We start from the raw sequence: 57671 nt of genomic DNA, 5'->3' as shown, positions 1-57671 counted from the left end.
AATAAAACGCCAATAAATGAGATCACTAAGTATTCCATTAAATTTTCCTTTTAATTCCAGATTTAGCCCGCTCTTTTATATTTGTTTGAATATAAATTTGATCGGTTGTAGCAATTTTTGCATGGCCTAAATCTTCAGATAAATGTTTTAAAGGGCGAGTTTGCGCGTCATGCGTTGCCCCCGTATGGCGTAGCCAATGCGCAGTGGCCGCTTCTAATTGTTCCGCGTCATCTTTAAATCCATCATCAAGTAAAGATTGTTGCGCAATATCGAAACTTTGTTGTACCAATCTGCGAATTTGTCTTACGGTCATTCCACCCTGACCACGAATTTTATGAACTAGAGGGTCTGACTCATCAACGCGGGGCAGAGCAGGCAAGCCTCGATACAAGCGATAACGTTTTAAATACTCAAGAAAATCATCACTTAATGTTACATCGCGTAATTTATTTCCTTTGCCCATTATTCGTAAAAACCAAAAGCCATCATTATCTTGCCAAAAATGAGACATAACAGGTGACCATTGTGGTCGCTCTGATAATTCTGAAATACGAAGATAGAGTCCTTTTAAACAGGCGAGGGTAAATAAGTTTCTTTCATACTCTGGTTTTTTTTCGCATATATCTCTGGTAACGCCAAATACATATTCCCATTGAATATCACTTAATGTATCGGGGATTTGTATTTGCGATTGCACAACCAAGTAGGGACTATTTTTTTTAACAACAGGTACAAAGTTAGCAAAGGTTTTTTCTTCTAAAATAGCGAATTTATAAAATACATTGAGGGCAGTAAACATGGCCGATAATGTTTGCTGACTCGCAATAGATTCTTTTAACATGAAAGGGCGCCAATTTTGATTTAACCGACGAATTCCTTGCTCATCTTTATAACGCCATTGAACAGATTTAGATGCCCATTTTTTATCCGGTTCAACCATAAAATCAACATAGGCTTCAATATCTTCACGCTTAAGTTCAAATACAGATTCTTCAGCTATAAGCCATGACCATAAATAAAAACGTTCCAACTCATTACGAAAACGACTATAGGTTGCCTCAGATTTTCGTCCATAAACATATAAAAACTGGTATAAAAAATTAAGATCAGCCTTTGATTCAGTTACAGTCAAGCTGACTTGCTGTATAAAAGAGGCTAGTTCTGGATATTCTGATGAGAGTGTATTATCTTCAAGATGAGCTATTTGATAACGTAATTGTTTTAATGTATCGACCAGAGCAACAAGCATAATAGTAAAATATATAAGAAAATAATAGACTTATAGGTTAACCTTAAAGTCCGATACTGTCTAGTATTGGACATAATGAATTTTGATATTTATGCTAAACGCAGATTTATTAACCATATACCTTATTAAAGGAAAAATCATGAAAAAATTACTTCTGTTGAGCATGTTAGTTATTAGCGTTTTATTAACAGGTTGCGCTACTACAGGCAGTGCTTCCCCTGGAGAAAAACGTGCTTTAGTACAAAGTATGAAATCGAATACATTAACTGCTCTATACGAAAAAAAACCAGATGTTAAAACTCAAATTGCAAACTCTGCCGGTTATGCTGTATTTGATAATGCCAATGTAAACGTTATTTTAGCCAGTTTTGGTGGTGGGTACGGTGTAGTAAAAAATAACCTAACCGGAAAATCTACCTATATGAATATGGGTGAAGCTGGTTTAGGCTTAGGTTTAGGTGTTAAAGATTTCAATATTGTGATGGTTTTTCACGATCAAGCTGCGTTAAATAGATTTATTAAACATGGTTGGGCGTTCGGTGGTAATGCCGATGCTGCTGCAAAATACCAAGATAAAGGTGGCGCTTTAGTTGCCGAAGCTATTGCTGACCAAGTTACTGTTTACTCTTTAACCGAAAGTGGCCTTGCACTGCAAGCTGTTTTAAAAGGTACTAAATTTTGGGTCGATTCTGAGCTAAACTAAGCTATCAAAACCCTATCATAAGTGGGCTAGTTTGTATGATTACGCCCACTTTAATTTAAATTGCTTAATTTAACATAACATAACTTATGGGTGATCATATATTTACTTACTTTAATATTTCACTCAGCTTATCCCCTCCAACTGGCCCATGGTCAGATTTTAGAATTTCTTATCATGACAACGTTATGTCTGCGCCTTGGGGCAAAGTGAAACCGTCCGATGTTCAACTCGTTCATCGATATAAATGGTCAGCAAAGGAACATGAATCCATGTATAAAATACTTAAGGGACAAAATAAGACCCAAGATTTATATTTATCTGACCTACAAAGCCAACTTTTGGATATAATTGGTGAAATATCACAAAGGACAGGTAACTAACTTTTCTCGAGATATAGAGCCTTAAAAAAAGGCTCTAGTAATTAGTATTAGATATTATTATTTATTAATTTCAGTGATACTTTTTAACTTTTCCTCTTCAATCTTCACTTCGATTCTTAACTTCTTCACTTTATAGTATTTTTCAATTAGTACGAATGGGTTAATCCATCGTGTAAGTAAATAGAAAGGCGTGATGTATATATTATTAAATAGTTCTATAAAATCTGTAAGCATGCTTACTCCATAATTAATTGTGCGATTTATTGTTAATCATGGGTATCACAATTTCATTGACAAAAGCATCTCTCTACATTATCATCTAAGTGTCAAGTTTAGATAAGTTGTATTAAAATACTTATTTCAAGCCGTTGCAACCCATGTAACGGTTACTTCTTTTTTTATCTCTTCTTATTGTTTCTTTACTTAGTAAAACATCCTTCTTATCTCTTAATGTAAATCCATTATAATATGTTTTTTACCATCAGCAAAACACACCTAATTTGTCAAGTATTATTTTTAATTATTACACATTATATTTAAATTAAATGGTATAGCTTTTGCTTTGAACTCAACTGGTAAGTTCATATAAGGTATGTTAACAATAAGAATGGTTTTCAAAAATACTAAGCAATTAATTCTGTCGATTATTACCGAATTTAATAAGTTTAAACTTTTACATTTGGTCAAACTGTCATGAATGACTGCATATGTAACCAATTAATAAAAAAGGGCTTTTCGCCCTTTTCTTTAATATTACGTACCGTAATTTATACGGTGATCAGCTATCAGCTATCAGCTATCAGCTATCAGCTATCAGCTATCAGCTATCAGCTAAAATAATTTAACGCTTATAAAATCTATTATTCAATGCTTATTATTCTCTTTTCATTGTTTAATGAATATCAGAAAACATGTATAAAATATTTAAAGTACAAAAAAACTTAGAATATTTATTTATCCGACCTAAAAAGCTAACTATTAAATATAATTAAAACTTAAACACTTTAATATAAAGGCTTACACTCTTTCATTTATATCGCTTGAGTTGGTTATTTTAATTTTTAAAGTTAAATTAGTTATATAACTTCAAATCAAAATTCTCAGCATTTAATTTTTTATCAAACGCCTCGGCCAATTTCTCAGTTTCACTAAACACGGTGTTCCAATATTTAATACGCGTGTCTGCATCAAGATCAGTAAAGTCGTTTCTGTCTGGGATTTTTCCGTAAGGTAAACCCGCGACAAATTCTTTTGATGGGGTGATCATCACAACGTTATCATAATTTTGTGGTGACACTTTTCGTTTTAAATTTTTATCGAACCACCCTGCTTTTGGTTCTGAATTAAAATGCGGATACAAAATTAAGCCTGGGTTATTAATTTTTAAATCAAAGTGGTAATCAATAATGCCGCCATCGCGGTAAATTCCTGGTGGGGAACCGGCAATATTTTTTATGCCTTGCATTACTAGTGGTATAGAGCCCGATGCCAATAAGGCATCTTTTAAATTTGTTTGTGTGAGTGCGATATTTTGAGTTTTAAAATTGTAGCTGTCGGTAATACTTAAATCACTATTGGGCGCGCCAAAAATAAAACGCTCATATTGCGAGCCTAATAATTTTCGATTAACGCGGTTAAGCATATAACTTTTTGATAAACCCAAAAGCTGTATTAATTTATTCTCACTGGCAATAAACCCGTTAGATTTTGCGACAATAAAATGCGCTTTAAATACCGGATTATTTATAATTTCAGTAACGCCATCATCACCAAATACATCTTCAAGTAATGCGCGGGCTTTAGTGGTAATCTCAGTTGGGGTGGGTTTATTACTAGAATATCGGGTTTGCGAATACGATTTTGCTAAACGTTCAATGGCTTTAACTGGATCGTTTTGTGCAAAACACGCAGAACGAAAAGCCCCTGCCGATGAGCCAATTAAATTAAGCGGTTGGATGCGATGTTTAAAAAATTCGCCAAATATATATTTGTCTAAGCCAAATAAGGTAAACCATTTAGGGCCACCACTTGCCCCTAAAAACGAGGTAAAAAGCTCAGGTTTAAACCCTTGTTCGTTTATTATTTTTGCTGCAGTTTTACCTGCAAAAATGTCGATCATCTAAAAATACTACCTGTAGAGTCGCAGTTTAATGTTGTTAAAGCCAAACTTAAAAATGAATACTTATGCAATAAAAAACTTTTAAACTTTAATCTTAATCCCAAATTCCGTCTTCACATTTGCCCTGCACTTTTACGTTTTTTACCTTAAATTCAGGCTCTATGCCTTTGTCTCTTTGTGCGTGGTAGTCGTTAGTAACAGACAAAATAGTTGGCGTTAACAGTATAATAGCGATTACGTTCACCACTGTCATTAACCCTAGGGCAATATCGGCTAAATCCCATACTTGTTTTAATGTGGCTGATGCGCCCCACAACATCATTGATAAATAAAGCAAAGTATAAATACCGCGCCCTACTTTGTTATCAAGCTTAAATAGGTGCAGGTTACTTTCAGCGTAGGCGTAGTTAGCAACCACCGAGGTAAAAGCAAATAAAGTAATGGCAGCGGCTACAAAATACACGCCGCCTTGCGCTAAGTGTGAGGTCATAGCGCTTTGGGTTAAACGAATGCCTTCCATTTCGCCGCTTATGTTCACATCGGCCAATAAAATAATAACCGCGGTACAGCTACAAAGTACAATGGTGTCGAAGAACACGCCTAGCATTTGTATGTAACCTTGGGTAACCGGGTGGTTAGGAATGGGGCTGGCACTTGCCGATGCATGCGGCACACTACCTGCGCCTGCTTCGTTTGAATATAACCCCCGTTGAATACCGTTTTTAATCGCCGCCCCCATGGCGCCTGCGCCTGCTTCTTGTAAGCCAAATGCAGATAAAAATATATCTTTTAGCATACTGGGTACTTGGGTAAAGTTAATCAGTGTGATTATCACAGCAACCAGCACAAACACGATGCCCATAACAGGGACTACTCGCTCAGCAAAGCGGGCGATGGCTTTAAAGCCACCTAAAATAATTGAACCGGCTAACAAAGTGATCACGATGCCGGAGTAGTGAGTGGGAATTTCAAAGGCATAATTAAGCGCATCGGTAATGGTGTTGGTTTGCATGGCGCTAAAGGTAAAGCCGTAACCTAAAAATAAGCATAAAGCGAAAACAATGGCAAAGCCGCGACTGCCTAAACCTTGTTGAATGTAATAAGCAGGCCCGCCTCTAAAATCGCCATTACTATCTCGAATTTTATAAATTTGCCCAAGGATGCTTTCTGCAAAACCGGTCGCCATACCCAGTATGGCAATCACCCACATCCAAAATATGGCGCCACTTCCACCAAGTGATATAGCAACAGCCACACCGGCTAAATTACCAGTACCAACACGCGCACAAAGCCCGGTACATAACGCCTGAAAAGAGCTAATGTTATTTTTATCACACTTGCTACTACCTTTTAGCAAGCTAAACATATGTGTAAATTTAACGAGTTGAATAGCTTTTAAACGGACAGAAAACCATATGCCAGCAAAAAGTAAAATGTAAATGAGTACTTGGCCTTCGCCCCATAAAAGGCTATTTACACTTTTGATCAGCGTGTCGAACATCAGGCTTCCTTTTTATTATTATTTGCCACGGTATTAATTTAGCGACGTGAGTGTTTAAGTTTAGTAGAGACTTAGCCACTTTATAATAAAGCTAATTAGATGTGAATTATTTTTCTTTATTGGTGAATATAAATTCACCCAATAACTAATTTATATTGCAGTGTAATTGCTGATGTAAAAGGAATGTTTTAGGAAGGAATTAGTCGCGTGCTTTAATAACCGTTCGCGCGTTATTTTTGAGGTAAAAAAACGAAAATTTCTCACGGCTAAATGACTGCCATGAGAACAATAAATGATGATTTATTACCTTGCTGATAATAAACACACAGCTACGCTATGTAGCTGTGTTTATAATCATCCTGATCTGGGTGATGGTTTTTTAAGTAGTTATGGCCTGCTGCTAAACCAAGTTTATAGTCAAATCGTAAGTCATCATTTGAGCTGCCTAATAACTTACTATACAACTTTTGATTTGCAAAAATTTGGATTATTTCTACATCTTTTGGTGGGTTAGCAATAAATGCTAACTCATCTTCGTAAGCTTGCTCATGTTGTAATAAGTAGTCTATTGTTTTTGGGCAATAGCCAGATACTTCAACAAATGATTTTAATTTACTTACCCATGCTGATTGAGCCTGAAAGGCTTCATCAACGGTGCGTATAACCACAATTTTGCGTGCGCCACGATTATATGCTTCGCGTACAGGAAGCGGTGCGGCAAGGCCACCGTCTAAGTAAAAATCAGACTCTGACTGTATCTCGGTCTTACCTAATTCATTTGCGGCTAATGCATTTAACCACGGCGTCAATTTTACACCTTGCTTATATAAAAATGGCAGTGCACTTGACGCTTTTAATAGCTCTCGCCATTGCTGGCCTTCCCCTGTTGGGGATAAAAAATAAGGTTTGCGATCACGGGCATTAGTTGCAGTAATTAATAGCTCACGGTCACCTAAACTGGCTTTTGCGGTTTTAAAATCAAGCGCTCTGTTCACTTCGGTAGTTTTATCAAAGTACCAATCTAGGTCAACAATATGTTTACCCATTAGGCCGCGACCTAATTGAAAAAAACGTTTATGACGCGAAAGGCCTCTGATCAGGCGTTTAGCATAGCCTTTTTGACGCGCCAAATAGCTTGTTAAGTTTTGAGAGCCTGCAGATGTGCCAATAAATAAGTCAAATGGATCATACTCTTGCTCTAACCAGGCATCGAGTACACCCGCGGTAAATATCCCTCGTTGTCCGCCACCTTCTGCTATCAGCGCTACTTTTGGCTGCACTGAGTTGTTGCCTGAATGGGGTGTCGTACTATTTTGAGATTTCACGCTTTACCTTCCTATTTATTTAGCTGAATTTTGTTGCATACCCTTATAATAATCGTTCAATATTCATAATTAAAATTGATTGTTTAAATCAGTTCTATTGAAAAAATAGAACAAGCTTTTTCATTGCCACTTTTTAAAATAATGTAAAATGGCCCCGACGTAATCAACTTTAATCTGTTTAATAGCATAACAAGCGTTGAGTGTACGCTTGCTTAACCAATTGCTTATCCATGTTTTATTTGCATTAAAATTTCAAGCGCTTTATGGCGCTTTTCATTATCAAATAAGTCGTTGGTGAATATAAGCTCATCAACCCCTAATTGATTTACAATCATTTCTAGCTTGTGTTTAATACTGGCTGGCCCACCGGTAACACTTAATCCTAAAAAGCTCTCAACATGAGCGCGCTCTTGTTCGCTCCACAAACCTTCCATTGTTTCTACTGGGGGTTTTAACCACAGCTCGTCGCCTCTAATTAACGATAACACTCGCTGTTTGGATGTAGTTGATAAGTACTGTGCTTCTTCATCTGTATCTGCAGCTACTAAAGGTAATGCCAACATGACATAAGGCTTAGCTAATACATTTGATGGTTTAAATTCTCGTTTATACAAGGCTATTGCATCATGCACAAAACGCGGTGCAAAGTGCCCCGCAAATACATAGGGTAATCCTTTTTGTGCAGCTAACTGCGCACTAAATAAACTTGAACCTAAAAGCCAAATGGGCACATTGGTGTTTTCACCAGGTATTGCTCGCACGCGCTTAGTTCCCTCATAAGGGCCCAATAATGTTTGTAACTCGCTCACTTCATTAGGAAAGTTTTCAGCACGACTGATATCGTTATTTAATGCACGACTTGTCACAGGATCGCTACCCGGGGCGCGCCCTAACCCTAAATCAATTCGACCTGGGTATAAACTTTCTAAGGTGCCAAATTGCTCAGCAACAACTAAAGAAGCATGATTAGGTAACATAATTCCACCCGACCCTACGCGTATTTTTTTAGTGTTACCGGCTATGTGCCCCACCAAAATTGAAGTAGCCGCACAAACAATCCCAGGCATATTATGATGCTCGGCTAACCAAAAACGGTTAAAACCGAGTTCCTCGGCTTTTTGTGCGTAGGCTGTACTTTTATTTAAGGTGTCACTCACAGTGGCGCCTTTAGGCATAGGCGCCAGTTCTAATAACGAAAAAGGAATAGTTGATAACAAAGTAGTACCTCCAAATTAAATAGCGATTTATAGTGCTAGCCATAAATAATGAGTCTATGCTAAGAGATGGGTGTGTATGACAGTCAATTCAAGGCGCCTTGCCTTTTAAAAGCTAAATAGCGATGTGATTGAACAACAATTAAGTTAGCTATTTTTAGCAGCAGTGTGTTGGCGCTTTAGTTTATAAGCTTCTGAATCAAGCCCTTTTTTCCAATAGCCCGATGCAACAATTTGACTGCGCGGTATAGCTAATTCATCAGTTAATATGGTTTTTGCTTTACGGACTAATCCGGCTTCAAGTGCCATAAATACAATAGGTTGTTGCTCACTAAGTGGTAGCGATTTTAATGCGTTTATCATATCTGTATCGGGGTTATTTGTTATTAACCAAGTTACATCACGCGAGGAGTCTAAGCTAATCACATCATCTTTTGTTGGTGCATGAATAATCGCGTCAATTTTTGCGTTTATAGGCAATTGTTGCACGTAGCCTTTAATTGCATTAACCGAAGTTAAATCGCCAAGTAATAGATAATATGAATGATCATAGTTATCCAACTTTTTAGGGCCTGGCCCTGCTATACCCACTTCATCGCCTACTTTTGCTTCTTTAGCCCAATTAGTGGCTGGGCCTTGGTGCATATTTATCACAAAGTCGAGGGTAAGTGCACCAGTGTGCTCATCAACATGTCTTATAGTGTATGAACGCATACACGTAGTTTTAATATTAAAGTCAACGCGGCCATTTTGTGGAATAAGCACCTTAACGTAGTTACCAATGTATTGGGCACTCAGGTCGTTAAACTCATCTGAGCCGACAATAATGCGTTGTAAATGTGGGGTTATTTGCTTTGTGCTTAATACGGTTGCTTTGCGTACTTTTTTACCCATATAAATTTACCTCACTAAAATGATGAATTGCACAACGCCCCATTGGTTGATAAAATCAACTATAGCAATTTAATTGACTTTGTCAACCATTATGGATTTATTATGAACTCTTCATTGGCCAATACATTATTTGCTTTAATGCAAAATTATCGCGTTACCATACGCGAAGCCATTAATGCAGGTGAGCTTGGATTAAACGCGATGCATGTGCGTTGTCTGCATATTATTGCAGCGACACCTCAGTGCACTGCTAACGATATTGTGAATCAAACCCAACGCGACAAAGCCCAAATAGCACGGTTAGTGAAAGAACTGCTCGCGCTAAACTTAATTCATAAAAATGCCAGTGAGCATGACAAGCGTTGTTTTATTCTGTCGTTTACCGCACAAGGGTGCACGCTTTACGACAAATTATTAAACGCTGAGCAGCATGTAAATGCGCAAATGTGTAAAAACTTAAACCCACAGCAAATCAATGACTTCTTAAATACAGCTCAGCAAATGATCAAAAATATGGATTGATCGCAGATCCATTACTTGGCATAACTTATATAAAACGCATATACTGTACACTTATACAGTATATGCATTTTAGGTTGTGTTATGTTTGTTATTCCCATTTATATAGAGGCCGGTGTATGCGGATTTGAGTCACCTGCAGCACAATATACAGAGCTTGGCGTTTCACTTGATGAGTTATTAATAAAGCATCCTGATGCCACGTTTATTGGGATAGCGTCTGGGTGCTCTATGCAAGAAATTGGTATTTTTGAGGGCGACTTACTGTTGGTTGACCGTGCAGAAATACCAAAAGATGGCGATGTTATTGTGGCTAACTTAAATGGTTTATTTGTATGTAAGCTGCTTGATAAGACCAATGCACGCTTGCTATCAGCCTCTTCTGCTTATAAGCCGGTGCAATTGACTGAGTCAGATGAGTTTCAGCTTGAAGGTGTGGTAACTCGCTCTATTAGGCTGCATCGCCAGAGTCCTGAGTTACTTTCATGTATGCCTTAGTTGATGCCGTTGCTTTTTATGCCAGTGCAGAAAAAGTATTTGACCCCGCTATTCGCTCAAAACCTGTGGTGGTGCTTACCAATAACGACGGTTGTGTGTGTGCGGTCTGCCCAATTGCGCGTAAGCTTAATATTCCTAAATTTGGCCCTTACTTTAAAGTTAAGCAGTTACTAGAACAAAACAATGTGGTTGTACGCTCTAGTAACTATGAACTATACGCTAATTTAAGCGACCGGATGATGAGTGTAATTGGCCGCTTTTGTGACACCCAGCATGTTTACAGTATCGATGAATCGTTTTTACACTTTAATGGTTATCAACCTTTAATTAACGATTGGCAAGCATACGGGCAACTAATTAGGCGTACTGTATGGCGCGAAACCAAACTCCCTGTTGGGGTTGGCTTTGGGCCAACACCGACCTTAGCCAAAGCCGCTAACCATGCAGCTAAAAAACTAACTGGCTTTAATGGTGTTGCAGTGATTGACGATGAAGTAAGTCGCCGCACTATTTTGCAACGAATGCACTGCCAAGATGTTTGGGGGGTGGGCAAACGTTTAGCTAAAAAGCTGGCTCTCATGGACATTCATACCGCGTGGCAACTGGCTGAGCAAAGCCCAAAAACAATTCGCCGCCAATTTAGTGTGGTGCTTGAGCGCACAATTAACGAGCTCAACGGCATTACCTGTTTAAACTGGGATGATGTACGCCAAGATAAACAAGCTATTTTTTCAACTCGTAGTTTTGGTCAGCGACTTTGCGACCCCGATGCAGTTAAAACCGCCCTAATAAATCATGCTAGTGTAGTTGCACAAAAATTAAGAGCGCAACAGTCGCTCACTCATCGTATTTATATTTTTGCTGCCAGCTCATCACATGAACACGCCTTTTATAAAAAGTCAGTTATGCATCAATTTGATCCGCCTACTAACGATACTCGCGTTATGGCCAATGCGGTATCAAAGAGTTTTGAGCAAATATATCAACCGGGAATTCGATTTTATAAATGTGGTGTGGGCGCATTAGAGCTCAGCCCGCAGCAGTTTCAACAACATCATTTATTTGATAAGCAAACCGATAACCCGCAGTTAATGAGCTGTTTAGATGCTATTAATCATAGATACGGTAAAGGAATGCTTAGCGTGGCGAGCAGCCAATTAAATGATCATTGGCATATGAACAGGGCTTTTTTATCGCCGCAATACACGACTCGTTGGCGTGATATTCCAAAAATACAGTGTTAGTCGGCAACTTTAATAAATTCACATTCTACACTCGGATTGTCCAATGTGTATTTAAGCGTATTGCTGGTTAAAAAAGTAATGCTTTGTTTAATCGTTCCTTCATGGATAGGATTATCACAGCGGCTCATGCGTAAGCTATTTTCTAGGCCATCTGTTTTATATTTTAGCGAGCTGGTAATAAAACAATAATTTGGTTTTTCAATGGTACGAGTACCATTGTGTAAGGAGTTAAACAAAATCTCTTTGCCTAAGCTAAAACCTTGCTCAGGATCTTCAGGGTTATTAAATTGTAATCGGCTATTAGTACATAACCCAGAATTACTGGAGGTCACTTCGTAATTGCCCAGCTTAGTTTGTAACAGCGGAATAAAGCGAGTTTTATTACTTGGGCCTGCTACTGCATAACAGCTAAAAAGGCTTATGGTAAGTAAAACCAGTGTGAAAAGTTTCATTATAGGCTCTATCCTCGTGTATCAAATATGATCAAGCACTGTGACTATGCTTAGCTATTTCTAACTATAACAGAGATTTACTATAAAAGATGTGAAGTCGTTATAGCATAAACACGTCTTTAAACTGTATTTAAAAATACGTAGCTAACAACAAATAAGATTACATTTTAAAACAGTTCAGTTAGTGAAATAAGAGGATGTGAAGGATAGCGCAAGCTGTATCAAAACCTAAGCAACATAAAATGCATTACCCCTAACCCAAAGTAATGCATTCATAGTCAAAAGTGGGCGATTACTGCCAATACTTAGCAAATAATTGCGGGTAATTTTGTTTTAAAAACTTAGGTTTGTCTTTAAAGCGCTTACCTTTAGGTTGTTCAAGCCCTGAGGGGATAAAGGGTAACTCATCGTCATTACGTTCTTCATATAACAAACCTGCAATTAGGTCATACTCATCTAAATACGGGTAAGGTTGCTCGTTTAAAAAATAAAGTGGTGTGCACTGTGCAAGGCTATCGGGGTTTTCTAACGCTGCTTTAAATACCGCTTCACCCCGAGAAATGAGCCAACAACGAAATTCAGAAAAACCATATTCATCATTACAACCAGCTATTACAAACGCCGCACCAAATAAATCCCAAGTATAACTTTGGCGCATACAAATACTAAACTGTTTATCAAATTCAATAAGCTGCTCGTCGGATAAATCACTCAATGCAGCCTTAAGGGATTGGCATACAGACTCAGGCTCTGCGGTTCTGTCGTTTACAGTTACCAATCGCCAAAAATCAGTTAAGGTTAAATCGCTCATGCAATGATCTCTTTTACCCGACCTACTTGACCATCTTCTAACTGTACTTTAATACCGTGCGGATGATTAGGTGACTTAGTTAATAAACGCGACACAATACCATTGGTTAAAGTACCACTGCGTTGATCTTGTTTAAGCACAATATTAACCTCAGTGCCGGGTGTTATTTGTGAACGTGTTGGAACAGCCATATATAATCTCTTTTGCTATTTTTGGGGATTATAGCCTGCTTAATAAAATCACTCCATATTAAAGCTTTTAAAGGCCCTATAAAGCATAATTCAAGCTAATGTGAAGAATAAACAAAACCCATCGTACACATTATGGCTGCTTAGAAAATGAAATGGCATTGGCTTTAATATGTATGTTCAAGCTGGCTAACGCATTACAAATAAGCTGCTCAATGTAATCAAACTGATTTTTTTGTTTAGCCTGCTCTAGTGCAATATCATCAATAAAATAACAACTTACTTTAAACTTAGAAGGTAAATTGTTTAAGTGTGCTGAATGGGTAAGAAAGCTAAAGTCCTCCACAATATCTTTTATTTGCTCACAAGCGAGCGTTAATTGCTGACGAATACGTTTATCTAGCTGCTTTTGGGTTTTGGTCATCGTTTATTGCTGCTCGCGAGCTTGTTGTTCTTTAAATTCTTTGTAACTGTCTTGCTGTTGTTTAACACACTCATGGTATTCCTTATCTGCCATGTAGCTGCATTCACCCAACCGCGCTGATTGAATTTCATGGTAGCGGCTATCGCTGCTACATCCCGCTAACACCAATAATGCGGATAACGAAAATAGATATTTTAACTTATTATTTAACATTCAAAATTCCTACTATTTTAACGGGAAAACTACTGATTTTCGTTATTTTTGCTGTATATTGCACTGGTTTTGTATTTATAACCGTTAAGGGCACGTTATGATGTTGTCGCAGTTACAAGAGCTGTTCCAGCGTATCGATAAAAGTAAACTATTTCAATCATTTGTTATTGCAGTTATTGTTGTTTCTGCATTGACCGTGGGCGCACATACTTATTCATTGCACCCAACCGCTGAACTCATTCTACATTGGATGGATATAGGCATAACGGTGTTTTTCTTAATTGAACTGATTATTCGCTATATTGCCAGCAAAGGTATCAAGGACTTTTTCTCCAAAGGTTGGAACATTTTTGACTTCATTATCGTGATCGGAAGTTTATACCCCGCGGCAGGCTCTACTATTTTTATTGCTCGACTGCTGCGTATTTTCCGCGTGTTACGATTAGTCTCAATGATCCCAGAACTGCGCTTATTAGTAAATTCGCTAATAAAAGCAATACCGCAAATGGGCTACATCGCACTACTCATGTTCGTTATATTTTATATTTATGCCGCCACTGGCAGTATGTTGTTTGCTGATATAAATCCGGTACTTTGGGGCGATGTGTCTATTTCTATGCTCACCCTGTTTAGAATAGCCACCTTTGAAGATTGGACTGACGTCATGTACGAAACCATGGCCGTGTACAAATTAAGTTGGATTTTTTACCTAACCTTTATCTTTTTAACTGCATTTGTGTTTTTAAATATGATGGTTGGCGCTATTTTAGAAGTGATGAGTGAAGAGCATCGCAATGCACGAGAAGAGCAAGCCAATATAGACTCACTCCCTGCCACCCAAGGCCAAGTAAACGAATTAAAAGCACAACTAGCAGAGTTAAAAGAACTACTTAAAAATAAGTAGCAGGGATAAAAAGGGCATGCATTTGCTTGCCCTTACACTTTAAATTTACCCACCAACCCCATTAAAATTGACGAAAGACGATTCATTTCGTTGCCGTTCTCACTGGTGGTCACGGCAATATCACTCACCTCATCAGCCGCATTTTTAATTTCAGTAACATTGCGGTTTATATCTTCAGCTACATGTTGTTGCTCTTCAGCAGCGGTGGCTATTTGGGTATTTAAATCGCTAATATGAACGATAGATGCCGTGATCTCACTAAATTGTTGCTGCGCCGAATGCGCAAGCTCGACAGTTTTATTAGTGGTTTCTATACTGCGTTGCATATCTTTAGAAACTTTAGATGACATAGTGCGTAGTTTATCAAGCTGTGAAGCCACTTCTTCGGTTGACTCAGCGGTTCGTTGTGATAACGCGAGTACTTCGTCGGCCACCACAGCAAAGCCGCGTCCGTGCTCACCGGCACGTGCAGCTTCTATTGCAGCATTTAAGGCCAATAAGTTAGTTTGTTCTGAAATACCGCGAATAACACTGACTATCGACATAATGTTTTCGCTTTCAGTATCTAGCTGAGTAATATCTGCTGAGGCATTGTTTATTACCTCACATAGCTGAACCACACTTTCCACAGTTTGTGTAATAACCGATTGCCCCAAGTCTGATGCTTGCTGTGTTTGAACAGCCAAATCCGCTGCATTTGCACAACTGCTAGACACTTCGTTCGCGGTGGCAGCCATTTCATTAATAGCCGTAGCTGCCATCTCTAAAGCTTGTTGCTGTTGGCTGGTGGAGCTTGTTAATTGTGCCGCTTGCGATGAGGTTTGTGATGAGGTTTTACTTACATTTTGCGCGCACTCATTAATTTGAGTTACCAGCTCGCTGATCAAGTTTAAAAATAAATTAAAGCTATTAGCCAGTTTAGCGGTTTCATCTTTGGTTTTTATTGTTAAGCGTTGGGTTAAATCACCGCCACCTTGCGATATTTCAGTTAAGCCATCACTCACTTCAACAATAGGGGCTGATATTAATTTAGAAATATAACTCGCTATAGCAACAAATACAGCAATTAATATCGCACTAATAACCAATATGGTATAAGCCATGGTATTCGCCGTGCTCATCACTTCGGCTTTCTCTACTACCCCAATAAACTTCCAGCCTAAGGTAGCAGAGGTATGAATATTAGCCATATATTGTTTACCATCTATCTCTACATCAAACAGCCCTTGGGTATTTTTAGCTAAGTCGGCGTATTTTCCCCCCCTCAAGATCTGCTAAGTTTTTAAATCGGTAATCTGGGTGTTTAACATCCACCAGCACACTGCCACTATCTTCAATCAACATTAAATAACCGGTTTCGCCTAATTTAATATCGGCAATAATATCGGTAAGCCCGCCTAATGATACATCCATTCCTTGGGCGCCAATTAATTGCCCGTTATCAATAATCGCTTTAACCGTAGTTATACGATGTTGCAACGTAAAATTATCACGCCTATTTTACAAAAAAAACTTGCTATATTCAGGTATGAGAGATGGTAAAGCGATCATCTAGCTACAATAAATTTATTTGTGCTTATTACTCTATCCGAATAATCATTATGATATTGAACTATAATTGGTTTAAGGGAATTTTAAGGTAGCTTATGCCGTTATCTTCAGCGGGAGGTGGGTTGCCAGCTCTAATATTCATTTGAATAGCAGGTAAAATTAAGCGAGGCATAGGTAATTCTTCGTCACGGCTATCGCGCATTTGAACAAACTGCTCTTTGCTTATTTTAGTCTTTACATGAATATTTGTTTCTTTTTGTTCTTTTACTGTGACCGCAAAACGGTGATTTCGTTTTTCAGTCGGATAATCATGGCATACATAGATTGTTGCCTCATCGGGCATCGAGAGTAGTTTTTGGATTGAATCGTATAATGTTTCAGAGCTACCACCTGGAAAGTCGCACCTTGCAGTGCCTACGTCAGGCATAAAAATCGTATCACCAACAAAAATGGCCTCTTCATTTATAATGTAAACTAAGTCGGCGGGTGTATGCCCCGGTGTGTGCATTACTCGTATCGATAACTGGCCAACATTAAAACTATCTCCATCTTTTAATAGTCGGTCAAAATCAGCCCCATTGGGTAAAAATTCTTTTTCAAGATTAAATAGCGCCTTAAAGCTTTGTTGTACCGTTTTGATATGTTCACCTATGGCGATTTTAGCACCAATGTGTTTTTTAAAATAAGGAGCTGCAGAGATATGATCGGCATGTGCATGTGTTTCGAGAACCCACTCTAATGAAAGAGAATGGCTTTGAAGGTACTCGCCGATTTTTTTGGCGCCTGATTCACAGCTGCGACCTGATTTATAATCAAAATTTAAAACGGGATCAATCAAGATTGCTTGCTGAGAGTTACTATCAGAAACAACATAACTAAAGGTTTCGCTATCGTCATCAAGAAATGCGTGAACATGAAATTTACTGTGCATAATATTCTCCAATAAGTCTGAACTCATCACTTGAATTAATAAAAATGACCGGAAGCAATAATATAAACGTTGGTAAAGGCCATGAAGATATTAGCGATTTAATTATTAAATAAAAAGGGCTAGCAAATGCTAACCCTCAAAGTAAATATTATTTATTATCAACAATAATACGTAACATACGACGCAGTGGCTCTGCTGCGCCCCATAAAAGCTGATCGCCTACGGTAAAAGCGCTAATATATTTTGGCCCCATGGCGAGTTTGCGAATACGGCCAACAGGTATACTTAACGTACCGGTTACTTTAACTGGGGTTAAATCGGTACTGGTAATGTCACGCTCATTAGGAATTACTTTAACCCACTCATTGTGCGAGGCTAAAATTTCTTCTATTTTTTCTACGCTAATGTCTTCACGTAATTTAATGGTCATCGCTTGGCTATGACAACGCATTGCACCAATGCGTACACATAAACCATCAATAGGCACAGGTTGTTTAGATGAGCCTAAGATTTTGTTGGCTTCAACTTGCGCTTTCCACTCTTCTTTTGATTGACCGCTTGGCATAGGCACATCAATCCATGGGATTAAGCTACCCGCCAGTGGCACACCAAACTGGTCTTGTGGCAAATCCCTTGATGCCATTTTTTCGCTGACTATTTTATCAATTTCTAAAATAGCTGAACTTGGGTTATCTAGTTGCTGTGCAACACTTGCATGAATAGCCCCCATTTGAGCTATGAGTTCTTTCATATTGCGTGCACCCGCGCCCGATGCTGCTTGGTAAGTCATTGGGCTTACCCATTCGATTAGGTCTTGCTCAAATAAACCACCCAGCGCTAGTAGCATAAGTGAAACCGTGCAGTTACCACCTACAAAGGTTTTAACGCCTTGCTCTAGCCCTTGTTCAATCACATCTTTGTTAACAGGGTCAAGTACGATAATACTGTCGTCACTCATACGCAGTGCAGAGGCTGCATCTATCCAATAGCCATCCCAACCTGATTCACGTAATTTTGGATACACCGCATTGGTATAATCGCCACCCTGACAGGTAACAATAATGTCCATTTTTGCAAGCTCAGAAATATCGCTGGCATCTAAAAGCGGTTTAGCTGCACCCGCTAACTCAGGGCCAAGCTGACCTGCTTGTGAGGTGGTGAAAAAGGTGGTGTCGATATGTGCAAAATCATGTTGTTGTTCCATTCGCTCTAGTAACACTGAGCCTACCATGCCGCGCCATCCGACTAATCCTACTTTTTTCATTGTTTGTTCCACTGTTTGAGTCATAAGAAATACCTAATTCATTAAAAATTAAAATTCATTGCGTGAGATTTAATTTTTAGAACAGTTAATCTAGCACCCTATACCCTGCAAAACTAGTCAATAACAGCTAACTTAAAATTATTTCATATGCTTTTTTTAATTCTGAAATTAATAACGGCACAAAAAAAGCCCTACACAAGGTAGGGCAATTATTGTAAGTTTTTATATTCGCCTTCCTAGGCTATTTTGAATTAGAACTGATATTTGTACTCAACAGAGAACTCAGTCCCTTTTTCTTTTGAGCGAGTTAGCGTACCAGCAGATTCAATTTCTGATTTTTGCCCCAAAATATTAAGCACTTTAAACTTAATACTTGAGTTAAAATCAGGGTAGTAAGTATAATTCAAATCAACTGAGTGGAATGGCTGTTCCATCCAATCATCTTGCCCTTCTATACCAGGGATAATAATACGCTCACCAAATACGTTATAAACCAATGTTGCAGCATGTTCACCTGATGGTGCATCATAGCCAAGCTGCATATTCACAACATATTTAGAATGTCCCGTTAAACGACGTTTAGTATTAGTGATCGCCGCAGATACACCAGTTTGATCAACAATAGCTTGACGGTCTAGGTTTATCTCAGAATCACTGAGTGTAACATTACCACTCATAAATACATCTTGCCAAAAACCACCTAAGAAAGTGAAATCTTTAAGATAATCAAACTCAACGCCGGCAACATAGCCATCTTCAGCATTGGCAATACGTACAAGTGGCGGTCCATCTTGAGAAGGAGATTGCACCGACTCAATTGGATCAATCATGTCTTTATAAAACAGACCAACAGAGAAGTTTTCACCAGTATCAAAGTAGTTTTCCCAGCGGAAATCGTAATTTTTGATTTGCGTTGTACGTAATCCAGGCGTACCGCCAACAGGATATTCAGTTAACGGATCAATGTAAGTAGATTCAGATATCTCACGTAAATCAGGACGTACAACCGTTTCACCGTAGCTTAAACGCCATTGTGTTTGGTCGTCCTGAATATAAGTGAATGCAAGCGCACCATAAATATCATCTTCTTGAAACGCTAAGTTACCTAAATCATCATAATCGATTGAAGGATCTAAGCCACCAGTAAACGGGTCAAGTGGCACTGACACTTGCCTGAAATCTTCCCAACGTAAGCCACCTGTCAAACGCCATTTATTATTGAAGAAAAAATCAGCTTCAAAATAATAAGCATCTGTTTTTTGTGCTGAGCGGTAATCATCACCTGCAAACGTTGTATCATTAAGTATGGGTAGATTTAGTTCTGCGTTAGCTATTGCATCATCAGAAAGAATCGTATTCAGCTCATTGCCATTTAAATCAAGGTCTTTAAATGCGCGAGTGTTTATGTCAAAGCGACGATTCGAAGCTGAGCGCTCTTTAGAGACATAATCAGCACCTGATTTTAATTCTATATCCAAACCATCTAACATGATTGGAAAAGTAAAATTAAACCCGTAGTTTTCTACTTCATCATTAAGGTCTTGGAATGTATAACGAGCAGCCGTTGTGGCATTGGTTAATGCGATTTCATTAACTAAATCATAATTACCATCTTCGTTTGCATCATTTACAATGAACCGCGTCTGCATATTTCCTGGTGCATAACGGTTTGAGCGGCCGTTTGAGTATTTCCAATCAAAACCTGCATAGTTAAGAAAATCGAATGTATGCATGCCTTTGATTTGGTTTACTATTAACTCTCTCTCTTCATACCTTACATCGTAAGAACGAATACGCTTATTATCAGACTGGTTATTATTCTCATCAATACCTAGACGATCACGAATTTTATCTTCGGTGTCGCGTAAAATCAGCGTACTAAGGTCAATGCGATGAGCATTATTATACTCAATACCAAAGTTTACCATTCCAGACATTTTCACATTATGCTCAGTGGCAATGATTTTATCGTAACCACGCACCATAGCAGCACTGTTCTCACCTAAACGGAAGTCTTCGCCTTGGTACTCTTCGCCAACAAAATATTTGTTATCATAGCTAACCGCTGATAAAAAGCCGTAACGCCAATCACCTGACTCAAAACTATTACCCAGTGTTGCTGTAAACTTAGTATTGGGGTTTACACTTGTTGCTTGCGGGTCATAATCACGGTTTAAATCAAGTGCTAAAGCACGACTTTGCTCTGGTGTGAGATCATCTAATGATTGCCCAGAGTTATAAATATCCATGATTGAATCTGGTATTTCACGGGTGCCATCATCAACACCATACCAGTCATTCGAGCCGCCATTGTACTCAATGCCATCATCAAAGTTATTGGTGTTATAACCAAGCTGACCTGATACATCAAAAACAAATTGGTCTGGAATGCTTTTTAAGCGTATATCCACATTACCACCACCAAAAGAGGCTGGCATAGAAAGAGAATAAGACTTTTGCACAGACAAACTTTCAATAATTCCTGATGGAAATAAATCAAGCGGGATGACTGAGCGGGTCGGATCAGGACTTGGCACTGCTGCACCATTTAACTGAGTACTTGAATAGCGCTCACCTAAACCACGTACATAAATAAATTTACCATCGACTAAAGTTAAACCCGTTACACGGCGTAACGCAGATGCCGCATCACTATCGCCACTACGGGATATTTGGTCAGCACCCATAATATCGGCAACAAATGCTTGTTGTTTTCGCTCTTCAAGCACGGCTGTTGCAGTGCCTTTTAAACGACTTGCGCTAACCACAACCTCCTCAAGTACAGCCTCATCTTCGGCTTCAGCAGCATGTGCTGAAACGCTTAAACTACATAAAATTGCTGCGGAAAGTGTGGATAAGCAAAACTTTTTAGAAAACTGTTTCATGTTTACCTCTATCTGAAATAAGTTACAGAAAGTGTTAAAAAAGGTACTAGTACTATGTGCTAGCACCCATTCTTACTGTGTTATTCCAGACCTACTGTCCAGCCAGCTGTCCAGTCATTATCACTCGATACAGCACCAATATGTGATGTAGTATCGAAGAAGCTATCTACAGCGTTTACATCTGTAGGAGTTGTTATATCAATAGTATAGATACCATTAACTACGTCAGTTTGTCCTGATGCTACTAAGTTACCTAACGTCGCTGTCCACCAGTTTTCTACGCTAAAATCAACACCACTTGGGTCTTTGAAGTTCTCAGAACAGGCGATAACCGATGACTTAATCGTTAAGGTGCCATCTTGTGCATTTTTAACTGTTTCACTTTCAGTAAATATTGGTGCACCATTTTCATCTACTGGAATACCTTCAACCTCTAGACACTCACCCATGCCTACTGGGCCTGTTACAATCGTGTTATAGATTTGCGCACCCGTTCCCTCACGGAAGTACATGCCTTCACCGTCATCTTCACCTTTAAAGGTATTACCAATAATGGTTAAGTTAGCAATCATTGGATTTGATTTAGGCATTTTAGATGGTGTTTTACCGTCATTATCGGCTTCTATACCACGGTTAGCATCTGAGTTATCTGCAGCTTGCTTAACAAGGATGTGCTGAAGCTTACCTTGGAAACCATTATCCCAATCGATGCTGTCATCTTGAATACTAGTTAGCACAAGGTATTTAGCCTGCACATTACCACCAAAGAACTCAACACCGTCATCAGCATTTTGATGAACTTGTAAATACTCTACAGTAGTACCAGAACCCACAGCACCAAACGTAATACCGTTAATTTCATTACCAGGTGACAGTAAGTAGCCGCCATTCATAACGCGAACATAACGTAATGTTCCAGAATTATCTGCAGTGTCAGTACCACCAAAAACAGCACCGGCTTCAACACCTTCAACTTGTAGCGCACACTCGCCTGTTTCTGGACATTTATTAGATGGCGCATTACCTAGTAGTACTAAACCGCCCCATTGACCTGCTGCCGTTGCTTGACCAGCAACATCTTGACTTGAAGTAAATGAAATAGGCTTATCTTTAGTACCGTTGGCTTCAATTTTAGAGCCACGGCTAATGACAATATAATCTTTACCGTTACGACCATAAACAGTAACGCCAGGCTCGACAGTTAGAGTTGCAGAGTCAGCATTATCATTACCAACAAAAACAGCGCCATCAACTGCGTATAAGTTACCCGCTGTTAATGTTAAGTCTGACGTTATACGGCCAGATATTTCACATGTTGTCGTTACGTTATCCGCTGGTGAAATTGAAGTAGTACCTGCAGGACAACCAGCAACTGCAGCAGGTGCTGTCACTTCTCCACCACCATAACCAAATGCCCAACCTTCACGCCAATCGTCAGAATCATTTAGAGCACCGACAAAATCAACCGTATCAAAGAAGGCATCAACCGTATTAGCAACATCTTGTCCTGCACCTAGTAGTGGCGAACCAGCAATTGGTTGACCATTCACACCAAGCATAGGCTTGTCGTTGATCACATTACCTGTTTGTTGACTAAACCAAGACTCAAGCGCAAGCAACGTAGAACCGTCAGCACCTTTTGGATCTTTAAAATTCTCACCATTGGTACATGACATAAAGGTGTTTTGCATCAAAATAGTGCCATCATTAGCATTATTAACGGTTTCACTATCAGAGAATAATGCATCTCCGTTATCATCCAGCGCAATACCTTCTAATTCTAAGCACTCGCCCATTTCATCAGAGCCTGTGATCACTGAATTATATAAATGTAAGCCGGTACCTTCACGCAGGTAAATGCCTTCGGCTTCATCTTCACCTTTAAAGTTATTACCAATAATGGTTAAGTTTGAAATAATAGGCAAAGACTTAGGCTCTTTTGATGGCGTTTTACCATCGTTATCGGCTTCAATACCGCGGTTAGCATCAGTCGAATTTTTATCTTGCTCAACATACACAAACTGCATTTTACCTTGATAACCGTTATCCCAATCAATACTGTCATCGTCGATGCTCGTTAAAACAACATGCTTTAAGTTAACTGCACCACCGAAAAACTCAACACCGTCATCAGAGTTATTATGTACTTGCAAGTAATCAACGGTAGTACCTGAACCTACGGCACCAAAGGTAATACCGTTTAGCTCATTACCGGTTGAAAGCTCGTAACCAGCGTTTTTAACAACAACATATTTTAACGTACCAGAGCTATCCGCATTATCAGTACCGCCAAATACCGCACCTGCTTCCACACCTTCAACTTGCAGTGCACAATCACCTTCAGCAGGGCATTTATTTGAAATACCATTCCCAAGTAAAACCATGCCGCCCCATTGTCCAGAGGCTGTTGTTTCGCCCATTACATCTTGTTTTGATGTGAAAATGATAGGGTCGCTTTTGGTCCCTGTCGCTTCAATTTTAGAATCACGGCTTACGACTAAGTAATCAGACCCATTGTTACCAAAAATAACGGCTCCAGGTTCAATGGTAAGGGTTGCGCTATCTGCTTTATCTTTACCTACAAACACAGCGCCATCTAATGCCCAAAATGCATCCGTCGTTAATGTCGTATCTTCAGTGATTTCACCTGAAAGCACTTGCACTTTTACTTCACGACCCAAGGCAGCTGAAGCTTCAGTAGAAAGACTTTGACTATATTCACCTGGAAGATCAGTTGGCACTGGTGGTGTAGGTGGTGTAGGTGGTGCTACTGTTTCTTCAACATTAATATTAATATCACCACCGCCACAACCAGCGAGTGTAATTGCAGAAGCCAAAAGGCTGATCTTAAATAAACCAGATAATTTCATTGTTCACTCCGTTAAGATATTTAATTATTTTATTAGCGCATTAAGTAAAAACCCAAGTCACGTTAAAACACGAAAGTCATGCTTTAAGATCACTTGAGTTTTTCAACGAGCACTACCTTACGGGAGCTATGTGACAATACAGTTACACTTTAATAAACATAAAATGACAATGTAATTTATTTAAATAACAACCTGTTATGATAAATTTAAACGAAAAAAACCGCCCTAAGGCGGTTTTGGTGTTGCGATTATAAAACAGGTTTTGTAATCAAACTGGCAGCGTTTAAATTACAATAGTAGCGTTGGCAAATTATAACAATGCGGTGCGTAATGTTTCCGCGTGTAACTTTTCACGCTTGACATATTTGATCCATTGTTCAGCCAATCGCTGCGATTTTTTGTGTTTCTCGGCTTGCTCAAACGCTAAAATAGAGGCATCAAAATTTTGCATGCTGTATTGGGCCATACCTAATGCAACATAAGCGTTGGATTCAAAATCAAGTGAACCTTTATCTAATGCTAACCGAGCAGCATCAGCGGCATCTTCAAATTGCTCTAAGTTAACAAGTACTTCAGCCATACGTTGATCGTACTTACCGTGTTCCGAAAGCTCTGCCGCTTTTGCAAAATAACTAACTGATTTATTATCTTCTTTAGCTTGCACCATGGCTTCTGCGATAAATGCATAATTCTTCGCAGACTTTTCAGCAACGCCTGATTCAATCGCTTTACTCATTACACTGGCTGCTTTATAAGCAAGCTGATTATATAAATATACCTGCGCAAGCTGCCTTAAGTCAGATTTAGAGGTTAAAAATCCTTGCTGGTAAGCCGCTTCTAAAACACTAAGCTGCTGTTTTTCTTGCCCAGTTTCACCATACATACCGGCTAATTGGACCCAATACTCAGGTTTATTGTAAAGCTTTACCATACGCTCAAGTACGCTCACTACTTTATCGGTTTGGTTAAGTGAGTAATACATAGCGCGTTGCAGTACCAGCCAGTTTTCTTTGGGTACTTTGCCTTCGCTATCACTTAAGTTAATGGCTTGCGTAATGTAACTCAGGCCTTGCTCATAGTCTTTTAATTGATAGTAGGTTTGCGCCCTTAATAAATAATAGGCGTCGGTTTTAGGCTTAGTGTTTATAGCATCCCATTTGTCTAAAAATGCAATCACCTTTTTATAGTCACTGTTAGCCATAGCAAGCTGCGCAAGGCTGAATGTTGTGCTCAGGCGTAGTGTTTCTGGAATGCCATCTTCGGCAATCACTTTTTCAAATGAAGCAATCGCTTTTACAAGGTCGTTTTCATTGTAATAAATAAACCCATAAAAGTTATGCATCATCGCAATTTCATAAGAGTTCATACTTGATGAGCGCGCTTGTATGCTGTCAAGCGCAGCCAAGCCCGCTTTACTGTCGCCATCATCCGCAAGTTTTTGGGCGCGAGCTAATTGGCTGTATACTTTTTCACGCAGTGCGGGCACTCGTGTTGTTTTTTGCTGTTCAGCGGCCTGTACTGTCGCCAAGTTTATACCCGGAAATACACTCAATGCACTTGGTGTAACAACGCTGGCACTGATTGCAACAGTGCACAACATACTCAGCTTTAATAGCTTGGTTGTTAGTTTTAATTTCATAATTGCCTCACGTTCACTCTTTGCTTACTTAACAGAATTAACCATTAATTTGAAAAGAAATTTTATTTTGCACACCGGCTACTTCAACAGCTTCACCATTAACCACGCGCGGTTTATATTTAAATTTAAGGGCCGCATCCATCGCTGCTCTGTCAAATAATGACTCTGGCTCGGCTTTAATAACTTGCGGCTCTTTAACCGTGCCTTGCTTTGTCACTGTAAATTCAACAATGACATACCCTTCAATACCACGCGATAACGCACGCCTTGGGTATACCGGTGCTACTTTTACTATGGGTAAATACTCACCATCACTGGTTTCTAACGCTAATCCACCCGCTAGATTTACATCCGCATCGACATTGGCAGCAAAATCAAAGTTGTTGCTAGCAGCGTTGTTATCGCTACTTTGCATTTGTGGCGATTCCATTGGCGGTGGTGGCTCTTTAGGCGTTGGCGGCTTTTGTGGTTTACGCTCCTTTTTTTGTACCGTTTCTTCTTTTTTCAAACGGACAAAATCTAACACATTCCCTTTGGCAGGCTCCGTCATGGCGCCTTCACCACCGGTGATCAATGCCTGCATACCTAAAAACAGGATAAAGGTCACCACACCCGCTATAATTAACGCAAGTACATAACGCATCACTCGTTACCCTTCTTGAGCCGCTATTGAAACATCAAATACACCCGCTGCACGCGAGGCATCCATGACTTTTATCAAGGTTTCTGTGGTGGCTTTTTTATCGGCCTGAATAACTACACTGCCTTGTGGATTTTCAGCTTTTAAGCGCTCAATGTTGGCTTGTACAGCGCGTACATCAATTTGACGTTTATTGATCCAAATTTCGCCTTGATCTGAAATGGCCACTAATATGTTAGCCCGCTCTTTTTTAACTGCGGTTGCCGCTTCTGGACGGTTTACATCAATACCCGCTTCTTTAACAAACGAGGCTGTCACGATAAAGAAAATAAGCATAATAAATACAACATCCAGCATAGGGGTCATGTTTATTTCTTCTGCTTCGTCTTCTTGGAATAAATTACCTAATGGGGCTCTCATGTTATTTCTCCTAGAATAAGCGGTGATTATGTTCACCGCTTTTCAATAATTATTTAGTGGTCTAACACCATAGTGTCTTGCAACAATTCAACTTCACGCTTTGCTTTTCGTTGTAAATAGGTTGAGGCAAACACCCCAGATAACGCACCGACCATTCCTGCCATTGTCGGTATGGTTGCTTTTGACACACCTGATGCCATAGAGCGTGCGCTGCCTGTACCTGTAATGGCCATTACATCAAAGACTTCTATCATCCCTGTAACTGTGCCAAGCAATCCTAATAGTGGACACAGCGCCACCATTACATTAATCAGCGGTAAATTTGCGTTTAAACGCATGCTGGCGCGTGAAACCATGGCTTGGCGTATTTGCTCTGCGTTCCAGCTGTTGCGTTCACTGCGCGTTTTCCACGTATTTTTAACGTCTTTTTTGTAGTGCCGATAGCCATTAAAAAAGTACATAAATCGCTCGAGTATCAATAACCACATCGCGAAAATTAACACGGCAATGACCAAGAGCACTTGGCCACCTGTGTCGAGAAAATCACGGATAGCATTGATTGAATCAATCAATAGCACCATGGTTTAGGCTCCTTTCTCGCTTCGCTCGGCAATAATACCTGCACTTTGTTCTTGTAAAATAAGCAGTAAACCTTTTGAGCGAGTATTCAATAAGGTGTATAAAAACACCGTTGGAATGGCAACAACAAGACCTAATACCGTAGTAACCAGGGCTTGCGAAATACCGCCCGCCATTAGTTTAGGATCGCCAGTACCAAATAAAGTAATTGCTTGGAAGGTATTAATCATCCCGGTTACCGTACCGAGCAAGCCAAGTAATGGCGCTACCACAGAGATAATTTTAATAAGCGTTAAATTACGGGTGATTTTTGGCATTTCGCGTAAAATGGCTTCGCTTAACTTAAGTTCAAGCGTGTCGTAGGCCACATTTGGGTATTGATCTTTCACTTTCATGACGCGCCCTAACGGGTTGTCATCACGGGGTGTATCGTCTTTTAATTGACGACGGATTTTTCCACCCATCAGCATGAGCGATACAAAACGCTCTAGCGCAATTAATAACGCTAATAAACCAACGCCTAAAATAACGTAACCGACCGCACCACCTTGGTGAACTTGCTCGCTGGTATCAGGGGCTTGTACTAACAAACCTAAAATTGAGCCGCCTGTTGGGTCAAGCGCAAACGGTACAACACCCGTGTTTGCTTGCTGCAAATCAGCCGCAGTCGCAGTAAAGCGGCTACTTGGTTGGCGAGTAAGCTGGCTAATGGTATTGGTGGCCGGTGTATACTCTAAGTACTGACCGTCACTAATAAGGTTAAATGCACCCACACGTACCACTTCTTTTTGTACTTTATTGCCACCGTCAACAATTACATCAGTATTGAAGCGGCTTACTTTTCCTTGTTCGGTCATTTCGCGTTGTAGCTCAAACCAAACCTTTTCTATATCTTCAATAGACGCAAGCTTTGAAGTTGAACCCATTTTTTGCGCCAATTCGTCCATAAAAGTACTACGCCCAGGTAACTGTGCCGATACCACAGAGGTAGCAAACTTGTTACTTGAATCGCCAGCGACTTGTTGTAGCACACCAAATAGCTCTTTTAATGAACCCATACGCTTTGATAAGGTATCAGTTAGATTAGCCAATTTAATTTCGTTTTCTTCAAATTGCGTCTCTAAACGCTCTGACTCGCTAAGCATTTGGTTACGTTTAGCTTGGGTGTTTTTAAGCATTTGCACTTGTTCATTTTGGCGTGCTGCAAATTCTTGTTCACGTTGTTTATTTTGCTCTGATTGCGCTGATTTACCCTGCTCTAAGGTTTTTAATAAGGCATCTAAATTCATCGGCTCAGCGGCAATGCTGGTGCCCACAAAGCTTAAACTGGCTGCAAACACGGCCATTTTTGTCATTTTCGTTAATAATTTCATGGTAAACCTCTTATTCTGCAGCGTGAATTGGCAGTGTTAACATATCGGGGGCTAGTTGTTTGCGAGCAATGCGAAGCCCTTTATTAATTTGGCTAATGGTTGAATCAGGCAGTGCAACAAACGACTGTGACTGTTGATCCCAACTACCTGCTTGTTTGCCATCGCGGGTAAGGTAAATGAGTTCTAAACGGCCAATGCGCAGAAAGTCAACTTCACGTTCTTTATTGTCCACATCAAGCAATGCGGTATACGCTTCAATAGTGCGTCCGTAGTCAACCTCAACTTGATAAGCCTCTAAAACACGACGAAATTTTTCACTTGATGAAATATCAGCGCGTTCCATCATTGCATTTAATGATTCAAGGCGCTGCTTACGCTCTTGCTTTAAAAACGGCACATCTAAGGCAACAAACTGTTCAAGCCCGGTGATCATACGAAGCATTAAAGGGGTTATTTGGCGTTCAATTATCGATACTTGATCCATCGATAAATTAATCGACTCCATCTCTTCTATTTGATTATTTAACTGTTTGGTAAGCTGTGCGTTATAAACGGCTAGGCCATCTATTTCTTTATTTAGGGTTTTAAATTGCTGTAAACGCCCTTGCATTGAATCTGCAATCTTGTCTATTTTTGTTTGTGATTGCGCAGCTAAATTATTAATTTCGCTGCTTTTATCAATTACCGTGTTTAAATCATTGGCGTGGACTGCTGCACTTGCGGCTACAATACCAGCTAAAATTAATGGTTTAACGCCTTTCATCGTATACACCTTTGCTCGTTAATTAGCGGATTTGCTAGTGTTTATTAATCGCTTTAGCTCGTTTATAAAAAACAATTTAAAGCGAGATAGTTTCAATGAGCGAAAGTGTATAGATTAAAAATGACAAGCGTGTTGCGTAAAAAAGTCGCTTTTATGACAACGGTAATAAATTAGCCTTATTGGCCTATTTTACAATTCAGGGATGAAAATAGTGGGATTAAGTTTACAGGTAGGATTGTATTTCAATCAGGGTTTGTCGCCAATCTGTGTAGTTAATAGCAATAGGGTAAGCGCGATTGTTATGTATTAATACTAACGACGGAAAACCTTGAATAGGTAAACTGCGAACATAATTAAGCTCATCATCAAAGCGACGCTTAAGCTCATTAGAGTGAAGTAACTGTGCAAATAAACGGGCGTCTAAACCAATTATTTCGCTCAGTTTAATTAAAACCGCTTCATCCGATGGGTTTTGTGCCTGTAAATAATATGCCTGCTGTATTGCCGCTATCATCTGTGGTTCTTTGTTGAAGCTGCGAGCAATTAAAGCGGCCCTGCAAGAGGGATAGGTAGAACGGCGAGGTTGGCAGTCTCGCCAAAAATCAAAATTAAACTCTGTGCCTAACTGGCTGCTAATTTTTTGCCATATGGCTTGTAGTTGCAACTGCATATCCTGACTCATTGGCAAGTCAGTATCTGCAGCTAAACCACCCACTCTGTACTCAATGGGAAGTTTGTTTGCTAAGGCAGCCTCAAGCGCATGCCAAGTCGGTGCATAACCCCAGCACCAGCTACACATAGGGTCGTGTACATATATTAATTTACTCTGAGGCGTGTTGATCATGTACAGATACCACCTTATTTCTACCTTGCGCCTTAGCGCTGTATAAATACTGATCCGCTTGCTTTAACGCATTATTATAATCATCTACACTGTTAGCCTGAGCAATACCCATACTACACGTTAATGATACTCGCTGATGTTTGTCGGTTAGCATCACATGGTTTTGCACACATTCTCTAAAACGGTTGGCCAAAATGCTGGCCTCAAGGGTTGTTTGTTGCGGTAAAATAACCACAAACTCTTCGCCGCCATAACGTGCTTTAAGCGCTGTTGCAGGAAACTGAGACTCTAATAACTTAGTAAATTCAATTAAAACCGTATCACCAAAATCATGCCCGTAGCTGTCGTTTAATTGTTTAAACTTATCTAAATCAATGAGTAAAATAGACAGCGGCAAATAATGTTCTGGCCTTGAAGCAGCGAGCTTTAAAAAATGTGAGGTAATAAAACGACGATTAGGCGCCCCGGTAAGCTGATCGGTATGAGCATGCTGTTTTTGCTCTAAGGTGATATCAGCAATTGCTAAATGACTGCGGTGACGAAAATATTCACCTATAAACGAAAACACTAACACCAGCGAAAATGCAGCAACAAAACGGGTCTTTTCTACCGCGCCATAAATAACTTGCCCCATATCAGGGCCATACAACATAACAATACAGCTCAATAACATGGCACTGCTTAACCAGGCGCCAAACTTCACACCCAGTATGGCAAATGCAGCAACGGGATAAAACATTAGCCAATATAAAGCAGTGTTTTCTTTACCGCCGGTGTATACCAAAGCTAAGCACATCACAAATACAATCACTAAAGTGATGAGGGCGATTGCATCAATCTGCTTTGTTTTCATAAAATAAATAATACACCCTACAATCGTTACGTTAACCACAATTAACGCAATAGTAAGGATTGGTGCATACACGTGATGATTGGCAATTACTAAATAGGTAATTAACACCAAGGCAATCGCTATCATGGTAAATAACGAAAATACTTGGCGTTGTTTATCAAAGCTATAAACGCTGTCAATATTGATTAAATTGAGCCAGCTTGGCTTATTTATTTTTGTTTTACTGATCATACTTTGAATTTTTTAACCATGCGCTCTAAGTCACTAAATTGATGCTTAAGTTTGGTACACTCTTCCAAAGTAAGATTTAGGTTTGATTGGCCTTGAATCGATAAGTCGCTGATAACGTGAATATCGCTATGTAATGACTTAACCACTTGGTTTTGCTCATCCGTAGCATTAGCGACACTATGATTGGCGTCGGTTATTTGCTTAATCGCACTAATTATTTGTTTCATTACATCGCCAACCGCATCCGCTTGCTGAACACTTTTTTCACTTTCTTCTAAACTGGTTTTCATAAGCTCAACGGCAGAGCTTGAACCTTTTTGTAATTCAATGACGGTGTTTTCTATTTCTTGGGTTGATTGCTGAGTACGCTGTGCTAGTTGCCTTACTTCATCGGCAACAACCGCAAATCCTCTTCCCGCTTCACCAGCACGAGCCGCTTCTATCGCCGCATTTAAAGCCAGCAAATTGGTTTGCTCACTCACCCCTTTTATTACTGCCAGTACATTTCCTATATTAGCGGTATGCGAGTCTAAACTATTTATGGTTTCTTGCGCTTGCTCTATATTTTGTGACAGTTGATGAATACTTGAAACGTTGTTTGTGAGGGTCTGTTGATTCTTAGCACAGTATTGATCTGCATCTTTGGCAAGCGTCGAGGCATTACTGGCGCTGGTTGAAATTTCTGTTGAGGTGGCTGAAAACTGGTTGATTGCCGATGCCACACTATTGGTGCGCTCACTTTGGTCGTCATACATAGTTAATGTTGAGTCTGTCTGCGTAACCAATTTAGCAACTGCCGTTTCCAGTAACTGCGTTGAAGATTTAACCTGAATTATTGAATTTTGGATTTTTTCTATAAAAATATTAAACGAATTGCTCAATTGACCAAATTCGTCATCATTTTCTACGCTTAACCGACAGGTTAAATCGCCCTCACCCTGCGCTATATCTCTAATGGCATCATTGAGACGATACATAGGGCGCATCAAATAACGCAGTAAAAATTCCAGTGACGCAACAATCACTAAAATACCAATAATTAAAAATACAATTGCCTTTTGCCCAAACGAAGAAACACTTGAATACGCTTTATCTTTATTGACTACTACACCTAAATACCAATCAACGTTTTCAATACCACGAATTTTAGTAAAGGATACCAGCGAGGTTTCACCTGCTACTTGATACTCGGTGAATTCTCTTGCTAACGGTGCATTTTTACCAATTAAGTCAGCGACTGTTTTTGAATTTAATTTACTATCAGGGTGACTTAATATTTGCCCTTTATTATCAAGCAAAAAACCATAACCGAGTCCTAAAAAATCAATATCTCCAATAATTTCAGCGATGGTTTGCATATCAATATCTGCCCCCGCTACCCCTTTAAATTGACCATTACTATTAATAGGGGCAACGGCTGAAATTGTCAGTTCGTTGGTCGTTACATCGATATAAGGCGTTGTAAAAGCCGTTGTTGTTTTATTTTCTACTAATTTATACCAAGGGCGACTTGTCGCATCAAAATCGCTGGGGAGTACAACACTTTGATCATTTAAAATAAATGTACCCGATGATTTACCTATGTAGGTATTTTTAAAATCCCCCGCAAGCTCAGCGGTATTTAATTGCGAAAGCGTTAAAGGCTTGGCATCGTCATCTTGGTATGTTTTTGCGATAGAGATCACAATCGCTAATTTATTATTTAGCCAGCTTGCAATATTTTTAGAGACAGACTCAGAGTTTTGCTCTAGTACTAGCGATAACTGCTCTTGAGTTTGATGCCGCATTGAAAAATAATTATTTATGGTGAAAACACCTAGCACTAAAACTAACACTAATGATGCAGCAATGGTGATTTTGGAGGTGAATTTAAGCGAGCTAAACATAAGTACCTTAAGTATTAATCATTATTATCAGAGTCTTTTTAACAAATTTTTAACTGAATGTCTTAGCAAATATGACTTCAATGAAATTAAAGAACAAAAATAATAATAAATAACTAGTTCTTTCAAGGATGACTTTGCCACAGTGCGTTAAATTTATAGGCTAGCAGAGCCCAGATAAATAAGTGTTTAAAAGCACTATGGGGATAAATTTTATCCCCATAGTAACGCTTTACCTAAATTATTCATCTTGTTGGCACTGGCTTGTGATCGGTAATTGCCGAAGTACCTTCATCTGTGGATCTACAATAATATGATCAACAGGTTTAGCTTTAATGGTAATGACTCCTTCAATTGGTATATAAACTTGAAGCTGGCCATTAATTGAAATGGGTACTGGCATTTTAAAAGGCGTCGCATCTTTTTCACTTTTGCTCCAATATAAATTGGCCACGTTATTTTGACGTTCCATGCTTAGTGTTGGCAATGAAGCTTGTTTTAAATACACATCAAATAGCCAGTTATAGTCTTTTTTTGTAATGCGATTAACAATATCAATGAACTGCTGCGTGTTGCGATATCGGGATTGAATTGGGTAACTGAGGCTTTGCGTGTCGCTACTCCCGTAGATTAACTCGCGTGTTGCTTGCCAAAATAACTCATCACCAATTAACCAACGCAAAGTGTGTAATGTCCAGCCTCCTTTACCATAAATATCTGAGTTAAAAGCTTCTTTTGAGCTTAACTCACCCTCTTTAACAATAGGTTGGCAGTTTTTTATCCCTAAATAGGCTTTATACATTGCATGGTTATAAGCGGCCTCACCAAAGGTATATAAACTGTAAGACGGTTGCATGTAAAAGCCAAAACCTTCATGTAACCACGCATCATTCAATTGCTCGTGTGTCATTAAATTACCAAACCACTCATGCGCTAATTCATGCTGAATAAGCCAATCATAACCACTAGGGTCGCGAGTGTACCCTTTGCCATAAGCATTTATCGTTTGATGTTCCATGCCTAAATGAGGCGTTTCTACAAAGCCAAGTTTTTGTTGCCCCCATGGATATGGACCTAACACAGATTCAAAAAATGCCATTTGTTGATAAACATCGTTGGTGAGCAAATTACTGGCTTTTTGCCTATTTTCAGGTAACACCCAAAATTCCACAGGAATGTCAGTACCATTTATACTGGTATATTGCTGTTGAACACGCTCAAATGGGCCAATATTCAGCGCAATGTTGTAATCACTCGCAGGCTCAGATAAAAACCAATCAAACTCGGTAGTCTTGTTTTGTAATACAGTTATATTTTTTAGTACCCCGTTACTGGCAACATACAATCCAGTGGGTACCGTTACCCGTATACGCATACTATCGGCTTTGTCACTAAAGTGATCTTTACAAGGCCAAAATAAATCACAGCCCTCACCTTGCACCGCTGTTGCTATCCAAGGTTTACCATCGTTTGTTTCACTAAATACAAAACCACCACTCCATGGAGGGTTAAGCGCAATATGTGGCTTGCCTGAATAGTTAATGGCAACTTCAACCACTTCTCCAGGGTACTTTTTTTCATATAAGTTAATCGTGATCACACCATGAGAATGGAGAAATTCGGCTTTCTTATCAGCCACTGTTACTGTGTTTATACTAAAGCGACTATCGAGTTTTAGTTCAATTTGCTGAGTTTCTTTAACGACCCGAAATACTGTTTTCCCTGTGCCGGCTATCTGCTTTTCTTCTGGAAAAACGGCTAACTTAAGATCATAGAAAATAACATCGGTTGATTGAGCCACGCTAGATAATGGTTGACCAGTATTAGCAACGAGGGGATCTAATTTTGCAGGTTTGCTGGTGCAGGCACTGAGTATATATATCAATGTAACAACCAAGTAACACCTAATCACATGGTGCAAGAACAACATAAATAATAAGCTCTTATAATTATAATTTTTTAATATAATTACATAGTTTTACATTTATAGTGTTTAAAAAAGACGAATTGCTTATTTTTTAAGTTAACTAGTTACTTTATTTTACATTTAGCAAGGGATAAACCTTAAACAGCTAATATATTTAAGGTTGTTTTTGCCATTTCATTTTATTATTGGTATCGCGTGAAGTGATAATGGTTTCATCACTACTTTGAATACCGCCAAGCTTGGCGAGCCGGTCATAAAGAACAACATTACAGGTTGCTGCTAAATTCATACACCCTATGGTTGGAATATAAACAACTTCATCGCACCATTTTAAAACGTCTTTTGGCACTGAACCATCCTCTGGGCCGAACACATAAAATGCGTTCTCAGGGTGGGTAAACTCAGGCAAGGGAGTGGCCCCTTCTATTAGCTCTATCACCACCACTTTAGCGCCTTGTGGTTTACTTGATGCTAAATTATCGGTAGCGGTTAATGGAATACGTTGCACTACATTTTTAGTATCGGTATGAAATTTCTGTGCGTTTAAATAACGGTTGCCAGTAAAAAAAACCTGCTGTGCGTCATAACAACCTGCGGCGCGTAATACGCCCCCCACGTTGGTCGGGCTTTTAGGATTAATTAAGCCAATACTTGCTTGTAATTTACTCATTAATTGCAATCCTTGGTTGGCCACTCGGCTATATACAAATCAAAATCTTCTAGCTTTACGTCACAGTCTTTTACGGTTTTATCTTTAACAGAAATGTTTAGCTCGTGCATTTTAGTTTTATCGCCGTTATTAAGTAACGGATGCCACGTTGCTAATCCACGTCCTTCGTGAAGTCGGCGATAGCTGCAGCTTTGCGGCATAAAGAAAATGTCTTTGAGGTTTTCTTTGGTAAGCTTAACGCAAGAAGGCACTAAGGTTTGGCGGGTTTCGTATTCACTACAACCACAGGTTGTGTTATCAAGGTATTGGCAAACAATATTGGTAAATATAAGTTGCTCACCTTCTCTTAGCTGATCGGTGGCGGTAAAGTCATCTTCGTCTTCGCTGTCAATAAAGGTGTTTAAACAACACTTTCCGCATCCGTCACAAATGGCTTCCCATTCTTGCTGGTTCATTTCATTGAGACTTTTGCTAAGCCAAAATTGGGTTTTTGCTAATTGTTGATCAAACATGGTGTTCTCGCGCCTTTTAAGAGCGCGCATTCTAACGTATTGCAGCAAAGCGCGCAAAGCCAATCCCTGTTCAAATAATGACTTTGCGCGATTATGTTACTGCTGAGATTTAACCCAACGTTTAATTTTTTGCTCTAAGATAGGCATAGGCAATGCGCCATCTATTAATATTTGCGTATGAAAGGCTTTAATATCAAATTGCTCACCTAACTGCTGGTGGGCGTAATCTCTGAGCTCTTTAATTTTAAACTCACCCAATTTGTACGATAATGCTTGCCCAGGCCATGCAATATAACGCTCAACCTCAGCAATAACATCGCTTTTTGCCATTGAAGAGTTTGCTAACATGTAGTCAATGCCTTGTTGACGTGTCCACACTTTGGCATGAAAGCCTGTATCAAGCACTAAACGCATAGCTCTTAGCTGCTCATCGTTAAGACGCCCATACCACATATACGGGTCGGTAAATAAGCCAAGCTCTTTGCCAAGACTCTCTGCGTATAATGCCCAGCCCTCAGCAAACACCGTGTAGCCGCCAAATTTACGAAAATCGGGCAGGCTTTCCACTTCTTGTTGCAGTGCAATTTGAAAGTGATGACCTGGTGCTGCTTCATGAATAGACAGCGTTTCAAGTAAAAATTTAGGCTGCGCTTTTAAGTTGTAAGCATTAATGTAAAAGATACCCGGACGAGAACCATCTGGTGCAGGCCCTGCATAAGATGCCCCCGCTGCCGATTGCGCACGATACGCTTCTACTGCTTTAACAATGTAAGGGGCTTTAGGCTCAATATTAAATAATCGCGGTAAGCGCGCATCTATTTTTAGTTTAATATCTTCATAGGCGGCAATTAACTCATCGGCTGTTTTATAATAAAACTCATCTGAGTCACGTAAATGATCAAAAAACGATGCTAAATCACCTTCAAATCCCACGGTGTTTTTAACCGTTTTCATTTCACTTAAAATTCGAGCCACTTCACGTAAGCCAATGTCATGAATTTCATCTGCTGATAAACTCAACGTGGTGTTTTTCTTGATTTGATATTCGTACCACGCTTTACCATCAGGTAAATCAGCATAACCAACAGAATCACGAGCATGAGGAATATAATCGTTGAGTAAAAACTCACTCATACGCTGATAAGCGGGCACTAATTTATCTAAAATAAGCGTTTTATACTGCTCAGTGAGTTGCTGTTTTTGTGCATTAGAAAATGAGTCGGGCATGGCCTTTATTGGTGAATAAAATAATGAATCTTCTGCGTTAGTTACTACGTGCACTTTAAACTGAGGCAATAATTTTTTAGCCAATGGCATAGGCAATACCACGCCTTGTTTAACACCTTGCGCCATTGATTGTTCAACACTGGCTAACCATTTCACAAAACCATCAGCACGTTTAATAAATTGCTCATAGTCGGCAACAGTATTAAAGGGCTGTGCACTTTGCCCTGAACCAAATCCAGCAAAGGTATTATGTGCTCCCGACATTTGGTTAATCGGTAACAAATAATCTTTATATTGCATGCCCTCAAGCTTCAGGGCTAAATCTCGCGATAATACTTCAAAGTTAAGTAGCGCCTGCCCTGTTAATTGTGATTCATCGATTAGCGTTAAACGTTGTTGATATTTTTTATAAAAAGCAGTTTTTTTATCACGATTAGCCTGCGATATCACCGGCAAGAATTGATCATCGAATTCATGGCGACCGTTATAAGTGGCGCTTAAGGGATTAAAGGTTAATGACTCATCGTAGTACTGTGCAACGAGCACATCCAACTGTTGCTCGGCTGATAACTCGCTTATTACAGGCACGACCGGCTGATTTGTGTTTGATTGTGAACTGGTGCTCATACAACCACTTAATGCAAACATAACGCTACTGGCAACCAGTGCTATTTTAATAACTTTCATAAAGATCCTTGTTAGTTTTTACCCGCCAATTATGCGGTTTTAAATGCCTTAAATAAAGCAATTACGGTGAGTGGGATTCGTCGCTAAATAATTTACTCAATAGCTAATGATTGCTACATTCAGGTAAATTTAAATAATTAAATAATAAAAATGATCAAAATAAAAAAGCATTTACTAACTACATCAATCGCATTACTGAGCTTAACCAGCGCAAGTACACTGGCAACCACCTATATATCGGCCAAAGCTTTGCTTGATGTAAAAACTGGAGAGCTAAAAGCTAATCCGTTAATCGCGATTGACGAGGGTGTAATAAGCCAAATTCAATTTAATAAAAAGCCAACGCTTACCAGTAATGATGAACTGATTAACCTACCTGAACTCACCGTAATGCCGGGGTTGATGGATATGCATGTGCATTTAACCAGCGATCCAACCGTTTCGCGCAGTGAACGTATAGGCCAATCAGTACCGCGTATGGCTATTAAAGCCAGTTACTTTGCTAAAAAAACATTAGAAGCCGGCTTTACCACAGTGCGTAACCTAGGTGCAGAAGGCTTTAGTGTTATTGCGGTTCGCGACGGCATTAATGCAGGTGATATTATTGGCCCTCGCATCTGGGCTGCAGGCCCTTCTTTGGGGATTACTGGCGGACACTGTGACAATAATCGTTTGCCTCCAGAAATGAAATATACCGCCTCGGGGGTTGCTGATGGCCCATGGGCTGTTCGCATTAAAGTACGTGAAAATATTAAATATGGCGCTAATGCAATTAAATTATGTGCAACTGGTGGGGTATTTTCTAAAGGCACAAAGGTGGGCATACAACAATACGCATTTGAAGAAATGAAAGCCATTGTGGATGAAGCGCACATGCGAGAATTACCTGTTGCAGCTCACGCACACGGCACTAACGGCATTAAAACAGCCATTAAAGCCGGTGTAGACAGCGTAGAGCATGCTAGCTTTTTAGACGATGAAGCGATTGAGCTTGCTATAAAGCACGGTACTTGGCTCTCTATGGATATTTATAATACCGAGTATACACTGAGCTTTGGTGAGCAAAATGGGGTAGATGAAGAGAACCTAAATAAAGAACGCCTTGTTTCTAAAAAGCAAAGAGACAGCTTTAAACGCGCCGTTGAAGCTGGGGTTAACATGGTATTTGGTACAGATGCGGCTATTTATCCACATGGTGATAATGCGAAACAGTTCTCGCGAATGGTTGAATTTGGTATGAGTGAATTACAAGCTATTCAAGCCGCGACCATTAATAGTGCTAAATTATTAAAGGCAGATTCACAACTGGGGCAAATTAAAACCGGTTTTGCTGCTGATATTATAGCGGTGAGTGCTAACCCACTTAAAAATATTTCTACACTAGAGCGTATTCCTTTTGTAATGAAAGCCGGTGTCGTTTACAAGCAGTAAACCCGATACATCTTTATAAGGTTGAGCTTAGCTCAACCTTAACAATTTTTTAGCTAATGTAGCTAAACTACCGATTTAATCATCAATACTTTATTTAAATTCTCTCTTGGTAAAGCCAACTAGCGACTGCAATACCTCGTTAATATTTTAAATGTGATTGTTTTTAAATCACATTGTATAACTATCAAGCAAACACACCCATTAAAGTAAAAAAGTTTGAACTTTTTATTTTATTTTAAAATGATAACCATTATCATTCACGCAAATTAACAAATGCGAATGGTTATCACTCTATGAAAAGGTTTCAATACTCACTACTCACACTCGCGTGCTTAAACGCGCACTTGGCATTGGCAAACGAGTCACAAGTTAATTCTGATATTGAACGTATTAGTGTTTACGAGCAACAAAACCGAGTGGTAATGAGCTCAGGTTTGGCCACTAAATCTGATATGTCACTAATGGAAACCCCTGCACCCGTGGTCATTGTTGATAAAGCGCTAATTGCATCGCAAGGTATTGATAGTTTACAAGATGTGATCCGAAATGTAAGTGGTTTAACGCAAGCCGGTAACAACTATGGCATTGGTGATAATTTAGTAATTCGTGGTTTAGGTGCTAATTATACCTATGATGGCATGTACGGTGGTGCAGGATTAGGCAATACCTTTAATCCAACGCGTTCTTTAACCAATGTTGAATCAATTGAAGTATTAAAAGGCCCAGCAACTGGTTTATATGGCATGGGCAGTGCTGGTGGTGTGATTAACCTGATTGAAAAAAAGCCACAGTTTAACGAACAACATACCTTAGAAATGGATATTGGTCAGTGGGATAGTTATTCACTGGCACTCGATAGCACCAATGCAATAACAGACGACTTAGCTTATCGAGTCATGGCAAAAACCGCCTCTAGCGATGGCTTTCGTGATTTAAAAGAACAACGTGATGAAATTTATTCGTCTTTAAAATATGTACTAAATGATCAACATGCGTTTGTGTTATCGGGAGCTTATATCAAGGACGCCATTGCTGTGGATTCTATCGGCCACCCTATTCGTATTTTTAACAGTGAATCGGTCAACGGTTTAACTGCAGGTGAAGTATCAGGCGCCGATTTAGTGAATGACCCTACAGCAAGTGGCTTACAATTGAGTGAAGCACAACGAAATGAACTAGCTAATTCTTTGGCAAGCAATGATGGTTTAACACCCTTTAACTTTGGCACCAATGGCATAATATCACCGATGGCAAAGGATAACGAAGGTGAAGAGCTGCGTTTTAAATTAGCCCATAATTATTACATTAGTGATGATTTATTTGTTAATCAACAACTACAGTACCGTAATTACACCTCAAGTTTTGCCCGCCAAACAGGTGCTTACAACTACGTTTACTGGAAACGTAACGGCGTGATCAACCAAGACCCACGCGCACCGCTAGTTGTTGATGACGTGTTATACCCTTTTGCAGCCAGACGCCAAGAGTACCGCCAAGTAGAAGCGGATGAAAAATCATGGCAATACTTTTTAGATTTACGTTATGACTTTATGCTCGGTAACATAGAAAACGAATTACTGGTTAATGCCAACTATGAAGACCGTGATATTCGTTTTAAACAATATTCTATTTACGATGCTGATAAAGTCATTAAAAACAAAGCCGGTGAAGTTATTTACCAAGGCGCACTGCCGTATATTTTTGATATGCGTCAGCCAAATTGGCCTACAAGTGAATTTAATGATTACGATCCGCTTAAAACCAGGGATTATAATAAAAAAGTACAAGCATGGGGTTTAGGCCTTCAGCATGTTGCCTACATTAACGATAAAATCACCACCCGTATTGGGATTGCTCATAATCGTATAAAACAAAGTTACGAGCATTTTGGTGTTGACCCACGTTATAGTCAAAGCCGCGCAAATCCAACGCCAGAGGCAAACACCTCAGATAGCGGTTTAACGTACAATTTAGGGGCTACTTATCAATTAAGCGCTGACATGGCTTTATTTTTAAATCACTCAAAAGGTCGTACTGCCTACAGTGTACTTGGCTCTGTTGCTGGTAATGAAGCCGATAGAGAAGACTCAGAATCTGTTAGTAACGATTTAGGATTTCGTTTTAAAGCGTTTGATGACCAATTACTGGCTTCAATTGTAGTATTTGAAAGTGCACGTACAAACCTAGAGTACGCCAACCCACTTTATGAAGCAGGCGTGTCTGCACCAAACGTAGTGGAGAGCTTCTTTGATGGTGAAGAACAAACCAAAGGTGTAGAAATTGACTTAAATGCGTATTTGAACGATCAATGGAAAGTTAATATCAACGGTGTTTATCAAGATGCTCGAGATAAAACTAACCCAAACAGCACAAGCTTTGATACTCGCCAAAAAGGCGTGCCTTATGTAACTGCCAGCTCATGGGTAACTTACTCTGCGGCGTTATTTGAATTACCTCACGCAATAGATTTAAGCGCAGGCTTAACGTTTGTTGATAAGCGCAGTACTAACTCAAGTTCGTTCGGTATTGATAACGGCTACGTCCCTGCTTATACCGTGTATGATGCTGCAGTTAGCTATAAAGCAGACAACTGGCAAATGCAATTAAACATTAATAACCTGTTTAATAAAAAATACTATTCTAAAGCCATGTTTTTAGGCGGTATGCCAGGTGAGGAAAGAAATGCAAAGTTAAGCTTTAGTTATACGCTTTAACACAATGCGCACAAGCCAGGTTGGTTTGTGCGCACTATATTTTGGTATAGTTAGATTGTAACAACTATACGACCGTTAATTTCGCCTTTGAGCATGTCATCGAAAATTTCATTAATATCTTCGAGTTTTTTCTCTTCGATGATAGCTTTTACTTTACCTTGTGCGGCAAATTCAAGGCATTCTTGCAGGTCTTTACGTGTACCTACAATAGAACCTACTACTGAAACACCATTTAGCACAGTATCAAAAATTGGCAGTGGCATATCCTCTGGCGGTAAGCCAACTAATACGCATTTGCCCCCACGGCGAACACTTTTATACGCTTGTTCAAACCCAGGTTTTGATACTGCGGTACAAACAACAGCGTGCGCCCCACCTACTTGCTCAAAAATAGCCTCACTTGGCACCACTTCTTTAAAATCAAGCGTAATATCAGCGCCTAACTCTTTAGCTAGGGCCATTTTTTCTTTGCCTGTATCTACAGCAATAACATTAAAGCCCATTGCTTTTGCATATTGCACCGCTAAGTGACCTAAACCGCCCACACCAACAATAGCAACCCATTGACCCGGTTTTGCATCTGATACTTTTAATGCTTTATACGTTGTTACGCCGGCACAGAATAACGGTGCAGCTTCAGCAAAGCCTAATCCTTCCGGTATTTTGATGATGTAATCACCATGTGCTAAACAATATTCTGCATAACCACCGTCAATTGAGTAACCGGTATTATGTTGAGATAAACACAGGGTTTCACGTCCATCTAAACAAAATTCACAATGGCCACAGGCGCTATACAACCAAGGTACACCCACTCGGTCGCCCACTTCTAAATGTTTAATATTACTGCCTAGTTTTTCTATTACACCCACGCCTTCGTGACCTGGTACCAATGGCATTTTTGGTTTTACCGGCCAATCACCATGACACGCATGTAAATCGGTGTGGCATACACCACAAGCGGCTATTTTAACCAGCACATCGTTAGGACCTACCTCTGGGATTGGTAAATCGGTGATTTCTAACTTGCCTTTATATTCTGTATTTATTGCTGCTTTCATAGTCATTCCATCGTTTATAAAAAATTATGCTATTTAACAAAGGCGTTAAACAACAATGTCATGTTGCATACCCGCAACATAACCCACTATAAATGCTTAAATATTAATCTATATCAATCATTAGTCGTAAAACGTGGTTTTTTATCCAAGCTAAACGCTTGCCATACTTAACCAGCGTGCTAGCATAGATTTCATTTATTTTTGAAACTTGTAACAATGACATTATCAGAAAAAAACTTTGCCTTTGTAATGCATTGTGGCGAGATGGGCAGCCGCTGGGGATTTAATCGTACAATCGGCCAAATGTGCGGATTACTTATTATTACCAAAGATCCAATGACGGCAAACCAAATCGCAGATGCGCTGAGTATTTCACGCGGTAACGTGAGTATGGGAATTAAAGAATTACAATCTTGGCAGCTGATCAAGGTAATGCATATCCCAGGAGATAGAAAAGAATACTATGCACCTGCGGGTGACATTTGGGATATGGCTAATCGCGTGTTCGAAGAACGTAAAAAACGTGAAGTAGAACCTACGCTTAGCTTACTCAGAGATAATTTATTAGATGAAGCAAGTAACGACGATGAAATCTACGCACAAAAACAAATGGGCGAAATTCATAACTTACTTGAAACAGTGACTAAATGGTCGTCAGAATTACAACGCTTAACCCCAGAGCAGCTCAACAAACTAATGAAGCTAGGTTCAGGCATTGGCAAAGTCATTGACCTTAAAGATAAAATATTCAAAAAAGAGCAGTAAACCATTAAAAAGCCGCAATGAGCGGCTTTTTAGTTATTCGCTTAAGCTTAAATTTTTGGGTAAGCAATTCTATCTGACAAATAACCTACGCTGGTTGCAAAGTAATATGATCGATTCCAGTGCATAAATACTTTGTAGTTATCGTATGCTAAATACATGCGTCCATTTATATCATCCGGCATCACCAGTGCTGCATCTACAGCAACCGTAGGTAAATCACTGCCATCAACACGACGAACACCTAATGCTTGCCAATCTGCTAAAGAGCGCTCTGATTTATCCCAGTACTCTAGCCATTGCTTTCGGGTTTTAGTACCGCGCTTTAATATATACTGCTGGTCAAAATCAGCAGGTAATTGAACTTGGCGACCCCAGGTTAAGTTGTCATTCCAACCCTCTTGCTTTAAGTAATTTGCAATTGAAGCAAACGCGTCTTCTTTGGTTGTCCAAATATCTTTGCGGCCATCGTTATTGTAATCAACGGCGTAAGCATTAAATGAGGTTGGCATAAACTGGGTTTGCCCCATTGCACCCGCCCACGAGCCTTTAAATTTATCAAGCGTGATATGTCCCGACTTTAATATATCCAGTGCTGCCCACAATTGGCGTTTGTATAACGCTTCACGACGTCCATCAAATGCTAAAGTTACTAAGGATGAAATAACATTGTGGCCGCCTTGAATAGCGCCAAAATTACTTTCTAAACCCCAAATAGCCACAATAAAACGCGCTTGAACACCAAAGTCTTTTGCTACTTTTTCTAAGACTTCTTGGTTTTCTTTATACAATTTACGCGCACGATCTATTTTCCATTGCGGTACTCGTTTTGGTAAATACGTTTCCAGCGTTTCTTTTACTTCTGGCTGGTTTTTGTCTGCTGAAATGACTTTTTCTTTATAAGATGCAGTGGCAAATGCTTGCTCAATTAACTGAGTATCGTAGCCTTTTGCTATTGCCTCTTGCTTTAAATTAGTAAGATATTGTTGAAACTCAGCTTGTGTTTTTGCCATCACCGATGAGCTTAAACACACACCACACAATACAACCGCTAATTTTTTAATCACTATCTGCTCCATTTTGTTTTCTTAATTGACTTAGCAAGTTTTCCTCTGGTGGCGGAATTTGTAAATAATAGCCTTGGTCGCTAAGCGACTGTTTTAAAGTGTCTAAATCCGCAACGCCTAATTGAGTCCGCTTCGCTAAGTTAATGATCATCACGTACTGAGGTTGACCAAACATGGCCATTAAAGGTTCCGGAACTTTACTAAAATCGTCTCTTTTTTCAATAAATAAGAAAGTATCTGCTTTTTTCTTACTTTTATATACCGCAGTTAGCATTATGGCCCTATAAAATCTTGCTTAACAGTGCTACACACTATAACATGGCAATAATAATAAGTTATAAAAATTAGTGTGGAAACTGTAATAAAAGCCTTGTTCAGCCTAGGTTTATATAAAGTTACATGCTAACTAGACAATCCAGTTGAGCATCTATGTCGGACCAAATTTTTGAGCTAAAAGGCAACCTTTTTACGTTATCAGTTTTACATCTTTATAGTACTGATATTAACCTTTTAGCAGAACAACTGTATGTAAAAATTGCCCAAGCCCCAAAGTTCTTTGAGGGTGCCCCCATTGTCGTCAATTTAATTGAAGTAAAAAACAGCGCAATCGACTTTGTTCACTTAAAATCGCTTATTGAACGCATGAGCTTTAATGCTGTAGGTGTATGTAATGGTTCGGATGAACAGCATAAACAGGCAAAAGCCGCAGGGTTATCTGTTTTAAACTATTCACAAGACGTTAAGAGTGAACCCGCAAGAGTAGAGTCAAATACTTCGGTTGTAGAAAAAACCGTGTATTTACCAGCGCAAATTATTAATGGTGCGGTGCGCTCAGGCCAACAAGTTTACGCCAAAGACCGCGACTTGGTGGTGTTAGGCGCGGTAAGCCATGGCGCAGAAGTGATTGCCGATGGCAATGTACATATTTACGGAACCCTACGAGGGCGTGCAATTGCCGGCGCAAAAGGGCTCGAAAACGCATACATATTTTGTAATAAATTAGAAGCAGAACTCGTTTCAATCAATGGTAATTACTGGATCAGTGACTCACTGCAAGGTGAACACTGGGGTAACGCAGTTCAAATACAACAAAAAAATGAATCTTTAGAAATTTCAGCTTTGGTTAAAGGATAAATCTCATGGCAAAAATAATTGTCGTTACCTCGGGTAAAGGGGGTGTTGGTAAAACAACATCAAGCGCAGCAATTGGTACAGGCTTAGCATTAAAAGGCTACAAAACTGTTATCATCGATTTTGATATCGGCTTACGTAATTTAGACCTCATCATGGGTTGTGAACGTCGCGTAGTGTATGACTTTGTTAATGTGATCAATGGCGAAGCTAACCTTAATCAAGCACTCATAAAAGACAAACGTGTAGAAAAGTTATTTTTACTTCCTGCTTCACAAACTCGCGATAAAGACGCACTCACCCGTGATGGTGTTGAACGCGTATTGAACGAGTTAAAAGAAGACTTTGACTATATTGTTTGTGATTCTCCTGCAGGTATTGAAGCCGGAGCTATGATGGCGATGTACTTCGCTGATGAAGCGATAGTTACAACCAACCCTGAAGTCTCGTCAGTACGAGATTCGGATCGTATTCTAGGCATTTTACACAGTAAATCGAAACGTGCCGAAGAAGGATTAGAAAACATTAAAGAGCATTTGCTAATAACACGCTATAATCCAGATCGTGTATCAAAAGGTGAAATGTTATCTGTTGAAGATATCCAGGACATCCTAGCCATCGACTTACTAGGTGTCATTCCTGAATCTCAAGCAGTGCTTAGTGCATCAAACTCTGGACAACCGGTAATTCTTGATAGCGAATCAGACGCAGGTCAAGCTTATGCTGATGCGATCAGTCGTTTATTAGGCGAAACGGTTGAATTTAGATTTTTAGATGTAGAGAAAAAGGGTTTATTCAAACGGATATTTGGAGGTTAATGTGTCTTTACTTGACTACTTCCGCTCAGAAAAGAAAAACAGTGCGTCATTAGCAAAAGAGCGATTGCAGATCATTGTCGCGCACGAGCGTTCTCAGCGTGGAACACCAGATTACTTGCCACAATTAAAGCAAGATATTCTTGATGTCATTCGTAAGTACGTTAATGTAGGCGCCGATGCGGTTCAAGTTCAGTTTGATCAAAATGAAGACGATTTAGCGGTACTCGAGCTCAATGTCACATTACCTGACGAAGAAAAGAAATAATAAAAAAGGGCGCTAAGCGCCCTTTTTATTTTTTACATCAAGCTATTTAATACTCTAATTATCCCACTCTTTTAGCGCATCTTTAACAAAATCATATCGCCATGAGCTGAGTAAATCTGGTTTTATGTGTTTTTCTTTTTGCTGAGCAGTTAACTTCCAGTTCCAACTAATTAGCTGATTTATTTGCTTTTTAGAGGCCATAACGTCTTCTGGAATGTTATGCTCTTTAGCAACTTTAGTAATTTTTTGTTTGATCTCCTTCGCTACTTTTTTATAGGTAGGAAAATCAATTAACCGCTTTAATACTTGTGGGTGTTGCTCAGCTGGAATGGCTTTGGCCTGCTCAATACACTTTAAAATTTCAACCCCAGAACGATTCACTTCAATGGGTTCTACCCCAGGAATTTGTCTCAGAGCATTTAAACTTGAAGGGCCTCGTTTGGCAATTTCGGTCATATTGTGCTCTTTAAGCACAAAATTAAGCGCTAGATTTTTACGAATAGCTTTATTTCGACGCCATACTGCTAACTCTTTAAGTACCGCTAGTTCATGCGGCTTAAGTTGCCATGCATTTTTAATTTCTTTGTAAAGTAGTTCATCCGGAATTTGAAAAGCACGTTTATTGGCAACTAATTCACTTTCATTGATCACAATATCAAATAAATCAGCGGCTTTAATGCTATCTATAATTAACTCAAAACAAGGCAGCAGGTGATACGTATCAGCAGCAGCGTATTCAAGTTGCTTTTGGGTAAGGGGGCGTTGTAACCAATTAGTGCGCGATTCGCTTTTATCAATCTCAATATTCAATAATGTTTTCACCATTAAGGCAAAGCCCATACAGTTTCCCTCACCTAATAGCTGAAGTGCAAACTGGGTATCGAATAAAGGATAAGGAACAAACCCTGCGTACTTTTGAAAAACTTCAATATCTTCTGAGGGTGAATGGAGTACTTTTAGCACTTTAGGATCTTTAAGTATTTGCCAAAAATCAAACAAGGAAAGCTCGGCAAGCGGGTCAATAAGCGCTAAATGTTCACCATCATAAACTTGAATAAGTGCAACTTCTGGATACAAAGTACGGCGGCGCATAAACTCGGTATCAATAGCAAGAATGGGTTTGTTTTTAATTTGTTCTACAAACGTATTAAGCTCATTTTGGGTTTGGATCAATTGGTAGTGCACTGAGTCTCCTACAATAAAAAAGCCGACTGATGTCGGCTTTTTTATAGTTGCTAATCTTTTAAGGCTCTTCTGAGAATTTTACCCACGTTAGTTTTGGGTAACTCATCCTTAAACTCAACGAGTTTAGGAACCTTGTAATTAGTTAAATTATCACGACAATGTTTTATTATATCTTTTTCAGTTAAAGAAGGGTCTTTTTTCACAACAAAAACTTTAACTTGTTCACCACTAATGTCATGAGGGATACCAACCGCGGCCACTTCAAGGACGCCTTCGTGCATGGCAACCACTTCTTCTATTTCATTTGGGAAAACATTAAAGCCTGAAACAATAATCATGTCTTTTTTACGATCAACAATGTAGAAAAAACCTTCGTCATCGTAAGTGGCAATATCACCAGTTGCAAACCAGCCATCTTTCAAACATTCAGCTGTTGCATCAGGGCGATTATAGTAACCAAGCATTACTTGCGGACCTTTTACCCACAGTTCACCCGGCTCACCTTTAGCAGCTTCTTCACCGTTATCGAGCATTAATTTAATGTCAGTACTTGGCGCAGGTAGACCGATAGAGCCATTATAAGCTTCTAAATCATACGGGCTAATTGTGACTAAAGGAGAACATTCTGTCAGGCCATAGCCTTCCATTAGTTTGCTGTTAGTGACCTTTTGCCATTTTTCTGCAACAGGGCGTTGTACTGCCATGCCGCCGCCTAATGACATTTTAAGGTGACTAAAATCAAGCTCAGAGAAACCTGGGGTATTTAATAAGCCATTAAATAAAGTGTTCACCCCTGTAATAGCAGTAAATTTATGCTGACTAAGCTCTTTTACAAATCCAGGCATATCACGTGGATTAGTAATTAAAACGTTTAAGCCGCCGTATTTCATAAATGCTAAACAGTTCGCTGTTAATGCAAATATATGATAGAGCGGTAGCGCGGTAATAACCACTTCTTTACCACGCTCAAGCACGTTATCTAAACAACCAGATACTTGCTCAAGGTTACCCACCAAATTACCGTGGCTCAACATTGCCCCTTTAGACACACCGGTTGTACCACCGGTGTATTGTAAAAATGCTAAATCGCTTAAGTTAACCTCTGGGCGCTTATAGCCATTTAGATCAGCTTTTAATAAATCACAAAAGTTAATCGTGTTAGGCAACGTATAGCTTGGTACCATTTTTTTGAAATGCTTAACAACAAAATTGACTAAATGCTTTTTAAGACCACCCATCATGTCACCAACCTGCGTAACCACAATGTGTTTAACGTCAGTATTAGGCAGTGCTTTTTCAAGCGTCACAGCAAAGTTAGCAAGAATAAATATTGCTGATGTTTCAGAATCTTTTAATTGGTGCTCTAGCTCACGAACGGTATATAGCGGATTAACGTTAACCACCACACACCCTGCGCGTAAAATACCTAATATAGCAATTGGGGTTTGCAACAAGTTAGGCATCATAACAGCGACTTTATCGCCCTTTTTTAATCCTAAATCGTTTTGAATATAAGCCGCAACACGTTTTGTTGCCGCGTCAATTTCGTTATATGACAATGTTTTACCCATATTAGTAAATGCAGGTAAATCTTTGTAATCATTAAAACTTTTTTCAAACACTTCGAGTAACGAGTTGTAGTGCTCAGGATCGATTGTTTCAGGCATACCTTCTGGGTAGCGCTTAAGCCAGATTTTTTCCACTCTTAGCCCCTGTTTATAATTATATTTTTATTAACCTTAATCTAAGTAAGGCACTTTCACAATTGAGCAAATACTCTAATCTAGAGATAATCCCACATTTATCGGTAATATACAATTAACATGCACTACTTTGCACCATAAATGCGTGAATGTGTTCAAAACATAGTCCACTACTTTGCATATGGCAATGATGCCCACCAGGCACATCTATTACACTCAAGTTATTGTAATATTTACTATACTTGTCTAGATTTTGTTTTACAAATGGATAACCTTGATCACCTAATATTAATTGGCATGGTGCAATTAATTCTTTTATTGCACCAATACATTGCGCTTCATCAAATCGAAAACCTGAGTGATTTTTAAGCTTAGGATCGCAAGTTAGCTCAAAACCACTGTGCATTTGTTTTATATTTCTGTCCATCAGCAATGCAATTTGTTCATTATTTAAATCAGTTGTTTTTGCACGTGCTTGATAAATTTGTTGTTTTGAAGTGTATACCCGTGATTTTTTTGTACTAAGCCTTGCTCGGTTTAGTATGGCATTTCTTAGCTGAGAACACACTTCATCGCTATCGGTAGTAACACAACCTAAACCTTCAATAAAAGAAACAGATTTTACATACTCACTAAAACAACTAGCAAATAGTCCTGCAACCATAGCCCCCATAGAATGACCAACTAAGTGTACCTTCTTTAACTTAAGCGCTGTGATTAATGCATACACATCATCCACATAATCAATAAAGTAGTAATGTGCCTGAGGGCTTCGCCAAGATGACAGTCCATGCCCTGGAAAATCAATGCAATACCATGTTTGCGAAGTTGCAGCTCGACTCAGCATAGGCACAAAGCTAGCACTATTATCTAGCCAGCCATGCAAAGCGATAACGACGTCTTCACCGTCTCCAAATTTAATACCGTGTATATCTAGGTCATTAGCTTTTACCGAAAATGGTTGCAACGCAAACCTCTACTTTTTTATTTGGTTATGGCCATAACATACAAGAGTTAATACACAAATAATAGAACTGAACTAATAGAACACACACTTAAATTTCGAGATTTCATAACATATTCATTTATTTATCTTGCTATCGGTATACAATAATAGTCGCTATTAAAATAAGTACACTTAAAGGGTACACACAATGAAAAAACAGTTCGGCTTATTAGCGCTTTTATGTACAACAGGAGCATTCGCTCAAACAGCGCCTAAAAATGTTATTTATATGATTGGTGATGGCATGGGTCCCGCTTTCACTACCGCTTATCGATATTACAAAGATGACCCTACAACAAAAGAAATAGAAACAACCGTTTTCGACACTATGTTAAAAGGCATGGCGCACACTTATCCTGATGACCATACTTATGTAACAGACAGCGCAGCAGGTGCAACTGCACTTAGCAGCGGCCATAAAAGTTATAATGGCGCAATCGCTGTCGATACGGCCAAAAAACCGGTTAAAACCATGCTAGAAATTGCAAAAGAGCAAGGAATGACAACAGCGTTAGTGGCTACTTCACAAATTAACCATGCAACACCTGCAAGTTTTGCCGCGCATAATGAATCAAGAAGAAATTATGATGACATCGCAAACGACTACATTGACAATAAAATTGCTGGTAAATTACCGGTTGATTTAATGTTAGGCGGTGGAACTCAATATTTTATTCGTGATGACAGAAACTTAGTCGACGAATTTAAAAAAGCAGGTTATCAATACGGCGACGATATTAAAAACTTAGGTCAAATCACACAAATCCCTGCCATTGGTCTATACGCACCTAAGGGATTACCTTTTGCGCTAGATGAAAACCCTACGAGATTAAAACAGTTAACCTCTAAAGCGTTTGATTTGCTTGATGGGCAAAACGATAAAGGCTTTTTTGTAATGATTGAAGGCAGCCAAATTGACTGGTGTGGCCACGCAAATGACATTGCTTGTGCAATGGCTGAAATGGATGACTTTGCAAAATCAATCGAGACGGCAAAAGCGTATGTAGATAACAACCCAGACACTATTTTAGTGATCACGGCTGATCACTCTACAGGCGGTTTAACCATTGGCGCGCATGGCCAATATAAATGGGAAACCGACATTATCAAAGGTGTTAAAGCCACTGCGGGTACATTAACCAAATTATTAATGGGATCAGATAACCTTAAAACGGTATGGCAGGCTAATACCCGTATTGAGTTTACAACTGAAAACGAAATTAAACTTAAGCAAGCTAAAGCCATGGGTGAAAAAACCCTTAATTTAGCGGTTAAAAGCATTATCAATGATTTAAGTTTCACTGGTTGGACAACGGGCGGACATACCGCTTCCGATGTGCAAGTATTTGCCTATGGTAAAAATAGCGATGACTTTATTGGTTCGCAAAACAATACTGACATAGCTAAAAAACTGATTAGTTACATAGAACAGTAATCGCTGTTATGAAAATAAAAAGCCCGAATAATTTATTCGGGCTTTTTATTTGGCTATTAATTTTATAATTAAGCGTATATATCAACACCAATTAAGCTTTGAACTTCAGCTCTTCGCTCTAAATTAGCAAACTCAGTGTAAGTAGAAATTGCCTTACTGACTTGCGCACTCGGTTGATCGTAAATAGTTTGGCTATATTGGGCCTCTTTGGTGTTCGCTTTTACAAACTCTTTTGCGAGTTCAAGCCCTTCAGGACTGCTCTTAACATAATCTGTATTGGTTTTCTGTGGTATTGGCTGCTCTGATAGTCGTTCAGGCTTTGCCGTAACAACAGCAGTAGAACGCACCTTAGCAGGGATATCACCAGTAAAAAAACCAGAGCTTATAGGCAGCGACATTACGCTTCTCCAACCAACAACATGCTTAAATTATGATTTAAAATAGCTCAATATGCAAACAATACAACTTAGCGTTACTCGCGGCCTGGTAATTTTTTCCATGTCACTGTGTCACGCACATACTTAGGCTGAGCATCACTTGCTTTTACGCCATTACCTGCAAGGTACTGTGCATCCACTAACGCTAACATGTATTGTGCATCGGGTAGCGTAATTTCAGGGTGTACACTCACATTTGTAAATGTAGTTAATGCATCGGGGTAGCTTTTAAATCCAGTCCCCACGCCGGTTGCTGTTTTGTTTGTGTCTATCAATGAAGCATCAAGCAGTTCTGGCTTAAAAACACGTTCTTCACCTTGAAGTGTCATCAAATTATTATTAACTTGGTATTGAGCAAAGTATATTTCCCCCATACGCGCATCAATGCTTGGATAAACCACTTCATCGCCAAATTGTTCAAACGCTTGTTGCGCCATAACCGCTAAGGTAGAAACCCCCACTAGCGGTAAATTCGTTGAATACCCAAGCCCTTGTGCTATGGCCACACTAATACGAACACCCGTAAAGCTGCCTGGACCTTGGCCAAAGCCAATAACATCTAAATCTTTTAATTTACAATTGGCTTTATTAAGCAGCTCATCAATAAGTGGCAGAATTTTTTGGCTATGCTGCTGCGGACACTCTTCAAAATGATGAAATGTTTTACCCTGATAATGCAAAACAAGCGATAAAGCCTCAGTAGAAGCGTCTAGGGCGAGAATGTTACTTTTGATCATTTTTGTACTCAATTAATATGTTTTAAAAATGTATTTGCATCTTCTAAGCTACGTGTACGGCGCATTGGCGGTAAACTCTTTAAAAATACTTGTCCATATTGGCGTGTAACTAAACGATTATCGCAAATTACTAACACACCTTTATCTTTGTTATCACGAATTAAGCGACCTACGCCCTGCTTTAAGGCAATAACCGCTTGTGGTAACTGAATATGCGCAAACGGGTCTTTTCCTTGCATTTGGCAATCTTGCATTCTAGCCTGCAAAAGCGGATCATCGGGCGCTGCAAACGGCAGTTTGTCGATAATAACACAGCTTAAAGTACTGCCTCTTACATCAACCCCTTCCCAAAAGGACGCTGTACCGAGCAACACGGCATTACCATGACGGGTAAATTTTTCTAATATAATGCGTTTAGACATTTGCCCTTGCATGTAAACCGGATAGTCCATTTGTGTGGTTAAGCCCTCAGCCACCAAATGCATCATTCGGTAACTAGTAAATAGCACAAAACAACGCCCTTTTGCTGATTTTATGAGTTCGAGAGTTAACTTTACAATCGCATGCGGCATATTATCTGCGTGGGTTTCAGGTAAATAGCGCGGTAAGCACAATAGCGCCTGATTTTCATAATCAAACGGGCTATCTACCATCATACTTTGCTTTGGTTTTAACCCAAGGCTGGCATTAAAGTGAGTGAGTTCGTTGTCGACCGATAACGTGGCTGAGGTAAACACAAACCCTGCACCAGACTCTTTCATCATCAAAGCAAATTTAGCCGATACATTCAGTGGCGTTATATTTATGGTTAAATAGCGCCGCGTGGTTTCGTACCAATAACTAAAGCCTGTTTGGGCGGTATCAAATACGCGCTCTAACTGGCCTTTAAATGCCAGCACCCGCTCAAATGGGTGTTCAATTTTATCACTTCGCTCTAGGCAGTGTTTTAAAACCTGATACACAAATTCTAAATCACTAATAACGCGGTGTAATGCAGAGCAAATAAGCTTATTACTGAGCTTTTCACGCCAATCACCGCGGCTACCATCCACACCAAACTGCAATCTTAAATCGGCGACACTGGTTTCCAGTTTATTCAAACTTTTGCCTAATTGCAGCATGTCAGGAATTTCAGCGCGGTAAATAGCGCGTAAATCATTAATTAAATCCACCAGCTTTTTAGTACTCATGGTTTCGCCAAAATAGTCGCTGGCAATTTCACTTAACTGGTGGGCTTCATCAAATATATAAGCATCTGCGTTGGGCATTAGCTCTGCAAAGCCAGACTCTTTAACCGCCATATCGGCAAAAAATAGATGATGGTTAATCACGACAACGTCGGCATCCCCTGCCTTTAAACGCGCTTTACGAATGTAGCACTCTTGAAAGTCAGGGCACTCTTTACCTAAACAGTTATCTGCAGTCGAGCTGACATACGGCAACACTTTGGCATCTTCTTCAATACCAATACAGTCGGCTAAATCGCCCGTATGCGTTTCACTGGCAAATTTAGCAACCATAGCGAGCTGATGCATTACATCAGGGTCGTCTGTGGGTACGTGTGCAACATGTTGGGTAAGCCGATAAGTACATAAATAATTGGCACGCCCTTTTAACAATGCCGTTTTTTTAGCCGCGCCTAAGGCTTTTACTAACACAGGTAAATCACGATGATACAGCTGTTCTTGCAGTGCTTTAGAACCAGTTGAAATTATTGTTTTTCCTTTAGATTTAAGGGCTGGCGCTAAATAAGCAAAGGTTTTTCCTGTGCCAGTACCGGCCTCAACAACAAGCTGGGAACTTGTTTTTAATGCATCCTCAACAGCCACGGCCATATCAATTTGAGGTTGGCGTGGTGAGTATCCATCTATTGATAAAGCCAAAGGCCCGGTTGCACTAAACAGCTGTTTGATAATACCAATCACTTTATAAAAAATAATAGCGGGATTCTACGTAAGCTATTGATGAAGGGCAAGCCAAATAGCGTGAGAATTTGGCCTTTAAAGGGGCTTATGCCCCTGTTAATTATTGTGCATTTATAGTTAGCGTAATACCACTTGCATTACGATAGCCTTTAACATCTATGTGCCATACGCCTGCCTGGGGTGCAGAAATAGTGCAACTTTCTGTGTTGCCGTTTTTATATGGCCTACACACAAATTGTGTATTTGAAGATGGCGCACCGAAATTTAAATACAAATCAGCATCGCCGCTTCCGCCTGAAATAGCAACGTTTAGTGAGGCATAACCCGCGGCTAAACGTTGTTCAAAACGCTGCCAACCACCTGTATTTACGCTAACATTATCTTCTACGCGATTAATGGGCTCTAAAGCGCCTGCTGGCTCAAAACTGCCCGTCAAAGAAACATTACTAATTGCGCTGTATGCCTCAACCATGACATAGTAAGTGCCTTCATTGCTGGTTGGAATGTCGCAACGCTCATTACTTGTGGCAGAGGTACTTTTACAGTCGTAATCAGTTAACGTGGGCGCCTGATTATATTTAACGTATAAATCGGCATCGCCATTATCACCTGAGGTTTCAAAGCTTAAGTTTTGCGCTCCTTTTGGTACATTCAATGTATAGATAAGCTGCTCTTTAGCAGTGGCATTGATACCAGAAATTGGTTCACCATTGACTAACTCATTATTATTTGGCGGAGTGACATCACCGGCATTTTTTGCCAATTCAGCAACAAAGCTAACGGCTAAGTTAGCAAATTTAATTGCATGATCAGCGTCAAAATTACTGTCGTTTTGTGTATGTATCAGTGGGTTAATGTCATTCATTTTTGATTCGAAAGGCATAGAGGCCGCAAACCCTTGTTGATACCACGAAGCATGATCGGAGCAACCATACCCACATTGATCAAAGCCATAACTAATTTGTGGTAAGTAGGTGTCTATCAGCTGGGCTAAAAACTGGTTTTGAGCATTGGTGGTGTAATCCGTCATCATAATAATATCTTCGATACTGCCGTTATTACCAGTCATATCAAATTGCACCATGCCAACTACATTCTTACCCAGCGAACGATAGCTACTGGCTATAGCTTTAGACCCTTTTAACCCCACCTCCTCTGCTGCAAACGCCATTATTTGAATAGTTTTTTGCGGTTTATAATTTGTATCAACAATTGCTCTTAACGCTTCCGTTAACACTGCAATACCCGATGCATTATCATCCGCGCCAGGAGAGCGCCCTTGTGCTGGATTTGCTTGGTTAATCGAGTCTAAATGCCCCCCAATAATAACAATTTCATCTGCATTTTCAGCACCTGCAATGGTTACAATCACTGATGATTGCGCCCAGCTATGCTGATAACTCTCAATGGTTATATCACTTCGAACGCTGGCAATTTGTTGCCAATAACTTTGCAGCCACTGTGAGGCATCAACGCCGGTTTGCGAAGTATAATAACGATTATTAAAACTAGTGAGTGAATTTACAGTGCTTTGTAAATTAATTGGGCTTTGTGCACTAATTAAACTTTGTACTGTTTGCGCATTATCAATTGAATAATTAAAGGCT

53 protein-coding genes (2 of these 53 cut by a window edge) are annotated in these 57671 nt (G+C 39.5%); 12 read left to right on the top strand and 41 right to left on the bottom strand.

Annotation, left to right across the window (positions count from 1 at the left end; all coding sequences use genetic code 11):
- On the bottom strand, positions 1-38 hold the start of the coding sequence (locus PSM_RS18245) for a cation:proton antiporter (RefSeq protein WP_013463350.1). It extends 1162 nt beyond the left edge of the window; 38 of the gene's 1200 nt are visible here — the first part of the coding sequence; its start codon is at positions 36-38; its stop codon lies beyond the left edge, outside the window.
- On the bottom strand, positions 38-1249 hold the full coding sequence (locus PSM_RS18240; protein ID WP_013463349.1) for a tyrosine-type recombinase/integrase: 1212 nt from the start codon (positions 1247-1249) through the stop codon (positions 38-40). Before PSM_RS18240 ends, PSM_RS18245 begins: the two co-directional genes overlap by 1 nt.
- Positions 1250-1388: 139 nt before the next feature.
- Here PSM_RS18240 and PSM_RS18235 point away from each other — a divergent pair, with 139 nt between their 5' ends.
- The gene (locus tag PSM_RS18235) at positions 1389-1952 is read left to right on the top strand and encodes a YSC84-related protein (protein WP_008108715.1); all 564 of its coding nucleotides are present in this window, start codon (positions 1389-1391) and stop codon (positions 1950-1952) included.
- Positions 1953-3404: 1452 nt separating this feature from the next.
- Here PSM_RS18235 and PSM_RS18225 read toward each other — a convergent pair.
- From PSM_RS18225 to PSM_RS18205, 5 genes are all read right to left on the bottom strand, one after another.
- Positions 3405-4451 (bottom strand): patatin-like phospholipase family protein, encoded by a 1047-nt coding sequence (locus tag PSM_RS18225; RefSeq protein WP_013463346.1) that lies wholly within the window; start codon positions 4449-4451, stop codon positions 3405-3407.
- 94 nt (positions 4452-4545) lie between these two features.
- Positions 4546-5952 carry an alanine/glycine:cation symporter family protein gene (locus PSM_RS18220; RefSeq protein ID WP_013463345.1) on the bottom strand — a complete coding sequence of 469 codons (1407 nt, stop codon included), beginning with the start codon at positions 5950-5952 and terminating at the stop codon, positions 4546-4548.
- A gap of 329 nt (positions 5953-6281) precedes the next feature.
- Entirely contained in the window at positions 6282-7277 is a 996-nt protein-coding gene (locus PSM_RS18215; RefSeq protein ID WP_013463343.1) for a patatin-like phospholipase family protein, read from the bottom strand.
- 224 nt (positions 7278-7501) lie between these two features.
- Positions 7502-8494, bottom strand: coding sequence for an LLM class flavin-dependent oxidoreductase (locus PSM_RS18210; protein WP_013463342.1), 993 nt, complete (start codon positions 8492-8494; stop codon positions 7502-7504).
- A gap of 144 nt (positions 8495-8638) precedes the next feature.
- The gene (locus tag PSM_RS18205; RefSeq protein ID WP_013463341.1) at positions 8639-9385 is read right to left on the bottom strand and encodes a siderophore-interacting protein; all 747 of its coding nucleotides are present in this window, start codon (positions 9383-9385) and stop codon (positions 8639-8641) included.
- A gap of 102 nt (positions 9386-9487) precedes the next feature.
- On the opposite strand from PSM_RS18205, the gene PSM_RS18200 reads away from it, so the two are divergent.
- The 3 genes from PSM_RS18200 (at position 9488) to PSM_RS18190 (ending at position 11646) form a co-directional block, all read left to right on the top strand.
- Positions 9488-9907, top strand: a complete 420-nt coding sequence (locus PSM_RS18200) for a MarR family winged helix-turn-helix transcriptional regulator (protein WP_013463340.1) — start codon at positions 9488-9490, stop codon at positions 9905-9907.
- Positions 9908-9988: 81 nt separating this feature from the next.
- Positions 9989-10402, top strand: a complete 414-nt coding sequence (locus PSM_RS18195) for a LexA family protein (protein WP_013463339.1) — start codon at positions 9989-9991, stop codon at positions 10400-10402.
- Positions 10390-11646: a Y-family DNA polymerase gene (locus PSM_RS18190; RefSeq protein WP_008468095.1), complete on the top strand. Its 1257-nt coding sequence runs from the start codon at positions 10390-10392 to the stop codon at positions 11644-11646. The genes PSM_RS18195 and PSM_RS18190 overlap by 13 nt, the downstream gene beginning before the upstream one ends.
- On the opposite strand, the gene PSM_RS18185 is transcribed toward PSM_RS18190, so the two are convergent.
- The 5 genes from PSM_RS18185 to PSM_RS18165 form a co-directional block, all read right to left on the bottom strand.
- On the bottom strand, positions 11643-12098 hold the full coding sequence (locus tag PSM_RS18185) for a hypothetical protein (RefSeq protein WP_013463338.1): 456 nt from the start codon (positions 12096-12098) through the stop codon (positions 11643-11645). The two genes, PSM_RS18190 and PSM_RS18185, sit on opposite strands and share 4 nt — an antisense overlap.
- A gap of 292 nt (positions 12099-12390) precedes the next feature.
- The gene (locus PSM_RS18180) at positions 12391-12909 is read right to left on the bottom strand and encodes a DUF4240 domain-containing protein (protein WP_013463337.1); all 519 of its coding nucleotides are present in this window, start codon (positions 12907-12909) and stop codon (positions 12391-12393) included.
- Positions 12906-13100, bottom strand: a complete 195-nt coding sequence (locus PSM_RS18175; protein WP_008468098.1) for a YwbE family protein — start codon at positions 13098-13100, stop codon at positions 12906-12908. The genes PSM_RS18180 and PSM_RS18175 overlap by 4 nt, the downstream gene beginning before the upstream one ends.
- Before the next feature lie 130 nt (positions 13101-13230).
- A complete protein-coding gene (locus PSM_RS18170; RefSeq protein WP_013463336.1) occupies positions 13231-13521 on the bottom strand; it encodes a hypothetical protein in 291 nt (96 codons plus the stop codon).
- Between the two features lie 3 nt (positions 13522-13524).
- Positions 13525-13734 (bottom strand): hypothetical protein, encoded by a 210-nt coding sequence (locus PSM_RS18165; protein WP_013463335.1) that lies wholly within the window; start codon positions 13732-13734, stop codon positions 13525-13527.
- A gap of 100 nt (positions 13735-13834) precedes the next feature.
- Here PSM_RS18165 and PSM_RS18160 point away from each other — a divergent pair, with 100 nt between their 5' ends.
- A complete protein-coding gene (locus PSM_RS18160; RefSeq protein WP_174961923.1) occupies positions 13835-14638 on the top strand; it encodes an ion transporter in 804 nt (267 codons plus the stop codon).
- 32 nt (positions 14639-14670) lie between these two features.
- Here the strand turns inward: PSM_RS18160 and PSM_RS18155 are convergent, their stop codons facing one another.
- The 19 genes from PSM_RS18155 to PSM_RS18070 all read right to left on the bottom strand — a co-directional run bounded on the left by PSM_RS18155 (position 14671) and on the right by PSM_RS18070 (position 38387).
- Positions 14671-15906 carry a methyl-accepting chemotaxis protein gene (locus PSM_RS18155; RefSeq protein ID WP_236613544.1) on the bottom strand — a complete coding sequence of 412 codons (1236 nt, stop codon included), beginning with the start codon at positions 15904-15906 and terminating at the stop codon, positions 14671-14673.
- Positions 15875-16117, bottom strand: a complete 243-nt coding sequence (locus tag PSM_RS18810; RefSeq protein WP_236613543.1) for a hypothetical protein — start codon at positions 16115-16117, stop codon at positions 15875-15877. The genes PSM_RS18155 and PSM_RS18810 overlap by 32 nt, the downstream gene beginning before the upstream one ends.
- Before the next feature lie 133 nt (positions 16118-16250).
- The gene (locus PSM_RS18150) at positions 16251-17120 is read right to left on the bottom strand and encodes an MBL fold metallo-hydrolase (protein ID WP_013463333.1); all 870 of its coding nucleotides are present in this window, start codon (positions 17118-17120) and stop codon (positions 16251-16253) included.
- Positions 17121-17268: 148 nt separating this feature from the next.
- The gene (asd, locus tag PSM_RS18145) at positions 17269-18408 is read right to left on the bottom strand and encodes an aspartate-semialdehyde dehydrogenase (protein WP_041695995.1); all 1140 of its coding nucleotides are present in this window, start codon (positions 18406-18408) and stop codon (positions 17269-17271) included.
- Between the two features lie 227 nt (positions 18409-18635).
- Entirely contained in the window at positions 18636-21269 is a 2634-nt protein-coding gene (locus tag PSM_RS18140) for a TonB-dependent receptor domain-containing protein (protein WP_013463331.1), read from the bottom strand.
- An 80-nt stretch (positions 21270-21349) separates the two neighbouring features.
- Entirely contained in the window at positions 21350-24139 is a 2790-nt protein-coding gene (locus PSM_RS18135; RefSeq protein WP_013463330.1) for a hypothetical protein, read from the bottom strand.
- A 310-nt stretch (positions 24140-24449) separates the two neighbouring features.
- Positions 24450-25778, bottom strand: coding sequence for a tetratricopeptide repeat protein (locus tag PSM_RS18130; RefSeq protein ID WP_013463329.1), 1329 nt, complete (start codon positions 25776-25778; stop codon positions 24450-24452).
- Between the two features lie 37 nt (positions 25779-25815).
- On the bottom strand, positions 25816-26421 hold the full coding sequence (locus tag PSM_RS18125; RefSeq protein ID WP_013463328.1) for an energy transducer TonB: 606 nt from the start codon (positions 26419-26421) through the stop codon (positions 25816-25818).
- Between the two features lie 6 nt (positions 26422-26427).
- Positions 26428-26838 carry an ExbD/TolR family protein gene (locus PSM_RS18120; protein WP_008111500.1) on the bottom strand — a complete coding sequence of 137 codons (411 nt, stop codon included), beginning with the start codon at positions 26836-26838 and terminating at the stop codon, positions 26428-26430.
- Between the two features lie 53 nt (positions 26839-26891).
- A complete protein-coding gene (locus PSM_RS18115) occupies positions 26892-27419 on the bottom strand; it encodes a MotA/TolQ/ExbB proton channel family protein (protein ID WP_008111501.1) in 528 nt (175 codons plus the stop codon).
- 3 nt (positions 27420-27422) lie between these two features.
- The gene (locus PSM_RS18110) at positions 27423-28790 is read right to left on the bottom strand and encodes a MotA/TolQ/ExbB proton channel family protein (RefSeq protein WP_013463327.1); all 1368 of its coding nucleotides are present in this window, start codon (positions 28788-28790) and stop codon (positions 27423-27425) included.
- A gap of 10 nt (positions 28791-28800) precedes the next feature.
- Positions 28801-29553, bottom strand: coding sequence for a DUF3450 domain-containing protein (locus PSM_RS18105; protein WP_013463326.1), 753 nt, complete (start codon positions 29551-29553; stop codon positions 28801-28803).
- A gap of 223 nt (positions 29554-29776) precedes the next feature.
- Positions 29777-30397: a DsbA family protein gene (locus PSM_RS18100; protein WP_013463325.1), complete on the bottom strand. Its 621-nt coding sequence runs from the start codon at positions 30395-30397 to the stop codon at positions 29777-29779.
- The gene (locus PSM_RS18095) at positions 30375-31481 is read right to left on the bottom strand and encodes a GGDEF domain-containing protein (protein ID WP_013463324.1); all 1107 of its coding nucleotides are present in this window, start codon (positions 31479-31481) and stop codon (positions 30375-30377) included. Before PSM_RS18095 ends, PSM_RS18100 begins: the two co-directional genes overlap by 23 nt.
- Complete coding sequence (locus PSM_RS18090) at positions 31478-33367, bottom strand: methyl-accepting chemotaxis protein (protein ID WP_013463322.1); 1890 nt, start codon at positions 33365-33367, stop codon at positions 31478-31480. Before PSM_RS18090 ends, PSM_RS18095 begins: the two co-directional genes overlap by 4 nt.
- A 238-nt stretch (positions 33368-33605) precedes the next feature.
- Positions 33606-35249, bottom strand: coding sequence for a M1 family metallopeptidase (locus PSM_RS18085; protein ID WP_236613542.1), 1644 nt, complete (start codon positions 35247-35249; stop codon positions 33606-33608).
- Positions 35250-35445: 196 nt separating this feature from the next.
- On the bottom strand, positions 35446-35961 hold the full coding sequence (locus PSM_RS18080) for an RNA methyltransferase (RefSeq protein WP_013463320.1): 516 nt from the start codon (positions 35959-35961) through the stop codon (positions 35446-35448).
- Positions 35961-36473: a YcgN family cysteine cluster protein gene (locus PSM_RS18075; protein ID WP_013463319.1), complete on the bottom strand. Its 513-nt coding sequence runs from the start codon at positions 36471-36473 to the stop codon at positions 35961-35963. Before PSM_RS18075 ends, PSM_RS18080 begins: the two co-directional genes overlap by 1 nt.
- Positions 36474-36569: 96 nt before the next feature.
- On the bottom strand, positions 36570-38387 hold the full coding sequence (locus PSM_RS18070; RefSeq protein ID WP_013463318.1) for a DUF885 domain-containing protein: 1818 nt from the start codon (positions 38385-38387) through the stop codon (positions 36570-36572).
- A gap of 159 nt (positions 38388-38546) precedes the next feature.
- Here PSM_RS18070 and PSM_RS18065 point away from each other — a divergent pair, with 159 nt between their 5' ends.
- Both PSM_RS18065 and PSM_RS18060 read left to right on the top strand, forming a co-directional pair.
- Complete coding sequence (locus PSM_RS18065) at positions 38547-39818, top strand: Xaa-Pro dipeptidase (RefSeq protein WP_028834581.1); 1272 nt, start codon at positions 38547-38549, stop codon at positions 39816-39818.
- Between the two features lie 293 nt (positions 39819-40111).
- Positions 40112-42532 (top strand): TonB-dependent receptor, encoded by a 2421-nt coding sequence (locus PSM_RS18060; RefSeq protein WP_013463316.1) that lies wholly within the window; start codon positions 40112-40114, stop codon positions 42530-42532.
- A 50-nt stretch (positions 42533-42582) separates the two neighbouring features.
- On the opposite strand, the gene adhP is transcribed toward PSM_RS18060, so the two are convergent.
- Positions 42583-43593, bottom strand: coding sequence for an alcohol dehydrogenase AdhP (adhP, locus tag PSM_RS18055; protein WP_013463315.1), 1011 nt, complete (start codon positions 43591-43593; stop codon positions 42583-42585).
- A gap of 216 nt (positions 43594-43809) precedes the next feature.
- Here adhP and PSM_RS18050 point away from each other — a divergent pair, with 216 nt between their 5' ends.
- Complete coding sequence (locus PSM_RS18050) at positions 43810-44358, top strand: GbsR/MarR family transcriptional regulator (RefSeq protein ID WP_013463314.1); 549 nt, start codon at positions 43810-43812, stop codon at positions 44356-44358.
- A 47-nt stretch (positions 44359-44405) separates the two neighbouring features.
- Here the strand turns inward: PSM_RS18050 and PSM_RS18045 are convergent, their stop codons facing one another.
- Positions 44406-45422 (bottom strand): lytic murein transglycosylase, encoded by a 1017-nt coding sequence (locus tag PSM_RS18045; protein ID WP_013463312.1) that lies wholly within the window; start codon positions 45420-45422, stop codon positions 44406-44408.
- A complete protein-coding gene (locus PSM_RS18040) occupies positions 45415-45696 on the bottom strand; it encodes a YcgL domain-containing protein (RefSeq protein WP_013463311.1) in 282 nt (93 codons plus the stop codon). Before PSM_RS18040 ends, PSM_RS18045 begins: the two co-directional genes overlap by 8 nt.
- A 155-nt stretch (positions 45697-45851) precedes the next feature.
- On the opposite strand from PSM_RS18040, the gene minC reads away from it, so the two are divergent.
- From minC to minE, 3 genes are read left to right on the top strand one after another with little or no spacing between them, the layout of a single operon-like run.
- Positions 45852-46556 (top strand): septum site-determining protein MinC, encoded by a 705-nt coding sequence (gene minC / locus PSM_RS18035; protein WP_013463310.1) that lies wholly within the window; start codon positions 45852-45854, stop codon positions 46554-46556.
- A 5-nt stretch (positions 46557-46561) separates the two neighbouring features.
- Complete coding sequence (minD, locus tag PSM_RS18030; protein WP_013463309.1) at positions 46562-47371, top strand: septum site-determining protein MinD; 810 nt, start codon at positions 46562-46564, stop codon at positions 47369-47371.
- A 1-nt stretch (position 47372) separates the two neighbouring features.
- The gene (gene minE / locus PSM_RS18025) at positions 47373-47636 is read left to right on the top strand and encodes a cell division topological specificity factor MinE (protein WP_008111532.1); all 264 of its coding nucleotides are present in this window, start codon (positions 47373-47375) and stop codon (positions 47634-47636) included.
- Positions 47637-47690: 54 nt separating this feature from the next.
- On the opposite strand, the gene rnd is transcribed toward minE, so the two are convergent.
- From rnd to PSM_RS18010, 3 genes are all read right to left on the bottom strand, one after another.
- Positions 47691-48821: a ribonuclease D gene (gene rnd, locus PSM_RS18020; protein WP_013463308.1), complete on the bottom strand. Its 1131-nt coding sequence runs from the start codon at positions 48819-48821 to the stop codon at positions 47691-47693.
- 50 nt (positions 48822-48871) lie between these two features.
- A complete protein-coding gene (gene fadD / locus PSM_RS18015; protein ID WP_041695994.1) occupies positions 48872-50524 on the bottom strand; it encodes a long-chain-fatty-acid--CoA ligase FadD in 1653 nt (550 codons plus the stop codon).
- Between the two features lie 115 nt (positions 50525-50639).
- A complete protein-coding gene (locus PSM_RS18010; RefSeq protein ID WP_013463306.1) occupies positions 50640-51491 on the bottom strand; it encodes an alpha/beta fold hydrolase in 852 nt (283 codons plus the stop codon).
- A gap of 187 nt (positions 51492-51678) precedes the next feature.
- On the opposite strand from PSM_RS18010, the gene PSM_RS18005 reads away from it, so the two are divergent.
- Entirely contained in the window at positions 51679-52965 is a 1287-nt protein-coding gene (locus tag PSM_RS18005) for an alkaline phosphatase (RefSeq protein ID WP_013463305.1), read from the top strand.
- A gap of 68 nt (positions 52966-53033) precedes the next feature.
- On the opposite strand, the gene PSM_RS18000 is transcribed toward PSM_RS18005, so the two are convergent.
- From PSM_RS18000 to PSM_RS17985, 4 genes are all read right to left on the bottom strand, one after another.
- On the bottom strand, positions 53034-53363 hold the full coding sequence (locus PSM_RS18000) for a hypothetical protein (protein WP_013463304.1): 330 nt from the start codon (positions 53361-53363) through the stop codon (positions 53034-53036).
- Between the two features lie 74 nt (positions 53364-53437).
- Entirely contained in the window at positions 53438-54139 is a 702-nt protein-coding gene (gene tsaB, locus PSM_RS17995) for a tRNA (adenosine(37)-N6)-threonylcarbamoyltransferase complex dimerization subunit type 1 TsaB (protein WP_036954768.1), read from the bottom strand.
- A gap of 8 nt (positions 54140-54147) precedes the next feature.
- On the bottom strand, positions 54148-56064 hold the full coding sequence (locus PSM_RS17990; protein ID WP_013463302.1) for an ATP-dependent DNA helicase: 1917 nt from the start codon (positions 56062-56064) through the stop codon (positions 54148-54150).
- 100 nt (positions 56065-56164) lie between these two features.
- Positions 56165-57671: the 3' portion of a M28 family metallopeptidase gene (locus PSM_RS17985; protein ID WP_013463301.1), read on the bottom strand. Its footprint extends 350 nt past the window's final position; 1507 of the gene's 1857 nt are visible here — the last part of the coding sequence; its start codon lies off the right edge, out of view; its stop codon occupies positions 56165-56167.

This window comes from Pseudoalteromonas sp. SM9913, assembly GCF_000184065.1.
Classification (GTDB): Bacteria; Pseudomonadota; Gammaproteobacteria; order Enterobacterales; family Alteromonadaceae; genus Pseudoalteromonas; species Pseudoalteromonas tetraodonis.
This window is presented reverse-complemented; position numbering and strand designations above follow the sequence as displayed.

What these genes read in the sequence shown, in the direction of transcription:
- PSM_RS18240 (WP_013463349.1), bottom strand. Translation starts at nt 1,249, where the DNA reads ATGCTTGTTGCTCTGGTCGATACATTAAAACAATTACGTTATCAAATA.
- PSM_RS18235 (WP_008108715.1), top strand. Translation starts at nt 1,389, where the DNA reads ATGAAAAAATTACTTCTGTTGAGCATGTTAGTTATTAGCGTTTTATTA.
- PSM_RS18225 (WP_013463346.1), bottom strand. Translation starts at nt 4,451, where the DNA reads ATGATCGACATTTTTGCAGGTAAAACTGCAGCAAAAATAATAAACGAA.
- PSM_RS18220 (WP_013463345.1), bottom strand. Translation starts at nt 5,952, where the DNA reads ATGTTCGACACGCTGATCAAAAGTGTAAATAGCCTTTTATGGGGCGAA.
- PSM_RS18205 (WP_013463341.1), bottom strand. Translation starts at nt 9,385, where the DNA reads ATGGGTAAAAAAGTACGCAAAGCAACCGTATTAAGCACAAAGCAAATA.
- PSM_RS18200 (WP_013463340.1), top strand. Translation starts at nt 9,488, where the DNA reads ATGAACTCTTCATTGGCCAATACATTATTTGCTTTAATGCAAAATTAT.
- PSM_RS18195 (WP_013463339.1), top strand. Translation starts at nt 9,989, where the DNA reads ATGTTTGTTATTCCCATTTATATAGAGGCCGGTGTATGCGGATTTGAG.
- PSM_RS18190 (WP_008468095.1), top strand. Translation starts at nt 10,390, where the DNA reads ATGTATGCCTTAGTTGATGCCGTTGCTTTTTATGCCAGTGCAGAAAAA.
- PSM_RS18185 (WP_013463338.1), bottom strand. Translation starts at nt 12,098, where the DNA reads ATGAAACTTTTCACACTGGTTTTACTTACCATAAGCCTTTTTAGCTGT.
- PSM_RS18180 (WP_013463337.1), bottom strand. Translation starts at nt 12,909, where the DNA reads ATGAGCGATTTAACCTTAACTGATTTTTGGCGATTGGTAACTGTAAAC.
- PSM_RS18175 (WP_008468098.1), bottom strand. Translation starts at nt 13,100, where the DNA reads ATGGCTGTTCCAACACGTTCACAAATAACACCCGGCACTGAGGTTAAT.
- PSM_RS18170 (WP_013463336.1), bottom strand. Translation starts at nt 13,521, where the DNA reads ATGACCAAAACCCAAAAGCAGCTAGATAAACGTATTCGTCAGCAATTA.
- PSM_RS18165 (WP_013463335.1), bottom strand. Translation starts at nt 13,734, where the DNA reads ATGTTAAATAATAAGTTAAAATATCTATTTTCGTTATCCGCATTATTG.
- PSM_RS18160 (WP_174961923.1), top strand. Translation starts at nt 13,835, where the DNA reads ATGTTGTCGCAGTTACAAGAGCTGTTCCAGCGTATCGATAAAAGTAAA.
- PSM_RS18150 (WP_013463333.1), bottom strand. Translation starts at nt 17,120, where the DNA reads ATGCACAGTAAATTTCATGTTCACGCATTTCTTGATGACGATAGCGAA.
- asd (WP_041695995.1), bottom strand. Translation starts at nt 18,408, where the DNA reads ATGACTCAAACAGTGGAACAAACAATGAAAAAAGTAGGATTAGTCGGA.
- PSM_RS18140 (WP_013463331.1), bottom strand. Translation starts at nt 21,269, where the DNA reads ATGAAACAGTTTTCTAAAAAGTTTTGCTTATCCACACTTTCCGCAGCA.
- PSM_RS18135 (WP_013463330.1), bottom strand. Translation starts at nt 24,139, where the DNA reads ATGAAATTATCTGGTTTATTTAAGATCAGCCTTTTGGCTTCTGCAATT.
- PSM_RS18130 (WP_013463329.1), bottom strand. Translation starts at nt 25,778, where the DNA reads ATGAAATTAAAACTAACAACCAAGCTATTAAAGCTGAGTATGTTGTGC.
- PSM_RS18125 (WP_013463328.1), bottom strand. Translation starts at nt 26,421, where the DNA reads ATGCGTTATGTACTTGCGTTAATTATAGCGGGTGTGGTGACCTTTATC.
- PSM_RS18120 (WP_008111500.1), bottom strand. Translation starts at nt 26,838, where the DNA reads ATGAGAGCCCCATTAGGTAATTTATTCCAAGAAGACGAAGCAGAAGAA.
- PSM_RS18115 (WP_008111501.1), bottom strand. Translation starts at nt 27,419, where the DNA reads ATGGTGCTATTGATTGATTCAATCAATGCTATCCGTGATTTTCTCGAC.
- PSM_RS18110 (WP_013463327.1), bottom strand. Translation starts at nt 28,790, where the DNA reads ATGAAATTATTAACGAAAATGACAAAAATGGCCGTGTTTGCAGCCAGT.
- PSM_RS18105 (WP_013463326.1), bottom strand. Translation starts at nt 29,553, where the DNA reads ATGAAAGGCGTTAAACCATTAATTTTAGCTGGTATTGTAGCCGCAAGT.
- PSM_RS18100 (WP_013463325.1), bottom strand. Translation starts at nt 30,397, where the DNA reads ATGATCAACACGCCTCAGAGTAAATTAATATATGTACACGACCCTATG.
- PSM_RS18095 (WP_013463324.1), bottom strand. Translation starts at nt 31,481, where the DNA reads ATGATCAGTAAAACAAAAATAAATAAGCCAAGCTGGCTCAATTTAATC.
- PSM_RS18090 (WP_013463322.1), bottom strand. Translation starts at nt 33,367, where the DNA reads ATGTTTAGCTCGCTTAAATTCACCTCCAAAATCACCATTGCTGCATCA.
- PSM_RS18080 (WP_013463320.1), bottom strand. Translation starts at nt 35,961, where the DNA reads ATGAGTAAATTACAAGCAAGTATTGGCTTAATTAATCCTAAAAGCCCG.
- PSM_RS18075 (WP_013463319.1), bottom strand. Translation starts at nt 36,473, where the DNA reads ATGTTTGATCAACAATTAGCAAAAACCCAATTTTGGCTTAGCAAAAGT.
- PSM_RS18070 (WP_013463318.1), bottom strand. Translation starts at nt 38,387, where the DNA reads ATGAAAGTTATTAAAATAGCACTGGTTGCCAGTAGCGTTATGTTTGCA.
- PSM_RS18060 (WP_013463316.1), top strand. Translation starts at nt 40,112, where the DNA reads ATGAAAAGGTTTCAATACTCACTACTCACACTCGCGTGCTTAAACGCG.
- adhP (WP_013463315.1), bottom strand. Translation starts at nt 43,593, where the DNA reads ATGAAAGCAGCAATAAATACAGAATATAAAGGCAAGTTAGAAATCACC.
- PSM_RS18050 (WP_013463314.1), top strand. Translation starts at nt 43,810, where the DNA reads ATGACATTATCAGAAAAAAACTTTGCCTTTGTAATGCATTGTGGCGAG.
- PSM_RS18040 (WP_013463311.1), bottom strand. Translation starts at nt 45,696, where the DNA reads ATGCTAACTGCGGTATATAAAAGTAAGAAAAAAGCAGATACTTTCTTA.
- minC (WP_013463310.1), top strand. Translation starts at nt 45,852, where the DNA reads ATGTCGGACCAAATTTTTGAGCTAAAAGGCAACCTTTTTACGTTATCA.
- minD (WP_013463309.1), top strand. Translation starts at nt 46,562, where the DNA reads ATGGCAAAAATAATTGTCGTTACCTCGGGTAAAGGGGGTGTTGGTAAA.
- PSM_RS18005 (WP_013463305.1), top strand. Translation starts at nt 51,679, where the DNA reads ATGAAAAAACAGTTCGGCTTATTAGCGCTTTTATGTACAACAGGAGCA.
- PSM_RS18000 (WP_013463304.1), bottom strand. Translation starts at nt 53,363, where the DNA reads ATGTCGCTGCCTATAAGCTCTGGTTTTTTTACTGGTGATATCCCTGCT.
- tsaB (WP_036954768.1), bottom strand. Translation starts at nt 54,139, where the DNA reads ATGATCAAAAGTAACATTCTCGCCCTAGACGCTTCTACTGAGGCTTTA.